Raw genomic sequence first — 46,215 nt, forward strand, 5'->3', positions numbered from 1 at the left:
CACCTGCTCCCAGTACCCCCCCTGCTGCATCCGATGCTCCGGAAGATGGAGGAGCCTTGGTGGACTACGAGGCAGTAGGCCCAGAATTTTCAGATGAAGTCAATGTAGCCACCGAAGATGGCACGGACGCCGAAATGATAAAAATTTCTGGGAGGGATTAAGCCATGAACATCAAACATTTTGGAGGGCGAATGCTAGCCCTTGTATGTATCGCTTCTTTGATGGGCTGCTCTGCCCACACCATTTCTCAACCTTCCTCCACTGGGCATTCCGGATTTCAAAAGGAGACCAGCATCTCCAATGAAATGCGCTTGAATGCTGCCTGCCAGGTAGACGGAGGATATTATCTGCAAAGCGATGGATTGGTGTATTTTATGGACGCTACATCGGGGCGGATGACCCCTGTATGTGGGAAACCAGAGTGCCACCACTCCGACGACACCTGCAACGCCTGGGTCAATTCTCCCTTCTTGAGTTGGTACGATGGAAAGCTCTATTACGCCACCAGCAGCCTCAACACCGACAATCTGCTCACCCTATACTCCATGAACCAGGACGGAACCCAGCACGAAAAAGTGCAAACCATTCAGCTCCAAGGGGCGGATTGGTCTACCTCTTATCAGCCCATGCTGGTAGGAGGATGGATTTACTTTATGGATTCCAACTCCATGCTCTATCGGGCCAAACTGGGAGCAGATGTCTCCCAGGCCGACCTGCTGTTTCAAGAAAACTCCTCGGATATCTTGGAATCCACCTGGAAGTTTTGGGCGGATGGGGATGATGTGTATGCCATGAACCATGTACTGACTTCCAGTGGGGAATATGAGGACATCCTCTATCGCCTGGGCGAGAAGGAAACAGACACAAAAGAGATCTGGCGCTCTTCGGACATCGGCATTCTTGGTGTGGACGAATCGGTTTCCTCCTGGTACATCACAGGTGGTCACCTTTACTACTATTTTTCTGGCAGCGATGTCTGGGACATGGACTTACAAACCAATGTTTCCGCCAAGCTGGTGGATCTGCCGGATACACTACAAAGTGGAACCGCTATTTTCAATGATACCAATATTTTTATTTTGGATGATCAGCCTGACCCCACCTTCGGCCCCCAAAGTCCATTCCGGTATGGAGGCAAGACCATTCGGGTCTACACCTACCAGGGGGAGCTGTCCAAAGAACTGGACTTACAGCCCATCTACCAGCAATACCCCGATGTCGTTCATTGTGCCCTCATGTTTGCCGACACAGAGTACGCCTATGTATTGGCCTATCGTGGGATGGACAACAGCATTTCTACCCACTTCTACCGTGTAGACTGGGAAACAGGTGACTGGACGGAACTGGACACATGGCCTGGTGCCGCCAATGTCTATGAATCCACTACATCAGAACCTCCGATGCAAATCGGCTGAAGATAGGAGGAACTCCATGCAACTGCAACTACAAAACGTGACCAAGAAATACGGAACCCACACTGCATTAGATGGTTTCTCCTTCACCTTTGAGCCGGGAATCTACGGAATTTTAGGGGCCAATGGCGCTGGAAAAAGCACTCTGATGAACTTGCTCACCGATAACCTTTCCCGGACGAGTGGTGCCATTTTGTACAACAGCACAGACATTCTGGAGCTGGGCAAACGCTTTCGACAAGTGTTGGGATATATGCCCCAACAGCAGGGCCTTTACGAACAGATGACAGCTCAGGCCTTCCTGGCCTATATGGCGGAGCTGAAAGGGATTCCCAAGAAACTGGCCAAAGAGCAGATGGACACCCTCCTGACCGTCACAAATTTATCTCAGGTGCGACACCGGAAGCTGTGTGGATTTTCCGGCGGGATGAAACAACGGGTGTTGCTGGCCCAGGCACTCTTAGGGAATCCGGAGGTGCTGATTTTGGATGAACCAACGGCAGGCTTGGACCCCAAGGAGCGCATCCGAATCCGCAACTTCATCTCCTCCCTCTCCCGCAATCGCATCATCTTACTGGCCACCCATATTGTCAGTGATATTGAGTACATCTCCGATCAAATCCTGATGATGAAAAAGGGCCATGTCATTGGCAGCGGTACCCCTGCGCATTTGCTAGAGAGCGTTTCGAACAAGGTAAAAGAACTTCCTTGTCCTCCGGATTGTCTGGAACAAATGGAGCAAGCGTATGCCGTTGGTAATGTTTTTCAGCGCAACGGCGAGACATGGATTCGGGTAGTTGGCGACCACCTACCTGAGAAAGGGCATGAAGTACCCGAGCATTTGACCTTGGAAGATGTGTATTTATACTATCTGGGGGCGTGAGATAAACCATGAGAGAATGGAAACGAATCTTTACCCAGCGTCGCCTCTGTCTTGGTCTTTTGCTGATACTCTTTCTCAATGGTGTTTGGTTTATCCGAGAGCAGGCCTCCCGGCACTACGGTCTTGACCTGTCTCTCCCCTCCACTTCAGTCTCCTCAGAGTATGTCAGCCAAACCAACACGGTTTCCCAGGCAGAAGTGGATGCTTATGCCGCCTATACCCGCTATTTGCAGCGACTGGAGCAGGCAAAGGGCGAGCCAGTTTCTCAACGGATTGACACCTTGGAGCAGGAGCTGGGACAGCTGGAAGATGCCCTGACTGTAAACCCGTCCATGAATCTGTATGACCTCACTCTGGACTACATTGCCGTTCACAATGTGCTGTTACAGGCAAGGTATCTCCAGGACTATCCCACCTTTCTGGAGGACATTCAAACCAGCAAGGACAATCTCTTATCCTTCTCCATCTTTCATGATACAGACTGCTTCTCTGGGCGCAATATTCTCAAGACCGCCTCGGATTTTGAAGCACTCAATGATGTGACCTTAACGATGGAGGCCAATGGCGCCGTGGAGGCTTTCATACATGCTCCCCTAACCGATTACCTGATGGTGGTACTATCCTTTCTCTTGGTGGTATCCTTTTTGGAAGAGAGGAAACAGGGTCTATGGAGTTTGATCCATGCCACCCCCCAGGGGCGATTGCTCCTTACCCTGTGCAGAGCCCTGGCTCTCTTGGGTGGCTGTGTCCTTTGTGTCCTTTTGCTGTATGGTGAGACGTGGATGCTTAGCATGTATGTCTATGGAGGAGCCGGCAACTTAGGTCGAGCGGTTCAATCCATCGAAGTCCTGGGAAAACTACCGACGCTGTTTACCGTGGGTCAATTTCTGTTGCACTACGTCCTGCTACGGATTGCAACCATGTATCTGGTGAGTTTGCTCCTCTGGCTGCTTCTGAGTTGGATGCCCCACGGGAAATTTGCTTTTTTGGTGGCAGCCGGGATTATGTGCTTGGAGTATGCCCTATATACGTTTTTGCCGGTGCAAAGTCCCCTCAACCCGTTGAAGTATTGGAACCTATTCACCTACATCAGCTTATCCGACCTCTACACGGAGTATCTGAACATCAATGTATTTGGGTATCCATGGGGAATCCGAATGATATCTGAGCTCGCACTTCTCCCCCTATGCGTGCTCTTTTTGGTTGCCTGTATCATGACGCAGTGTTTGCAAAAGCCCTACCACCAAAGGGACTGGGTAGCCCCCATTGCCGCAAAATACAACCGCCTCACAGACAAGGTTTTCTGTGGCCGCGGTCTGTGGGGAATGGAATGGTTCAAGACACTTTGGATACAAAAGGGGGTCGTTGTCATTCTTTCCCTCCTATATGTCACCAGCCAACTTTCTTTTTCTTCCAGCATTCCAGTGTCCAGCGCCGTGGATAGCACGGTGAGACAGTATACCGCAGCGTTGGAGGGTGAGATTACCCCGGACACCTTCGCCCAAATAGGCCAAATGGAAGAGGAACTACAGAGTACCATAAACACCTACGCAGAGGCAAAGATCGCCTACCAAAACGGGGAGATGGAACGCTCTCAGCTGAACGTCTATGCCCACGAAGCGGAAGTAGCACAGATGAAGCAAGAGGCCATTTCCATCGTCCGGCAACGTGTGGAGAACTTGGCAGACAACGCAAATCAGCTGGGCATTACTCCGTGGCTGGTGGAATCCACCCCCTATGAACGCATATACGGCGAGGCCGCCAGCAAAAACCAACAGAACGCCTCCACCCTGGCTTTGTTGGCCTTGGTGTTCCTCCTGGCGGGGAATCTCCCCTACGAGCGTCAGGCTGGGATGATGCCACTCCTAATTGCCTCCCCACGGGGCAGAAACTCCCTGCTGAGAAGAAAAGTTGCAGTGGCTGGTCTCTGGGCAACCGTCGTTTGGACTGTGGTATATGGGTGGGAACTTCACACTTTGCTGTCATCCATCCCCATGGATACCCTATCTGCTCCCATACAAAGTCTCCCTTTCCTGGAGCGCCTGACCATCCCTTGTACCATCCAAACCTTTTTATTTGCGTGGTATTTGGTACGTCTTATGCTCCTATTGGGTGGTGCAATATTGATCCTGGCTCTATCCATCCCAGCAGGTCAGAGAACCGTAGTATCCTACGCTGTTGTTCTAGCAGTCTTGGTTTTGCCCTCCCTCCTGTATTTTTATATGGGGATTCATGCACTGAAGTATGTGTCTTTTGCCCTGCCCCTGCAACTGCTTGATTTGGTGCAGGTCAAGCATCCGCTGGGGCTGCTGGGCATTCTTTGTGGGGGTTATATCATCCTTCTTGGCCTATCCATGTATCGTCTACGCCGAGCATTGAAAATCTGCCGATAACATAGGGGGAAGCCGGGATGTCCGGCTTCCCCCTATGCATTTCTTCAGTTCCCGTCCTTATGCCGCTTGAAGCCCTAAGTTGTTCATACGAACTCATTTTCTCTAAATGCACAAAATGTATTGTAATCAGCCATACAAAAGAGTATACTGGTTTTAGAAAGGCGGTGTACAACTATGGCAATCAAAACAGCAAACGTAACAGCACGGGTACAACCAGAAATCAAGCAGCAAGCGGAGGCTATCCTGGATCAGCTGGGCATTCCCGTATCCGTCTTGATTGATACCCTTTATCGCCAAATCATTATGACCAACAGCATTCCATATTCTTTTAGTGTCCCCTCCCTTCCAACACGGGATTCGATGTCTGCAGCACAGTTTGACCAGATGATGGAGAAAGCGCTGAATCAGGCCAAAGCAGAACAGGGAATGGACTTGGATGCTGCATTTGCCCGTATCAGTGAGCGTATCTGAAGATGGAATATAGAATCAAACTGACCAACTATGCCGTAGCACAAATACAGGAAATCACCAGCTATATCACCCAAGTTCTTCAAGCTCCAGATACAGCACGTCGCTGGCTTGCAAAACTAAAGAAAGATATTTCCTTACTAAATACCATGCCCAGCCGTTATCCTCTGACACCCGAAGAACCGTGGCGCTCAGAGGGGGTACATAAAATGCTGGTGTCGAACTTCCTGGTGTATTACTGGATCGATGAAGTGCAGAAAGTAGTATGGGTCACCGCTGTTGTCTATGGGCGGCGAGATCAAATTCAGGTGCTTCGAGATATACCAAAGGATAAGATCTGATAAGGCGAGTGCTTCTTTTGTTTACAGTCCCTCAATCTCTGCGCCGTGTAGGATGCAAAAATCACTTGCCTACCCCTTGTCCCAGAGTTACAATACAGACATACAATAACACGAAAGACGCTCCCCTTCCCTGTCGGCGCAAAGCGTCGGCAAAGGCTTGGGAGCGTTTCTGACCACAGAACATACCACACACACCCTCGGAACACACGGAAATCACGAGTTCAAAGAGTGCCCAAGAGAAAGTGGATGGGAGCGGAAAGGGTTAGAAAGTCTTCAAGATTGTCAGGAAAATTTTGACATGACCCTTCGGGTCCAAGAGGCCGCAGGTTCAAATCCTGTCACTCGGACCAAAAATCCGCTGCTTTCTCTCGAAAACAGCGGATTTTCTTTTGATTTGTGCTTAGATTTTGGACTGAATTTTTCCCTTTCCAGGTTGACCACATAAATACCACAGACAGGATTAGTTTTCGCCCACAGAAAGGGTGCTTCTTTTTATAAAGAATACCCTTCTTTTCTGTGGCGAAATTCTTACTGCTCCACCTCCACTTCCTCACGTTTGGCAATCTCTGAATAGTTGTCCATATACGCATAGCGGCGCATGAAGATGACACGTTCTTTGATGGTCAACGTATCCAAAAAAGCCTCAATGATACGAGCTAATTTTCTGACTTCCATTTCGTCTTCAACAGTCTTCTGATCCGGAATACAAGACTCCAATTCCTGCAGCGCACATTCGGAACGACAAAATAGCAACTCAACAATTTTCTCATCATCTGTCATGATATCACCACCTTTCTCTTCTCACCCACATACTACGATTTTATCAGCAAAGACTAAAGGAGTCAGGAGATTTTTCGATCGCAACTTATATAAGAAGGAAATAAGACTGCCTTGGATGAGTTTGTGGCGTAGTTGAAGCAGCCTAATGCAAAATCAAAACCACCCGCTCAAACGGGTGGTTTTGACTCAACTTTCGCACATAGAAATAGAGTATACACCTTCCGATATTTTTAGCGTAAACCAAAACATTTCATGCTTGGTGCTCGCTTCAGATTCAGAAACATCCTCTACCACCGGCGACTCTTCCCAGTCCCACGAAATTAGTTCACCCTTTATAAATTCAAACAATTCGTTCACCTGAGTTTCCATATTTCCAGCGTCTGCACAGGCTCTCTTTGAAAATGATACCGTAATGGTTTCTCATCCGCTCTCCTCCCCGCCCTCTCTTTTACCTTATACCAGATTCCACTGCTGCCCATCTGGCATTACCAGGAGGCTCCCAGGCATCCGCTCCAGAAGTTTCCCTGTCGCATAGTCCCGTACCAAAGTCTCCTCACGGTAGTCCGGGTCCTCATGCCATACCGTGGTATACATCTTGTCTCCATCCAGAATCTCAAAGCTTTCCCGATCTTCCAGTACGAATTCCCGTTGCTCTGGCCAGAGGATTTGGAACTTGTTGTCGTTTGGCGTCCGGGTCAACATCAAAGGCGGCGTGTGGAGCAACAGATTGTAGCAATCCTCCGCTACAGAAAGTGGTAGAACCGCAATGGGCGTTGCTTGTCCTTTCTGGTCATCAAAACCCATGATGCGAATTTCGTTCCTCGGAAAATCAACCAGTAGTAATACCACCTGTCCGTTATGGTACACCGGCCTGCCCAAGTACTGTCCTGGCTCTGGATGTACGGGTTCATACACTGTTCCCTCTGGGTAGCGGACCAGAATCAGCCGGTTCTGCTGAATGGGGTTTCCATAACGGAAAAGCTCCTCCGCCTCGTACAAGTCCCCATGAGTGTAGTCCATGCCCCAATACCATGTTTCGCTTCCCGGTAGCGCATCCAGATAGGTAATCCCATTGGTGATGATTTGTTTCATGCGGTTCCCTCCTCGGCTGTGGATGTACCGAGATTATATCATATAGGACTGTAATCCGGCATTAATATCATCTTAAGTTTTCATTGAGAAACAGATGTGCGGGCGTCGAAGCTCATGGTCTCGACACCCGCACGTTACTTTTATCCTCATCAGTTCTGTAAAACTCCTCTAGGATGTCCAAACACAGATTCCCCAACAGGCTCCTTCCTTGCTATGTCGACCATCCGCTCCCCGCGGCTCAAAATCCAAGTCGATGCATGGGTGAAAAATTCTTCGCACTGCTTTGGGACTTTCGGTTCGACCAGACCAGAAAAATGACCCTTCCATAGCTCCATTGGTGGGCCATACACATACCCCGGTTCCAAATGCACAAAATCCTGAAGATAATTTTTCTCTACAAACACCTGCCAAGACTCGAAGGTATTCAACCATTCTTGGCATGCTTCTATGATTTGTTTCTTTTTCAACAGCCAGTCTAGCATATAATTGCCGCCACTCCAGTTTTTACCCTTCTCCATATAATAGTTGTAAATGCACGCCAGGGCCAAATCCCAGTAGTCTTTGGATGCATTCATACCTCGAGATTGAAACGCTGGCGGTACTGGAAGGAAGTTTCCCAGGGTATAACACGCTTCTAAAAAAGATATGACAGGAGCATCAGAGTCCTCCACTTTGGGAAATCTTCCATCCAGATAACAGTCCATAATCTTTCGATTGGACCATACGCCTTTCACGCAGATCTCCTGCGTAGAGAGCCACTTACTGAGGGTAGCAAAGGCAGAATTCATGGTGTCGCTGGAAAAACCACCCCCTGCCTTTACACAGTATTTCAAATGCTTTTCGTCCCACAGTCTGGTACAAATCGCCTGGAGTAATTCACAACCATCCGCCTCACAAACAGGTTTCAACACAGCCTTTAATCCCTGCAATCCATATTTCTCCACACAAGCTGTTTCACACAGATTTTTGACCTTGTCCTCCTCTGCGATTCCTACTGCCTTGTAGGTGTGGTAGCGCTGGATGACATCATCTGTTTGAAACTCCATGATTTCCTTCCGAAAATCATATCGTTCTGGATGTCCCAACATCAAAAAATATTCCAACTCCATAGATGCCCCTCCCAAAGCTCGCAATAACACCGCCTATCATCCCGCCAAACTCTGGCCCCATATGTCTCCGAAATCCACTTGAAACACCAAGGTCAACGCTCGTAACAGCTCATCCTGAAAAACCTCGTCCTCGCTGTACGCCTGCCCCTCATCCTTCAGCCGTTCCCGTGCTGCTTCAAAATACGCCTTTCGCTGCTCCACCCATTTCTGGTCTGGATAGCAAGATAACCGAAGATTTGACAATCCCATGCGGATTCTTTCGTATTGCTCCGGACTCTTTTCCATCAACTCGAACGCACAGTCGAAGTAGTTTAACGCCGGGTCAATCTCTTTCCACCGACGTACCACCCCAGGACATTCATAACTCCGGAGGAAATACTCCACCTCCAATAAGATCCGCACAATTTTGCGGGTATGTACCGGTGTCCAAGAAAGCCACGCGGCCGCAATGCGCCAAATCTCTGCCATTCTTCGTTTGACATAGGCTAATCCATCCGACTCTGGTACTTCAGCAGGTGCTCGGTTGTAGCACTCGGTTTCCGCATACTGCTCCAAAAGCCCATGCAGTTCTTCATAAATGATTCCTACCGCCATTCGGTTGATTCGTTCGTTCATGGCCATATCCCCTCTCTGTTTTCCGTGTTCCTTGCAAAGGACAAGGTCCCCAGTACACTCTATCTAAGATATACCACATCACCGAACGATAATAATCCGCATCTCTAAACCTTTCTCTGAAAATACGCTTGATATTCCGCCATCAAAGCGTTCTCCACCTGTTCCACCACATCTTTCGGCTCCAACACACGCACCCGGTCTATATACTGGCAGACAAACTGTGCCATGGCTACCGGTAGGCATTTCACCCACACCTCCACGACATCCTCGGTCTCTGTGCCTTCCACAGCCCACCAACAGCTCCCGAAATGATCCTCCATAAAGGTCATGCTAGCCTCTGGCTTTCCAGGGATTTTCTTGACCCGCAATTTGATATGTTTGGGTCGTTCTTTCTGATCCTCGTAGAACATGTACAGATGGGACGCCTGGTAATCCTCCTCCTCCACCTGACGAATGCGGAAGTCTCGTTGCGGATCTTCCTCTCGGGTTCGCTCTGTCACCCGGATGTTGCTCATCAGGTCAATGCGGAAATGAGCGGCATCCAATCGGCCCGGAAAGAATCCCACCAGATAAGGATGTCTGTACGCCCAGAGGATGTGAATCGGATATACTTCCATGGTCTTCCCCATAGGATGCAGCTGATGGTCTGTGCCATAGCCATTGAGTTGAACTACAAGACCATACTCTTTACGCCCCTGATTCTTGTTTTTGTGTATGACCTGTTCAATGGCCTGGATGTTTTTCTGAATATGCTCCGGCAAATCGGTCTGATAGTAGTAGTCAAAGGAATACGCTTTCCCCTTCTCCGATTCCTTGCATCGCACTTGATCCGGCCCCGGGTAATATTCCATCAGGTCATCTAAAATGGCCTTGACAGAATCTCGGCTGGTTGCAATGTCATATTCACAGTTCAGCCGCTTTACAATTTGGGTAATCGAGATCCGTCTTCCCAAACTGGTGCTGGTTTTTAGGATTTCTAAGACCGCCATGGTGGTGCGTCTCGTCCCTGTCCTACTCCGCTTTTGTTCTGACATTATCTTTTCCCCCGAAATCGCCATTGTAATTTTATCTATTATAGCACGTCAATGCCCGAGATCACACCACAGAGTTACAATACAGACAGCCAGAAACACGAAAAATGCTTCCCTTCCTGTGGCGCAGGGTTTGAACGCCAATCCCTCTCCCCCTCCCCCTTGTGAGCCGCTTTCTCTCAAAACATTTACATGTTTGCTATATCTTTATTTACAACTTGTTGCTTGCCAATGTCACCGTTTTTGCTATCCTTTTCATGAAAGCTCTACGATTTCAGAGAAGGAGGATGACAATGAAAATTAAGACTTGGATTTCGTTTCTATCTACGGCAGCCTGCACACTGTTTTTATTGGCTGGTTGTACGTTCCCCTGGCTTTCCGACAACTCCCCTGAAGAAGTTGAATTGGAAGCTGTGGGCATACGTGAACTACCCTTGACATTCCAAAAAACCGACGGAATGAAATCCGGATCTCTGTCCTGCACCATCCAGCAGATCGAAACGGCGAATAATGTAAGCGACTTGACGGAAGAAGGCTTTGAAGACTGGCCCACATTTGAGACCGTGGACAGCAACGGTCAACGTACCATCTTGAGGTACCCGGAGTATATCGATGACAGCGGGGACCTCATCCCAGGCCTGTCCCTGGTGTTGGTGGATGTATCCATCACCAGCCAAGGTGCGCAATCCTATACACGCCATGACCTGAATGAATACGGTGATTCTCTGGGAGAGTTTGATGATCCCTGTGTCTTTCGGGCAGATGCCCTTTTGTATCTCTCGGATATCCAGGAGAACGCTTATGAAGATGGGTCGATTGTTTACAATGGCGGCGAATTTGGCTATTTCAGCGGCAGGAACCAGCGGCCAGAACATCGAAATGCATTTCGTCTGGAGGATGGAGAAACGTTAGATCTAACTCTTGGCTTTTGGGTATACGATATACAACAGGGTGGATACGTCCATCTGGACAACCTATATCTATACTGCACGGAACAGATGCTAACCAAGGTGGATCTGGATCGTACAGGAGGCGAACATCCATGAAAACGGGGCTCAAAGCCGAGTTGTGGAAGGCTCTTCATAACCCAATGTTCTATGCCGCACTCATTCTGGGTTGTTTGATCAGTTCGATCAATGTAGTAGAAAACCTAATCACCGCAGAGCAGATCAAGTCCATTATTTTCGCAGAAGATCATACCGGCTCGCAGTCTCCGTGGGGATTTTCCCTGTTCTTACTTTGGATGCCAGTGAATGGCGCCAGCTATGGAAGATATCTCTTCTATTTGGTCTGGCCTGTTTTGGCTGCTATGCCTTTCGGATGGTCCTATCTCCAAGAACGTCGGGGCGGGCTTTTTAACCAACTAGTCTCCCGCATGGGCCGGAAATCCTACTATGTGACCAAATACATCGCCGTGTTTATCAGCGGTGGCCTGGTGGTAGCTGTTCCGGTGCTGTTGAATCTACTGGTCAATGCCACATTCTGTCCCTATGTATTGCCAAATATCCTCAATATGCTTCGGATCTCCGACGGCTACTTTCTATCCGAACTGTATTTTACCGTTCCGTGGGCCTATGCCCTTATCTGGTGCGGCGTTGATTTTCTGTTGGGCGGCGCAGCAGCAGGATTGTGTTTTGTGGCTGGAACCCGGCTGCGCCTTCAGGTCATGACCATACTTACCCCCTTTGCTCTGCTTCTGGTGGTGGACGCGGTATGTACCGCCCTACGCAGCCGATTTGGATGGAACGTGGAACTTTCCCCCCTCCAATTAGCTACAGCGGTCCCAAACTATTTCAATCCCGAGTGGGTAGTTGGATCTGCATGTTTGATTCTTGCTTTTGTGGGCTTTGGGATTGGATACTGGCAGGTGGTACATCATGAATTGGCTTAAATTATTGCAACATGATCTGAGATATGGTCTCATACGTTGGCGTTATCTACTTATCTTTCTCCTGTTTGTTCTTCCCTGCATCACTTGTTACAGCGACGTCCAACTGGCCAATGTCCCAGGCACCTGGATGGATTACATGCTGTACTGCTTCAAAGGGTCTGTGCCTATAACTTCATCCCCTGAAATATCTCTGGCTTTACCTATCTTTTGGATCATGGCCGTGGCTGGGAGCCTGCTGCTGAATCTGGACTATTTTCTCTCTGACCTCACCCAGGCAGGACAACAAATCATCATCCGCAGCAAAACTCGGCGAGGATGGTATCTGTCCAAATGCGCCTGGAATCTGTGTAGCTGCATTGTGTATATGGTGTTGGTCTGTGCCTCCGTGCTGTTGTTCACCCTTCTGTCTGGAGGCGATGTGTCTTTACAAAGCACCCCAGGTGTTATGGAAATTCATTTTTCAGAGCTGACCGTTGAGCCAACCTTATTGAGCGGTCTCCCTGGTCTCATCGTGGTTGTGTTCATGCCTCTGGTCACCCTCATGGCTTTGAATATGCTCCAAATGGCCGTATGCCTGCTGGTGCGCCCCATCATTGGTTTTCTTATCTCCATAGCGATCCTGGTGCTGTGCGTCTACTGCAACGTTCCCTTTGTGCTGGGCAACGGAGCTATGGCGATTCGAAGCGCACTGCTTGTCCCGGATGGTATCTCCCCAGGTTTCGCGGCACTCACTGCCGTGGCGATTCTTTTGGCCAGTGCAATTCTGGGATCCTGGAGATTTCAACATACCGACATCCTTGGACTGGAGGAATAAGGCATGAAATTAAATCTTGAACATGTAAACAAGACCATCAAAAAAGCCCTCGTGTTAGATGATGTCACAATGACTTTGGAGGGTGGCCACATATACGGCCTCAAAGGCCCCAACGGCTCGGGTAAGACCATGCTGATGCGAGTGATGGCCGGACTTATCCGCCCCACCTCCGGCCGTGTATGTGTGGATGGACGTCAACTGGGCAGAGACATGGATTTTCCTCCGTCCGTAGGCCTTCTCCTGGAGAATCCCTCCTTCCTACCCAACCACACAGGGCTCAAAAACCTGGAGCTATTGGCTGGAATTCAACACCGTGTGACCAGCGTAAACATACGTCAAACGCTTCAGGATGTGGGCTTGAACCCAGATGATCCAAGAACATTTCGAAAATACTCTCTGGGTATGAAACAACGCCTGGGCATCGCGGCGGCAATCATGGAGCAGCCCGACCTGATTTTGGTGGACGAGCCCACCAATGCCCTGGACGACAACGGCATCCAACAGATTTGCACTCTATTACGTCGGGAACGCGATCGAGGGGCACTCCTGATCCTGTCCTGTCATGATGCATCCATTTTGGAGGATCTATCCGATGAAATATTTCACATCTACGACGGCAAAGTGGAGCGGAGGACGATCTCATGAGCAAAAGGCGCCAATGTGTTCTAATTACAGTGGCAGTTCTACTCATAGCTGGTGTGTGGACCTGGCGATATGTGTCCCTGAACAGCTTCTATCATAACCTTAACCAAAAAGTGCGATACACCTATTCTGCGGGAGAAATCGCCCCCTTGGAGGCAAATGCTATGGATGAGGGTTACAGCATTCGAGTGGACGGATTCGCCATCCTGGACGTTCCGCAAATATGTTCGACCTTCTCTCTTTCGGAAACCGACGTAACCACGACCGCAGATAAAATCGCAGTGGCATACGCCACCCTATTTAACGCCAATAGTCAATTACCAGGTGTGAATCTGATTGATTTCAACCTGCACGGAATCGACAACTATGCCACGGTAGATTGGGAATTGGTTCCGTTGATGAACCCTGTGCTAAAAGATACTGGAAACTACGGCATCAGCCTGTCTCCTGGAACTGAGTATTCTGTGGTCATTCCGTTCGAACTGTTCCAGCAGTATTTTGGAGCAGACACTTGGAAGGAGTTGGATTCGTATCAATTTTATCTGTGCCGTTCCACGCCAGATGGAGAAATTGATATTCGCTGTCAACCTTCTGTCTAACGAAAACACACTTCAAAACCTAGCGAGAGGATCCTTCTCTTGTCTTCTGTGGCACAGTTTTTTCTGCTCCACCTCCACTTTCTCACCACAGCTGATCGTAGTACACCGGATCATAGCTGTCGATACCATCTCCTACCATTCGTTGAAATGGATGTCACGCTTCCTAATGTAACCTCCAGGTACCGTGGGTGTGGGTTCATCCACCACAATACCGTCTGAATGTTCAGCTCCCCTGTCCCTTGCTGATGGAAGTAGCTCGCAACAAAGGAACGAGCCACAAAGGCTATAAGCCGCCATAACTACCCACTTTACCCACCAACGTTTTGGGGCTTGGTAATTTGCAGCCTCCTCATAATATCGGTCACTCACTTCATTCATGGCCTCAAAAAATACGTTGGTACTCACATCTGTTCCCCTCTCACCCATATACTACGATTTTATCAGCAAGCGCTAAATGAGCTGGGAAATTTTTGTCACAATATCTTTAATACCTCAGAAAGACTGCAGTTTTGCCTTTTCAGCCGATCATGTGCTATACTATAGTTGGAGTATTGGGTCAACTACCCGGAAATGAGAGGTCTCATCCATGCGGAAAAATTCATTGGGGGATACCCTGCGCGAATTGCGCAAGCAAAAAGGGCTTTCACAGGAGGATCTAGCCGAGGGAATCTGCTCCCCGGTGTCCATCTCACGCATTGAGAATGGAAACCAAATCCCCTCTCAGCCAGTATTGGAAGCGTTGCTGGAAAAACTGGGTACCGGACTTTATCAAATTTGCAACGTATACTACCGCAGTGAGCAGCAGGAGGATTTTGAGGAAAGAGCCCAAGTGATCGTCAATCTGGGGGAAGAGGAAAACATGGATCAGGCCTGGCAAGAGCTGAACCGTCTGCAACAAGACTGCCCTGACGATACTCGAAGCCGCCAACTCTGCTGGTTGGTGGAGTCCACGCTGCGGCTGGAATGCCACGACACTGACCCAGAGAACTATCCTCTTGCGTACACCATGGAGCTGGCCCAAAAGGCGCTGGCCCTGACCCGCCCCAACTTCGACTATGAAAACTTCCCCAACTCCATTCTCACTATCTTCGAGGTGGACCTACTCCATATCATGGTGGCCATTTGGGCAGGCATGGACCGCAACATGGATGCTTTGCGCCTGGGAGAACGCCTGTATGCGTCGCTGAAAAAGCACAAAAGCGATGTGGTCAGTTATGAACGGGCCAAGATCAATGTGGTGAGAAACTTGGGAGCCATTTTGGCCAAAATGAAGATGTACCAGGATGCGCTACAATACATCGACGAAGCAGAAGCCTTGAGTTTAAAAAACGACGAGCACAGTCTTTTGGTGATGATTGAATTGACCCGGGCAGAAATTTACTGTCTGACAGACCGCAAAGAGGAGTGCGCCGATATTTTGAAAACGTTGGCCGCCTATACGGCATTGACAAAGCAAACGACATACCTTTCGTCGATTCAACGCCTCGCCCACGATAAACTAGGCCTTGACTTGTGACCGACCACTGCTTAACAAATGATGCGAAAGAGCCATAACAAATCGTGTAAGTTTATTCTATACACGGTTTGTTATGGCTCTTTTCAGGTTTTGAGGTACAATGATCCCAATGGTTGTAAAAAGGACGCGAACCATCTGGAAAACCGGGAGGAATGACCATGAAGAGCTATATTTATCAGAAAAACAAGCTACTCACTGCCATCATGGCAGTGGTGACCTTCCTGCACACAGCAGCACAGGCAATGGTGGCCCTGATGATCAGCCGAATCATCGACACCATCAACGAGAGCATTTCCACCGGCAGCACTGCGCAAATTCCCCACATTGCGATCCTATGTGTCATATTCGCGCTGTTTGTAGGCGGAGTGGTATTTGCCTCCATGTACATCCAGGGCCTTTGGATCAAAAAAATCATGCTGCAACTGAAAAACTCCTTGTTCCACGGGATGCTGCACCAGCCCATGTCCACCCACCAAAACCGCAACAGCGCCGAGAACCTAACCCTGCTAACCCAGTCTGTGGGAACCTTTGAAGAAAACTATTTGAAAAACAGCATCAAAATTTTCGAGTCAGCCCTGAGCATTGTGATAGCGGTGGTACTGCTGTTCACCATCAACCCTCTAGTAGCTGTAATATCCATCGTGGCCATGTGTATTCCCACCCTGCTGCCCCAACTGTTCGGCCAAAAAATGGCCCGCTGTCAGGAGGAGGTTGTAAAACGGACTACCGATTATACCGGCAAGGTAAAGGATGCCCTGACCGGCTACGAGGTACTGAAAACCTACCATGCCGAGCCACACAACGAGATCATCTGCCGAGACCAGGCCAACGCCATGGAGAGCAGCAAGTTGAAGATGACTGCAACCAACGCCATGGTGTATAGCGTGGCCAATATTTCCTCGGTGATGGTACAGCTATTCCTTATGCTGTTGGCTGGTATGTTCGCAGTGCGCGGTCTGATTTCTTTAGGCAGTATCTTAGCCGTGGTAAATTTGACTAGCATGGTGGTGTCCCCCGCCTTCGAGATTTCAGGGCAGATCACACAACTGAAGTCTACCCAACCCATTGTGAACCAAATGCTGACCCTGCTAAACACCCCTGATGCCCCTGCCCCCAGAACTGAGGTCAAACATAACCTGGTACTGGATAATGTAACATTTTCTTATTTAGACACCCCCGTGCTCACCCACACCAGCACTCAGTTCGCGCAAGGTAAAAAGTATGCCATCGTCGGCAAAAGCGGCAGCGGGAAAAGCACCCTGTTAAAGCTATTGGCCGGCTACTATAACAACTTTGACGGCAACATTCTCGTGGACGGCCAAGTTGGCGTGCAGTGCGACTGCGCCGTCATTCACCAAAATGTGTTTTTGTTTGACGACACCATCCGTAACAATATCACCCTGCACGGCGATTACTCTGACATCCAAGTGCAGGCCGCTGTCCACGCAGCAGGCCTGGACGAGGTAGTGGGCAACTTGCCGGAGGGGCTGGAGACAAGCGTTGCGGAGAACGGGGCCCGCTTCTCTGGCGGCGAACGGCAGCGCATCGCCATAGCCCGGGCTCTGCTGCATAAAAAGTCTCTGCTTCTGGTGGACGAAGCCACATCCTCCTTGGACGCTGAGAACGCGGCAAAGATTGAGGATAGCATCCTGAGCCTGCGGGGAATCACCTGCATTGCCGTGACTCACAAAACTGATCCCCAAAGCTTGGCTCGATATGATCATGTCTTGCGCATGGAAAATGGCAAGCTCTACCCAGAGCCAAAGATTTCCTGAAAGAGCCATGATCGGCGCTTCTTGGATTGGAGACGCAAAAAGGCAACCCGGGAAAACTGCGCAACGCAAAAGCACAGTTTTCCCGGTTTCTCTCGTCACACTGGGGGAGTATCTCCCCTCCCAAAGATAGCCGTTGATCTGACTGACACATTCAGTTTCTGGCCTGTATCGAGTGAGCCGGACTGAAGCGAATGCTTCTCTTTTCGGCTCTACAGGCTTTTGCTCTGTGTCCCGCATCTCATGGGTAATGTAAGGATATGTATTCAGTGTCGTTTTCGAGGATACCTGTAACTCACTTGATATCCTGATACTTCAAAAGTCTAAACCCTGTAACAACAGATAAAATAAGATAACCGCTCAACACAACGAAGCACAGCAAAAATGATGATAAATCATTTGACGCCGCATAAACAGATGGCATATGGGTAGAGATTTTGAAAAAATCCAGATCCAAGTTTACTTTAAAAAAGCCAAAGATCTTCTCTAAAATTTGTGGGACATTTGGAATAACAAGGCCAAAAATAACCCCTGTAATTGCATTTCTGGTGAGAGTTGTCATCGTAATCGCAAAGCTGATGTGTGCCATCACAAACAGAATGCGTGCGATTATGGAAAGAACATAGTAACCGGGATAAAGAACGGTCCCCATGCCAAATCTGCTGCTTGCAAGAGCTCCTGTAACGATACCGCTTATCAGCATGACCAATACATATAAAGTGGATATTGTAAAAACGATGGAAAGATAGTATTTATTCTTCGCGACACCTCGTCCTATGATCGTTTTCATTACACCAGAATGATAAGCTTCCGCAACCATATTTGCCGTTAACAACATGAAGGCATAGAGAATGATATCTCCACCTAAAAATGTACCAATCAAGCTATCCACACCCGTAACAGGGCTGAATTCAGCTTCTAACGAAGAGATCCGGATGGATATAATCAGAAAAATAAAACTGAGAGCAAGACATCCAAAAAAGAAATAGTCTTTTTTAAGCTGATAAAGATGTCCACGGATTAGATTTTTCATACCGCCTGCCCTCCGGAAAGTTTTTCTACAAAAAATTTCTCAACGTCTTCATCGTTTGTCCCCAAACCACACACTCGCACTTTATGCTCCACCAGGAATTGGTTAAGATCCGCTGGATCGATTTTCTCATGGAGACGTAAGCTTTGGTTGGAAAGGACCTCGCATCGCACATCCGGATAGCGGGATGCAATGAGTGTTTTGGCACCTTCAAAGTGTTCCGGCTCAACCGTAACCTGGACACCGCTGCTGCATGCACGTTCCAGCGTTTCTTTGCTGAACTCATCAATCAGACGTCCTCCATCACTAATCGCGTAATCTGTGGCCAGTTTATATAATTCACTTAAAATATGGCTGGCAATCAGGATGGTAGTGCCATTTTCACGATTTAACATCTCCAGCATTTTACGCATCTCATATACGCCTTCCGGATCCAGTCCGTTAATTGGCTCATCGAGAATGAGAAAATCGGGATTTCCCAGTAATGAAATTGCAATACCCAATCGTTGCTTCATCCCCAGCGAAAATTGACACGCTTTCTTTTTCCCAGCGTTTTGCAATCCAACTATTTCCAGTATTCTGTGATGATCTTGAGATTGGATGTCAAACAGAAGCGAAAAATAGCGCAAATTTTCCAATGCTGTCATGTTCTCGTAGATGCCCGGTTTTTCAATCAGCATTCCCATGTTATTCCGTACTGCATCATCATTTGATTTCCCCAACAAAGTATAACTGCCTTCACTCTGCTGCGTTAAGCCGCAGATAATACGCATAAGTGTGGTCTTTCCGGCTCCGTTTTTTCCCACTAAGCCATAGATTGACTTTTTTGGCACATGAATGCTCACGCGATCCAGAACAGTTTTTGTTCCGTAGACTTTTGACAGGTTATCTGTTTGCAAAATATATTCCATATCATTGTCACCTTTATAGAATTTAAAAGTCCCTTATCTGCTTTTAAAGATACTCCTCGAGTTCCTAACAAACAGGTTGATCAGCTATTATTTTCAGAATACAACGGTTCGTTTCACGTCTTGTTCTCCCGACCATATCTTGATTAGGTTCTGAGATTATATCACAGCCAATAGAAAAAGCTTATGAATACTTTCTTAAGGTTTTTTAATTTTGGGAAGAGAAATGTTTTTTGTTTACAGTCCCTCAATCTCTGAATCATGTACCATGCAGAAATCACTTGTCTCCTCCCGGCCTCAGAGTTAAAATAAAGGTTAGAAAGTCGGCAAGATTGCAAGGAACATGTTCCCTTTTGAATTCAAGAGGCCACTGAATCCAAAAATGTCTCTGATTCAGTAGGTGGTATCTTTCCCCTTAGATATTAGCAAAGGAGGAACTTTTGTGATACGTTCGATCCATCCCTATGAGCCCTATATCCCAGAAAACGCCACAAAGCTCATCATCGGAACCATGCCGCCTTTTCGCTTTTGTGTTTCCGGTAAGAGAAGCTTATTTGCAAATGATGTAGATTTTTATTATGGATCAAAAGATAACGCCTTTTGGAAGCTACTATCCGAAGTGACTGGCGTTACGCTGGATTTTGTCAATTCTCCAGATGCCGTCAACCAAAGAAAGCAGCTATTGATGAATTTACACATGGGTATTACCGATATTGTAGGAAGCTGTATTCATCACAACGGGAAAGCCGATGATACCTCTCTTCTGGCCATCGAAGTAAAACCATTGGACAAGTTGCTTTTAGATCATCCCAATATTCAAGAGTTGGTTTACACAAATAGAGGTGAAGTAAAAAAATATATCAATCTTTTTTTTGCGGATAAGGGGTATCACAATCGAGCAAGAGAAAACGAAACCAAGGAAAGTGTCTTCATCAACGGCAAAAAATACGCTGTTACCCAACTGTACTCGCCCTCCCCCAACGCCTTGCGAAGCGTCAGTACAGAAAAACGCCTCCAACAATACAAGAGCTTTTTCCAAGATACCCTGTAGCACAGATGATTTGCCTACCGCAGCTTAAACCCATGCAATGGAATTTTATGTATCATTGCGTCATGACTTAAATTTCACCCTTTTAAAAGCAACTAGGGGATACCTCTTTCCATCCCAGGAAGGTATCCCCTAGCTTTTATTTTATGGTTACAAAATGTCGATGTACTCCCCACTGAGGGCTTTGTTCATGCTGCGCACGGCACAGAACTTTCCGCACATGGAACAGCTGTCCTCGTGCTCCGGCGCCCGGTCATCCCGGATGCTCTTGGCGGTCTCCGGGTCAATGGCACACTCCCACTGCTTCTCCCAGTCGAAGGTGCGGCGAGCATCTGCCATGGCGTCGTCCAGGTCTCGGGCGTGGGGAATCTTCTTGGCAATGTCTGCGGCATGAGCGGCAATGCGGGAGGCAATGATCCCCTGCTTCACATCCTCCACATTGGGCAAAGCCAGGTGTTCGGCCGGCGTGACATAGCACAGGAAAGCTGCCCCCGCAGAGGCTGCCACAGCCCCGCCAATGGCGGCAGTAATGTGGTCATAGCCCGGGGCAATATCGGTGACAATGGGGCCCAGGACATAGAACGGAGCTCCCATGCAAATGGTCTGCTGCAGCTTCATGTTGGCCTCAATCTGGTCCAGAGGCATGTGGCCGGGGCCCTCCACCATCACCTGCACATCCTTGGCCCAGGCTCTCTTGGTCAACTCGCCCAGGCGCACCAGCTCCTCAATCTGGCACACGTCGCTGGCATCCGCCAGACATCCAGGACGGCAGGCATCACCCAAGGAGATGGTCACGTCGTACTCCCGGCAAATATCCAGAATCTCATCGAAGTACTCATAAAAGGGGTTCTCCTCCCCAGTCATGCTCATCCACGCAAAGACCAGAGAACCACCCCGGGAGACAATGTTCATCTTCCGCTTGTGAGTTTTGATCTGGTCGATGGTCTTGCGGGTGATGCCACAGTGGAGGGTGACAAAGTCCACACCATCCTGGGCGTGGAGCCGCACCACGTCGATGAAGTCCTTGGCAGAAAGGGTGGCCAGATCCCGCTGGTAGTGGATGACGCTGTCATAGACCGGAACGGTGCCAATCATGGCCGGGCACTCCTGGGTCAGCTTGCGGCGGAAGGGCTGTGTATTGCCGTGGGAGGACAGGTCCATGATGGCCTCTGCCCCCATGTTCACGGCCGCCATCACCTTCTGCATCTCAACATCATAGTCCTTACAGTCCCGGGATACCCCCAAATTGACGTTGATCTTGGTGCGCAACATAGAGCCCACGCCGTTGGGGTCCAGGCATGTGTGCAGCTTATTGGCGCAGATGGCCACTTGACCCTTGGCCACCAAATCCCGAATCTCCTCAGCGGTGCGGTATTCCTTGGCCGCCACCTTCTCCATCTCCGGGGTAATGATACCCTGCTTGGCCGCGTCCATCTGTGTGGTGTAGTTTCTCATCTCATCCAGTCCTTTCCGGTATATGCTGGGATGGAAGCGCCCACAGACATAAAAAACGGGGATACCAGATTTGGCATCCCCGCTGCGTACAGCTTACATCTCCCTACGTTGGCATTATCCAAATCAGGTTCGTGGGTCGAAGGTCGCACCTTCCTCTCAGCCTGTATACAAGCTCCCCGTATTCCATTGTCCTGGGTGGCGACTCCACCCCGACCTATTTCATTATACACCCATTTTCGCAGTGAAGCAAGGCAATCTTTCATCCCATTTGCAATGCCCGGTACCGATTAAAGCAGGCAAAGAGTTCTTGGGTTCGAGGACGGGCTAAAAATGCTGTCTCATTCAGCGCCCCCAGCCCATTTTTCTCCATCAGCCGGTCCAACTCTTCCACCACCTGCTGCAAGGTATGTTTTCCGTCCAACAGGTGTTGCTGGGCGTACACCACGCAGTAGCCCAGGGCCGTGAGCTGTTCGGAATCCACCAGCTGCTCCACATGGCGCAGGTCGATGGTCTCCCGGTTGATGGAAACTCCGTCTCTCCCCATGGGTTTAAGTTTTATGCGTTCCCCACGGCGGAACTCACTTCCCTGCTTGGGACAGCGGTGGAAATTGGGCGTGGGGGCGATCTCCAACTTCTCACGGGCCACTGGGAAGGCTTCCGCCTCCCGCTTGGCCAGCTCTGTAATGTCCCGAGGCACATATCGGTCCATCTGAATGATGTGCTGGGCCGCGTGAAAATACGACCCGGAACTGCCTGCCACTAAGATGGTGGACACCCCATGTTGGTGGTACAGCTCCTCCACCCGCTCCAAAAATGGGGTGATGGGCTCCATGGTCCGGTGAATCACCCGTTGCATCAGCTCGTCCCGCACCATAAAGTTGGTGGCGCTGGTGTCCTCATCCATGAGCAAAACCCCTGCCCCGGCCTCCATGGCCTCCACTACACTGGCTGCCTGGGAGGTGCTGCCGCTGGCATCCTCCGTGGAAAAGCATCGGGTATCCTTGCCATTGGGCAAATCGTGGATGAACATGGAGATATCCGTCTGGGTGATGCTACGGCCATCCTCGGCCCGAATTTTCACCGCCGTGTGGTCAGTGATCACATACTCCCGTCCATCCCCAGCAATGTGATTGTAGACCCCCAACTCCAAAGCCCTGAGCAAGGTGGACTTTCCGTGGTAACCACCTCCCACAATGAGGGTGATGCCCTGGGGAATGCCCATACCAGTGATCGTTCCCCGGTGGGGTAACTTCATGGTTACTTCCCATTCCGGGGGTGACTGAAAGGGGACACTTCCCTTCATGGGCAGCTGGGAAATGCCAGAGGCTCGAGGTAGTACGCTGCCATTGGCCACAAAGGCGCACAGTCCCAGCCGGAGAAGCTGATCCCGGATATACTGCTGGTCCTCCGCCAGGTACACCACCTCTTGCAGCCGCTTTCCGTCCAGATTCCGGTACAGCAAAGACTGCTCCACGCATTGGGGTAGCAAATCAAAGAGAATTTTGCTCAGCTCCCGGGCGTCAATGGTGCGGCCTCGGGCAGGAAATCCCACCTCAAGACGCAACACCACGTCTCCTGTGGCGGGATGGATGACACAAGCGGTGCGCTCCAGCACCTCCTGTCCACAGCGGGAAATGGAGATAAGACCGCTGTGGCCCGATCCTCTGGCCACCCCAGATGCTTGGGACGCCTTCCGGGCAAACAGCCTGGTAAGCATGTCCTGTAAAGCGATGCGCTGACAGGGCTGGGCGTAGAGCTGTGGAGGGAATCCGGCCTTCTTCCCTGGAACACGAATGCTCAGCTTGGACGGCGCAGCAAAGGGGTCTCCCTGCACGTGGTCAATGGCCAGCACATATTGGGGAAACTGGTAAGCCCCCCTGGTATCCTTGTAGGCGGGATAACTGCGGCCATCGATGCGGGCCAAAAGCTGTTGGAGCTGCGTGGCAGTTTGCATGAGTCTTTCCTCCGGTGTCATGGTTTTCTTATAGTATACGTCACCGGGCTTGAATCTTCAACTCCACTGGATCGCTCCAATTTTCCAGTCACATTTCCAGACCACCGTGCATAGGATTGCGTGTGCGCAAGCTTAGTAATCAAATGGAGTTGATATCATATGGGAATGCCAGTCATTACACCCAGCAACACCACTCGAACCCAGGCCATTACCGACATCATCCAGTCCGTCGCTTTGCAGGAGACTGCCCTGTCCCACATCCTCAACGCTGAGGGTGAGAAAATTCAGAAGATGGTAGCCATGAAGGATGTCTCCGCCGAAGTTTTGCTGGCCACCAACAAGTCTGTGGAGTCTATGGTGAATGCTGTGTCCAGGCTGGAAATGATTCTCCATTCGAAATTGGCCATTTTCCAGGACTGCCTGTGCGAAAAGGTCGATAAACCCATGGAATAACCCGCATCAGGATGGAACTTCCCCAGGAAGTTCCATCCTTTTTGTGGACACCGTCCTCTCATTAGGTGCATATACTGCACCGCGGGGCATGTACGCCCCCATCATTTTTGTCCAGGAGGCTTAAAGCATGGCAACAAACTTTGGCCTAGCCAAGGATTATAACGTATTCGTCTTCGGTGATCTGACCCTGAGCAACACCGACGCAGAGGGTCGGGTGGCTGTAGGCGGCAACGCAACCCTGAGCAACTACGGCGTTGGCGCCAGCATTTCTCCCCTTCCCCCTGCCAACACCGATCCGTCCTTTGTCATCGGTGGAACTGTAAACGTCACCAACGGTTCCAATGCCAGCGGGAACACCGTCATCAGTCCCACCAGCACCGTCATCAACTACACCATGGGAAACCCCAACGGTTCCCTCATTGTCGGCACTCCCATCGACTTTGTGGAAGCCGAACGGTATCTGACCTGCGCCTCGGTGTTTTGGGCCACTCTGGAGCCCAACGGCGTGGGAGAAGTGGTGTTTGGGCAGCTGAATCTCACTGCCACCGATCCCATTTTAAACATCTTTACCTTTGAGAGCACCGATATCTACGGGACCGGGCTGGCCCTCAACCAGCTCAATGGCATCAACATCATCGCTCCCGTGGAGTCCACCATTCTCATTAACATCACCGGCCCCAGCATCCAGTATGGCAGCTATCAAATTTTCCGTAACGGCACGGCTGCCTCCCGTGACAATGCCAAACGAATCGTGTGGAACTTTCCCGAAGCTCTGACCTGGTCTAACAGCACCACCGCCATCTACGGCTCTGTGCTGGCCCCCTTCGCCGATGCCACCACCACCTTCAGCCAGATCAACGGCAACATCATCTTCGCCTCGTTTACCGGCAACGCAGAAAGTCACAACGAGCTGTTTGAAGGGGAACTGCCCGAGGCTACGGTGTGCCTACTGCCCACCACTAGCACATCCACCAGTAGCACTACCAGCAGTACTACCAGCAGCACCACCAGCAGCAGTACCACCAGTAGTACCACCAGTAGTACCACCAGTAGTACCACCACAACGACCACTACCACCACGGGCTCCACCTCAACCACCACCACCTCCACCCCCATCCCGGACCTGCGTTGTCAGGCCATTACGGATTTGTTTGAGTCGGTGGCGTTGCAGCAGGCAGCTCTATCCCACATTCTCAACGCCGAGGGAGAAAAGCTGCAAAAGATTTTATCCATGGACGATCTCTCCCACGAGACCCTTTTGGCCACCAACCAATCGGTGGAATCCATGGTGAACTCGGTGGCCAATTTGGAGGCCACATTGAAAAGTAAGCTGGATTTGTTCCAGGATTGCACCTGCAACTGTCCGTAATCTCGTGATTTGGGGGCGTAACATTTCTGTGTTGCGCCCCCAGATTTGTTTCAAAAAGGAGTCAAACACCATGAAAGTCGCCATTCTCACCATGTTCACCGGGCTGTCCTCCACCTACTCTCTGGTCAACGTGGTGGCCGATCAATTATCCATGCTGTTGGAGCATGATATTCCAGTGAAAGTGTTGGTCAGTGAGACCTGCCCGGACCAGGCCCGCGCCGGCATCTTCGCCGATCCCCGCATTCAGTGGGTCAAAATCGTCAACACCCACCAAGGCGCCCCCATCACCTGGTACGACTACGCCCAGCCCACCGGAACGGTACACGAAACCTTCTTCCAAGAAGCAGACCTCTTTGCTCAGGATTTTGTCCGGCACCTTCAGGATGTGGATGTATGTATCCTCCATGACATTCTATACCAGGGCTGGCATTTGGTGCACAATGTGGCCATCCGTAAAGCCCAGGAGCAGCTCCCCCACATTCGGTTTCTCTCCTTTACCCACTCCCTCCCCGTCCCCCGGCCCAAGCACATAGAATCCCCCTTCTCCGCCCGCTTCTCCCCCATGCCCAATACCACCTTTGTCTACCCCACCCGTTCGGGACTTGGGGCGCTGGCGGGCAATATGGGGTCACCCAAGACGCCTGTGCTGCTGTACCCAATTCTCTGCCCTTACTGGAATCGTTGAGCCCAGAGGTTCATAGAATCGCTCAGAGCGTAAATTTGCTGCGTTCTGAGCTTCTCATCGTATACCCCGCCCGACTCACCACTGGAAAACGATTTGAAGCCGTGGCCGCGCTGGCTGGAGCCATCCACAGCCAGACCCAAAAACCGTTCAAGTGGTGTTCTGCGACTTTCCCAGTGCGGACATTCCCAGCCCCCTCTACAAGAAGATGATCCTCACCCATGGCCGCCAATATGGTTTGGCTCCCACAGACATGGTATTCACCTCAGACCTGGGCTTCCCCGATGGATTTCCTCGCACAAGCGTGCTGGAGCTGTTTGGCCTGTCCAATCTGTTCATCTGCCCATCCTATTCTGAATCCTTTGGCTTGACAGTATTGGAAGCCGCCAGTCGGGGCAACTATTTGGTGCTCAATGAAGCCGTTCCAGCCCTACAAGAGCTGGGCACCACTTTAGGCGCCTATTTTATGCGCTGGGATGCCAGAAACTTTGGCTTTGACACCCGAGAGACGTACCAGCCATCCCAACGCGCCTATTACCAGGAACACGGAGCCCGTATTGTCCAGGCCATGGAGCAGGATATCAGCTTGCGGGCCAAAACTCTGACCCGCACCCAATGCCATCCAGACCATATTTTTCACCGGTATTTGCTTCCTCTTCTGGAAGGCAAAAAAACGGCTCTGTGACCATTCACAGAGCCGTTTTTTCACTTTTAGATACGCACCGCACCCACGCCCAGTACGCCCGGGCCGGTGTGGCAAGCCACCGAGAGGGTGAGATCGGCGCATTCAATCTCCTCTTCCAGATGGAAATACTCCATCACCTGGGTCTTCCACTCCTCCCGAAGCTGATCGGAGACCTGACTACATGCGATTTTCACTGCCAAATGGCCGCTCTCGTACAGGGGCTTCAACCGACCATCCAACTCCTGTTGGAGTTTGTCCAGCATCATCACCCGAGCCGCCTTGACGCCACGCACCTTGCCCACAGCCTCCAGCTTGCCTTCGCCAATGGAGAGTACTGGCTTGATGTTCAACATGGCACCGGCAAAGGCCTCCACACCGGAAACCCGGCCGCCTCGCCGCAAATACTTCAAAGTGTCCACCATGAGGAAGATACTGGCGTCTGCCGCCTGCTCTTCCAGGGTTTCCCGGATGGTCTTGGCATCCATACCCTGCTTTACCATGGACATGGCATCCCGAACCGACTGGCACTGGGTTACAGAAATCCGACGGTTGTCCACCACCTGCACCTTTCCCTGGTAATCCTCCGCCATCATCCGTGCCGTGGCATAGGTGCTGCTCAGCCCTGCTGACATGGGAATGTACACCAACTGATCGTAGCCTCGGAGAATGCGGTTCCAAAGCTCCAGGGTGTCCGCCGGGGAAGGTTGGGAAGTGAACATCTCCGCTCCCGCCGTCAGGCGCTGATAGAAGTACTCCTGGCTCAAGTTCAGGCCTTCAAAGTACACCTTCCCATCAATGTTGATGGGCATGGGCACCACGTAAACGCCCATATGCTCTCCTTCAGCCACGCTAATTCCGCTGTTACTGTCGGTCACTACGGCAACTCTAGGCTTCATTGGTACTGTCTCCTTTACGCAGCGGTAAAATAATTACATCTATTATACCTGATTTTTACTTTTCTTTCAAGCGTCGAGGAGGGAAGAAATTTCCTCCATCACTTTCCCGATGGGCTCTCGAATCACCAGGCCCGCCCGCTGATCGTAACTGGTGGCATCTCGGTTGATGAGGGCCAGTCGATTTCCCCGGTAATACTCCAGCAGGCCCGCCGCCGGATACACCACCAGAGAAGTACCGCCCACAATCAGCAAGTCAGCATTTGCAATGGCCTCCACCGCCCCTTGGATGGTGCGTCCATCCAGACTTTCCTGGTAGAGTACCACGTCCGGTTTAATGATGCCGCCACAGTGTGGACAGTGGGGAACTCCCTCCCCCTGGGCAATCTGCTCCACCGGATAGGCGGCCCCGCAAGACATACAATAGTTGCGGTACACCGACCCGTGCAACTCATACACCTTCCGGCTGCCCGCTTTTTGGTGCAAACCGTCGATGTTCTGGGTCACCACCGCTTTCAACTTGCCCTGCTGCTCCCATTTGGCCAAGGTCAAATGGGCCGCATTGGGCTTCACATCCAGGCAGAGCATTTTATCCCGGTAGAACCGATAAAACTCCTGGGTATGGGACATGAAATAGTCGTGGCTGAGAATGGTCTCCGGCGGCAAGTCATAGTGCTGGTGATACAGTCCATCCTGGGAGCGAAAATCCGGAATACCACTCTCGGTGGACACCCCTGCCCCACCGAAAAACACCACGTTTTGGCTCTCTGCCACCCATTGGCTCAACATCTCAATCTGATTCATGGTAGTTTCCCCTCCTTGTGATTCTATCATACTCAAACATTCCAGATCCGTCAATGACGCTGGAAACAACAGACCCGCCGCATCACCCCAAGGGGTGTGCAGCGGGTCTGCATCATCTTATGTCCAAAGCCATAACAGCAGCGCAGTGAGCAATCCAAATCCCACCAGGTAGACCAAGCCAATGAGCAATCCCGCTCTCAGGGCTGCCCAGATATAGGCGCGTCGGTCCTCCCGGCTCATCTCGTTGCTTTCCCAAGGACGATCCTCCTTGGTCTGTTCCCCCACTTCCTGAGGAGGCGGAGTAGGCTTCGAGACGGAACCACCCAAGTGCATCAAATTAGGACGAGAGACATCGCTCATGTCCGCAATCACGCGGCCGTCATCATCTTCGTACTTCTTCGGCTTGCGTGCCATATCTTACTTGTCAAAGAGGTGGCAAACCACATAGTGGCCAGGCTCCACCTCACGCTGACAGGGAGCCTCCACCTTGCATCGCTCGGTGGCGTAGGGGCAGCGGGTGTGGAACTTGCAGCCGCTGGGAGGATTGGCGGGAGAAGGAATGGAGCCCTCCAGCACAATGCGGTTCATCTTGGCGTTGGGATCGGGCACAGGAATAGCGGAGAACAGAGCCTTAGTGTAGGGGTGCAGCGGATTGCGGAAGATGTCCACCGTATCGCCATACTCCACCAGGTTGCCCAGGTACATCACGCCCACGGAGTCGGAAATGTGCTCCACCACGGACAGGTCGTGGGAGATGAACAGGTAGGTCAGGTTGTACTGATCCTGCAGGTCCTTGAGCAGGTTGATGATCTGGGCCTGAATGGACACGTCCAGAGCGGATACTGGCTCATCGCACACCACGAACTCAGGGTTCAGAGCCAGAGCACGGGCAATACAGATACGCTGACGCTGACCGCCGGAGAACTCATGGGGATAGCGAGCCTTGTGGAAAGGCTGCAGACCGCAGTTATCCATGACCTTATCAATGTAGTCATTGTACTCAGCCTTGCTCACCAGCTTGTGCTCTCGCACTGCCTCACCGATGATTTCACCCACGGGAAGGCGGGGAGAAAGGCTGGAGAAGGGGTCCTGGAAAATGATCTGCATCTTGGTGCGCAGAGCACGCATCTCCTTGGGGTTCTTCTCATAGATCTCTTCGCCGTTGAAGAGCACCTGGCCGTCGGTCTTTTCGCCAGCCAAGCGGAGAATGGTACGACCGGTAGTGGTCTTACCACAGCCAGACTCACCCACCAGACCCATGGTGGTACCTCTCTTGAGGTTGAAGGTCACACCATCCACGGCCTTGACATGGCCCACGGTCTGACCCATACCACCCTTGATGGGGAAGTACTTCTTCAGGTGGTTGACCTGAAGAATGTACTGGGGATCGTACTCCACGGGAGTGAAGTCTCCCGTGACGATTTGACTCTTCTTTGCCATTAGACTTCACCTCCCTGGTTTTTCTTGTCGTAGTAACGATAGCAGGACACGAAATGAGTGGGGCTGAGCTGCACCTGGCAGGGATACTCACCGTTGCAGCCCTCCACGCACATCTCGCAGCGGTCCTTGAAGTAGCAGTAGTTGGGCATGTCGATGGGGTTAGGCACCTTGCCGGGGATAGAATAGAGCTTGTCCACCTGCTTGCCCACCACGGGCTTGGAAGCCATGAGGCCGATGGTGTAGGGGTGGGCGGGGTTGGAGAAGATCTCGTGTACGGTTCCCTTCTCCACCACACGACCGGCGTACATGACCACCACGTAGTCAGCCATCTCAGCAATGACGCCCAGGTCATGGGTGATGAACATGATGGAAGAGTTGATCTTATCCTTCAGGTTACGCAGCAGGTCCAGCACCTGAGCCTGGATGGTCACGTCCAGAGCGGTGGTGGGCTCGTCGGCGATGATCACCTTGGGGCTGCAAGCCAGAGCCATGGCGATACATACGCGCTGACGCATACCACCGGACAGCTCGTGGGGGTACATCTGGTACACACCCTGGCTGTTGGCGATGCCCACCATCTCCAGCAGCTGGATGGTGCGGGCCTTGATGTCCTCTTTGGTCTTGCCCTCACCGTGGTGCAGAGCGATGACCTCGTCCACCTGCTCGCCGATACGGAACACAGGGTTCAGGCTGGTCATGGGCTCCTGGAAGATCATGGACACATAGTTGCCACGAATCTTCTGCATCTGCTCGTTGGGCATCTTGGTCACGTCATAGGCCTTGTCGCCCATGTTCAGGCGAATCTCGCCCTCCACCACCTGGCCCTGGGGCCGCTGGAGCAGCTGCATCAGGGACAGGCTGGTGACCGACTTACCGCAGCCGGACTCGCCTACGACGCCCACGGTCTTGCCGATGGGCACTTCAAAGGACACGCCGTCTACGCTCTTCACCACACCGGCGTCGGTGTAGAAATAGGTGTGCAGGTTATCGAACTCCACAGCGTTGTTGGGATCGGCCATCTGGGTAAGGTACTCACTCTCGGGCACGTTCTTACGCTTGCGCTGCTTCTCAAAGGCATTGGTAATCCGGCGGTTCTCCTTGGCAATACGCCGTGCCTCCCGGCCGGAGAGATAGCCCTCTGCTTTTTTCTTAGCCATAGTCTCTCTCCTCTCTTAGCGCTTCATCTTGGGGTCAAAGGCATCGCGCAGACCGTCACCCACGAAGTTGAAGCCCAACACGGTGAGCAGCAGGCAGATACCAGCGGGAATCCACACGAACCAGTAGGAGGTCAATACGAAGGAGTTGGACACGTCGTTGATGATGTTACCCCAGGAAGCGAAGGGGAACTTGACGCCCAGACCCAGGAAGGACAAAGTGGCCTCAGTAATGATGGTGGAACCCAGGCTCATGGTGCAAATAACAATGAGCTGAGGAATGACGTTGGGAATCAGGTGGCGGAAAATACGCCGGGGAATGCTGATGCCGCAGGCCTCGGTAGCAGTCATAAACTCCTGCTCACGCAGAGAGAGGATCTGACCACGCACCATACGGGCAATACTGGGCCAACCCAGGAAGCCCAAAATCAGCATCAGGTAGAACATTCGCATGGTGGGGTCCACGCGCATGCCGTCCATGGCCGAACCCATAATAATGATCAAAGGCATGGAGGGAATGCAGTAGAAGATATCCACCACACGCATAATCAGGTTGTCAACCCACTTGCCGAAATAACCGGCCACGCCGCCCAGAACAATGCCCAGGAAGGCGGAGATAAACACAACAATGAAGCCAATGACCAGAGACACGCGGCCACCGTACATCAGACGGGTGAGCATGTCCATACCGTTGCGGTCAGTGCCCAGCCAGTGCTCCTTGCTGGGAGAAGAGTAGGTGTCAAACACCTGGGTCTCCTTCTCCTGCTTGATGGAGTAGCTTCGAGTGTCCGCATCGTACACCAGAGTGTAGTCGTAAGTGCCTTCCTCGTTGGTGAAGGTGAACTCCTCCTGGTCGGCCTCAATGGCCTCGGACAGCTGCTCCTTAAAATCACGGGTAAAGGTCACGCCGGAAACCTTGGACTGCACCACAAAGCGGCTGATATAAGCCACAGGAGTGCCAGCCTGGTTCACGCCGCCCATCTCATCCACAGTGTACTCCTTGCCACCAGCGGTAAAGGTCTGCTCCCCGTTGGTGTAGGCCTTCAGTGCAGCACGCTGGAAGTCAAAGCTGAGCTGAGTGGAAGTGTCTTCTGCATTGACGATGTCCTTATAGGCAATGGCCAGTACTGTGTTGCCCTGGGAGATGAGGTAGAAGTCCTCCCCTTCCTCGGCAATGGAATAGGTCACATCCTTATAATCAAAGGACGCCTCGTTCTTGGTGGCAGCAATCATAAACTGAGCCTGGAGCATACCGCTGAACTCCTGTCCATCTGCTACCGTGTAGCGGAAGGAGGTGTTCTCGGTCACAGCGGCATATTCCTTGGACTGATAGTCATAACGGTAGAACACGTCGTTTTCCTTATAGGGGCTGACAACGCCACCAATAAAGGAGAATACAAACATAACGGCCAGGATCACCAGGCCCACCACAGCCAGACGGTTGCGGAAAAAGCGCTTGGCTACCAGGGCACCGGGGGACAGAACTTTGACGCGGCGGTCATCGTTCAGAGAAAGCTGCTCCTGGGAGCCGCCCTCGTTCTGATGGTTCATTTTCTTCTCGTCAGACATGAAAGCGCCTCCTTTCTTAAGCGATACGCACGCGGGGGTCAACCACAGCGTACAAAATGTCGGAAATCAAGTTACCGGCCAGAGTCAACACAGCCATGAACAGCAGGTAGAACATAGAGAACGGAATGTCGCCAGCGGTCATAGCGGTGTAGGACGTATAACCAATACCCCAGATATTGTACAGAGTCTCGGTAATCAGAGCACCGGCAAACAGGCTGGGCAGAGAGCCACCCACAATGGTAACCAGAGGAATCAGGGTGTTGCGGAAGGCGTGATGATAAATAACCTTCTTCTCGCTCAGGCCCTTGGCACGAGCGGTGCGGATGTAGTCGGAGTTGAGCACTTCCAACATGTTAGTACGGGTATAACGCATCAGAGAGCCCACCTGAATCACCACCAGAGTGACAATGGGGAGCACCAAGTGGTGGGCCATATCAAAGAACTGACCCACAGCATCCAGCTGATAGAAATCACGGCCCGTCAGACCCACCAGATCAAACCAACCCAGCTTGACAGAGAAGATCAGCTTGAGCAGAGTGGCAAAGAAGAAGGTGGGCAGAGAGATACCAGCCAGAGCGAACACGCTGATGGCATAGTCAGCCTTGGAGTACTGCTTGGTAGCAGCGATGACACCCAGAGGGATGGCAATGATCAACTGAAGAATGAAAGCAATGCCGCCCATGACAAAGGAAATCCAGATGACGCTGGCAAACTTGTCCACCACAGGCACGGTGAACTTCCAGCTGTCGCCGAAGTTACCAGTGAGCAGGTTACCCAGCTGATGGAGGAAGCCAGGAATCAACGGCAGGTCCAAACCATACTGCCCTTCCAGTTGGGCCAGCCACTCGGAGTAAGGCTTGGCACCGGGGGCCATGGACAGCTGGCGAGCCATGGTCTCCACGTAAGAGCTGGGCAGGCAGCGCAGCAGTGTATAAATGATAAAGGATACAAAGAATAGAATGACAACTGATAGTAGGATACGCTTGATGATAAAATTTCGCATAGAATCCCCTCCGTATTTGATGGCGAGTCACGGGGGTTCGTGTCCTCGCAAGATGTGTCTGCCCCGTCCGCACATCAGGCAGCCCCTCCGGCAATGTTTCAACGAAGCGTCAGAACAGCCGCCTCATGTGCAGGGATGCACACGGTTGCCCTGCGGTATTGCACCGCAGGGCAACCGTGGTGACAAATCTACTTCTTGGTATGATTTGTGTCCCGAAAACTTAGTTCAGCTCCAGCTTCTCGATGTCGTTCTTCCAATCCCAATAAGTGGTGATATCGGGAGTGAGGGTGGAGATGTTCACACGCTCGGTGGAGAAGATGAAGCAGTTGGTGCGCTGATAGATGGGCAGCTCAACAGCCCAGTCCATCACGATGTCCAGAGCTTCCTTGTACATGGGGATACGGGCAGCCTGATCGGTGGTGCTGCGGGCAGCCACGATAATCTCGTCCAGATCAGGATCCTTGATGTCGTAGTTGTAGTTGGAGTTGCCCTGGCTGTGGTAGATCTGATACATGTCGGGGTCGGGAGTGGCCTGCCAAGCAGCGGCAAACAGCTCAGCGGTGCCGGCCTCCATCTGAGCGAACAGATCGGAGGAGTTGGCAATATCGGTCACGCGCAGCTCCATGCCGATCTCGGCCAGAGCCTCGGAAGCCAGAGAGCACATCATGAAGGAGGGGTGGTCACCCTTACCGCCGCCGCCGATGATCAGCTCGTAGCTCATCTTGGCGCCAGCGGGAGCAGCGGTGATCTTACCGCCCTCCACGGTGTAGCCAGCAGCCTGGAAGAAGCCCAGAGCGGCCTCCTTGGCAGCGGCATACTTCTCGTCATCGCTCATGCCATCGGTGTAGATGGGGTTGCCGTCCACGTCGGTGGAGAAAGCCACCTGATAGCCGGCGTCAGTGACCTTGGGAGCAGCCCAAGAAGTGTCGGAAATGGGGTAGTTGATGACGTTGGCAGCCTCACCATAGTAGGAGTCGATGGCCACGTCACGGTACACGGCCAGCACAGTGGCCAGACCCTTACGCAGGTTCTTGGAAGCCTCGGAAGCGGAGTCATTGCCCACGCGGACGTTGTCAGCGTTGATGCCCACATAGCCGTAGCCCAGGTTATCCACAGTGTTGATGGTGATCACGGAGCCGTTATAATCCTTGCTGCCGCCGTTGGCCTCAGCAATCTCCTCGATGGCGTCCACGGAGAAGGAAGGATCGGTGATGTCCAGGGTACCAGCCTTCACGCCGGAAATCTTATCGGCCTCGGTGGTCTCCTTGAAGTTGATGTTCTTGATCTTGGGCTCGCCCTTCCAGTAGTTCTCGTTGGCCTCGAGAGCGACAGTGCCGTTCTCATAGCTGACGAACTTGTAGGGGCCAGCGCCCATGGGCTCGGAGCTCTTAGCGCGCACAGAGGACAGGTCGCCCTTGGGGAAGCCGAACTGGTTGTTCTCGTAGTCGTACTTGTCCTCGGAACCATAGTAGTGCATGGGAGCCACGAACAGAGACAGCTGATAGATGGTGGTAGCATCCAGGCTGGTGGTCACCAGACGCATGGACATATCACCGGTCTTCTGAATACCAGAGATATTGGGAGCAGACTCACCAGTGGCCACGTTGACGGTGTAGTAGTTGTACACGTCCTCGGGGATCAGGTCAGCCAGTTTGGTACCAGCGGTCTCAGCCTCCATGGAGCTGAAGTTCCAGCCATACTGGTTGCCCATGGCCAGAGCGAAGTCCTTCACAGTGGCGTCAGCCTCCAGCTCGAAGCCCCACTGAGCAGCAGCGGCGGCCACGGACAGAGTGTCATCCTCCACGGCGGTCTTCACATAGTCCACGATCTCCTGGCAGTACTTCACCAGGCCGTCGTTGATGGCGTTCCAGAAAGCAGTCTGCTGCTCCTGGGTCACGAAGGTAAAGTCGGTGTTGTTCTCACCCAGCTGACCCAGCAGAGCGGACAGAGTCACGTTGTTCTGACGGTACTCGTTCATACCCATGATGGGCTGACCGTACAGAGTGGAGCTGCCGTCATAGGTGGGGTCACACAGGACGTACATGGAGAAGATCACGTCGTCAATGTCCAGCTCGTGGCCATCGGAGAACTTCACGCCGTCCTTCAGGGTGATGTCGTAGTACACGGTGCCGTCAGCGTTCTGGGTAATCTCAATGTCAGAGATGCCAGTGTAGGTGTACTCGGTGCCGTTGTACTCCTTGGTCTCGCCCTCGATGCCCTTGAGGATCATAGCGCCCTCGCGGTCAGCGCCAGCCAGCTGCAGCTGGTTGAGGGTCACGATGTTTCCATCGTAAGCAGAGGTGTAGAAGAAGGGAGAGAACTTGCCGTCGTAGTTGCCGTCACCAACCACCAGAGTACCGGTGTTGGAGCCGCCGGACGGGTTATCTGTGTTGCTCTTGTTGCCGCAAGCAGAAAGCAAACTCAGAGTCATCACAGACGCCATGCCCAGCGCAAGCACTTTTTTGGTGCTTTTCATGTAGAGATTCCTCCTTTTATAATATTGAACAAAGAGAACTTTGAATCCTCCCAGCTCACAAGGAAATATACCAGTCTCTGTCTCTCTCTCACGGAAACTGGTTTTGCAACTTCATCTGCTGAATCTTTCAATTTTTTCGCCCAAGTGTCCACGCCAAGCGGTCAAATGTTTTTTCAGCAGATTTTGCAAAGACTATTCTATTATGTTTTGCCCGAATTGTCAACGAGAACATCCTGTGATATCTCACAAATTTTCGTGCTTTATCACATTAAACGGACCACTTCCACCGAATTTCCATTCGTCTCCACACGGCGGAACAGACAAAAATCACAATCAAAAGGCCTAAAAATGCAAAATTGCAGAAAGAACATCCCTCTTGCAAGCCATGCAGCACCAGATAGCAAATTTGTCCACAGAGTGTGCACATTGACAAAATCATGGCCAGTATGGTGCGCACAGGAAGCTGCTTGACGGTTGTATCATAGACGTATTCCCGCAGTGGATTGCCCCAGTAGGCCATGCGGCACACTGCCCACACCTGGGAAGCCACCGCCAAAACCGTGAGCATGAAGGGCAGCAACACATACCAGGTATTGCTCAGAGCCGGCACCGGCATGAAGCCGCACACCAGTGCCGCCACCGTCGATCCAGCGGTGAGGACAATGCGGCGGCGCATACTCTCCCGATAGGTGACCTCCGTCTCCTGGAAGGTAAAGTAGCGGCCCGTGTAGGCCAGTTCCCCCCCTGCCCCAGGTGCAAACTGGGAGGCCTTGGAGTAGCGGTTCCAGCGCTTTCGTTTTTTCTCAGCCATAGCGCTTAGGCGATTCCGCTCATGTCAAAGTGCTCCAGCCAGTTCTTGGCCGAGGCACACACCCGCTGCAAGCAGCTCTCTTCGAAGGGGCTGTCCAAGCCAGCACGCTCCAGCAAGGTGGTGAACACCTGACTGCCACCCTGACGGGTGTAGGCCATGTAGTGCTCCCAAGCCTCGCCCAGGTCCTCCTGGATCTTATCCCAAAACTGCAGAGCCACCGTCTGGGCCAGGCAGTAATCAATATAATAGAAGGGGCTGGAATAAATGTGGTGCTGACGCTGCCATCCCTCACCCTCGCTATAGAAGGGAATCTCCCCGTCCAACTTCATCCAGGGCATATACACCCCCAGCAGTTCCTTCCACTTCTGGTGACGCTGGGCAGGGGTCATCTCCGGGTGGGCATACACCTCATGCTGGAAGTGGTCCACCATGGTGCCGTAGGGGATGAAAGTCAAAGCACTGGACAGGTGGCTGTAGTGGAACTTGCGGGTATCCTCCCCGAAGAAGCCATGGGCCCAAGGCCACGCAAAGAACTCCATGGACATGGAGTGTACCTCGCAGGCTTCCATGCTGGGCCAGATATACTCAGCGGGAATGCGGTCCCGGTTAAGCCAAGCATCAAACGCGTGGCCTGCCTCGTGGGTCACCACCTCTACGTCTCCCTGGGTGCCGTTGAAGTTGGCGAAGATGAAGGGCACCTGGTAGTCCAGAATGCTGGTGCAATAGCCGCCGCCAGCCTTACCCTCCGTGGAGAGCACATCCAGCAACTCCCCATCCAGCATGGTGCGGAAAAACTCGCTGGTCTCCGGGGACAGCTGGTCGTAGAACTTCTTCCCCTGCTCTAAAATATCCTGGGCACTGCCACAAGGGCGGGGATTGCCGGAGCGGAACTCCAGAGCGTTGTCGGCAAAGCTCATGGGGTATTCCTTGCCCAGACGCTTGGCCTGCTCTTTGTAGATACCATCCGCCACAGGCACCAGATACTTTACCACAGCCTGACGGAACTTCTCCACGTCTTCCTTGGTGTAACAGTTGCGGCCCATCCGGTAATAGCCCAGGGTGGTGTATCCCTCGTAGCCCAGCTTCTTGCCCATCTCATCCCGGAGATGTACCAGCTGATCGTACAGGCTGTCCAGCGCCTCCTGGTTGTCCTTGTACCACTGCCCCTCTGCCTTCCAGGCATTGAGACGACGGATATCGTCGGCATCACTCTTGAAAGGAGTCATCTGAGACAGGGTGTACACCCCGCCCTCAAAGGGGATCTGGGCAGAAGCCAACAGCTTCTCATACTCCTGGGTCAGGTCATTTTCCTTCTGCATCAGCTCAATGATGTCAGGCGAGAAGGTCTTCAGAGCAATCTCAGCATTGACAAACATCAGGTCTCCAAACTCCTGAGAAAAGTCTCCGCGGAAGGGAGAGTGGAGCATGGCCTGGTTCCAAGCCTGCTGATACTCCTGCAACTGGGGGCCAGCTGCATTCCAGAACTTCACTTCTTCATCATAAAAGGTGTCCCGGGTATCAATGGAGTGGCGGATATTGGCCAGAGTGCTCATGGTGTCGGTGTGGCGGTTGATACGGTCCATCTCCACAAATACCTGACGGGCCACATCATAGCTGTCCGCAGCCTTCAGCTTCTCCACCTGCTGCGCCATTTCCCCTTTCAAGTGTTCCAAATCCGGTCTCTGATATTCCATCTGAGAAAACTTAACCATAACAGGTTCCTCCTTTATCAATTATGTAGTCAGGGCTGCTTTCCATTCCGAAAGCAGCCCTTTGGTTCCTTTTAGAACGGCAGTCCCAGTCCGCCGGTGAGGCGGGACATCTGACTGGCAGCGTCATCAGTGGCCTTGCGCATGGCCTCGTTCACCGCTGCCACAATGAGATCCTGGAGCATCTCCACATCGTCCGGGTCCACTGCCTCGGGATCAATGGTCACAGAAGACAGCTCCTTCTTACCAGACACCACTGCGGTGACCACGCCACCGGCGCTGGCCTCGTAGGTCTTGCTCTCCAGCTCCTCCTGGGCCTTCATCATATCCTGCTGCATCTTCTGGGCCTGACGAATCATCTGATTCATGTTGCCGCCCATACCACCCATGCCTCGGGTGTTAAATCCTTTTGCCATATTGATTCCCTCCTAGATTATGTGCAGTTGTGTTACTCTTCTATTACGTTGCTATGTCCTGCAGCCAAAAACGCATCCAATGCATCAGGCTGATCCGTGGTCACCGGTGAAGTTGCTTTCGCAACCACCGGCTCCTCCGCTGGAGCGGTTCCCACCTGGACATGCACCGCCACGCGATGCCCCAAATGATGGGCCACAGTCTGGGCAATGGCACCGGAGATGTCCGGCTTGGACACCAGATCTGCCACAAACTGATTGGTAGCCCACAAGGTTACCGCCGTGCCATCCCAACGTCCGGCTAGCATTCCCGGCATGGAAAAAAACATGTAGTCGCCGGTGGACAATACCCCTTTGAGCTGCCCACACACCACATTCCATCCCGGCCAGCCCTGCCCGCCGCCAGTAACCGAAGGCGACACAGAAACAGGCTCCGACGGGGGAGGTGTCTCCACCACCGGCTCTGCCGGAGTGGTGACTTGCACAACAGGCTTTGCTTCCGTCTTTTCCTGTAAAGTATTTTTCCTTGCAAGTTCTGCAAACGCCGTGTTAGCCTGATTTGGGCTCACTTCCCACGGGGGCGCATCCATAGGTTCCTGGTTCTTTGCCTTCTGGGGTTGTAATGTCGGTACCGCTGTTCCCGCAGAAGTCTTTTGTTTTACTTCCTGTACAGGCATTTCCCTTGACGCAGATACCGAAACCTGTCCGCTGGAAATCATCTGTTCCAGTTTGGCCACCCGGGTAGCCAACGCCTGTGTGCTGGCGTCCAGTGAGGGATCACACAACATCACCAGGCACAGTTCCATATCGGTACGACGATTGGCCGAGTGGACCAGTTCTCCAGCCGTCTTCTGAACTAGGGAAAGCATGTGCACCAATTTAGGTACATCAAACAGCTGCGCCAATCGCTGCAAGGTAGATGAATCATAACCGCCAGTCAGCAGTCCCACCCCACCTTTGGGAGCACTCTTGGAGACCAGCAGATCCCGGATCAGGGCGGAAAGTTCTCCGGCCAAAGCCGCCATCTCTTTGCCTCCGGTATACAACTCGTTGAGACGCTGTAAGGCGCCCGCTGTGTTGCCCTCTGCAATCTCCTCCAGCATGGCCACCATTTGCAGGTTTCCGGCCAGACCCAGAACCTGAAACACCCGGTCCTGGTCTACTCTCTCCCCTGCTCCCACACACTGGTCCAACAGAGACAGGGCGTCTCGCATGCCACCGTCAGCCAACCGAGCAATCAGGGCCGCACCCTCTTGGGTCAGTTCGATGCCCTCTTGCTGGGCCACATAGCTGAGCCGTCCGGCAATCTCTCCAGCCTGAATCCGCTTGAAGGCAAACTGCTGGCAGCGGCTTTTGATAGTGGCCGGGACCTTATGCAACTCCGTAGTAGCCAAAATGAACATCAGGTGTTCCGGCGGCTCCTCCAAGATTTGCAGCAGGGCATTGAAGGCCTGGGGCGAGAGCATGTGCACCTCATCGATGATATACACACGTTTTTTCACCGTGGCTGGCGTATACGCCGCCTCCTCCAACATGGCGCGCACGTCGTCCACGCGGTTGTTGGACGCTGCATCCAGCTCCACCACGTCCAGAATGGAGCCGTTTTCAATGCCCGTACACGCTGGACACTGGTTACAGGGGTTCCCCTGCTGGGGATTTTGACAGTTTACCGCCCGAGCCAGAATTTTGGCACACGTGGTTTTTCCAGTTCCCCTGGTGCCGGTAAACAAATAGGCATGGGTGAGCCGTCCGGCCTGCACCTGACGTTTCAGCGTCTCCGTAATGTGCCCCTGCCCCACTACATCATCAAAGGACCGAGGCCTCCACTTCCGGTACAGCGCTTGATACATGCTCCACACCTCCCGATAAAAGAAAACCACTTGTGTATAGAATAAGACCGCGCACCGGCCTTTGAAGTACAAAATATACTCGTTACCCATACAGCCGGCTCAAGACCGGCACCCCCGCGGCACACGCAGCGGTCCGCTTAGTGCTGCTCGGTTCCCCGCCTGACACGGTTCACGGGGCCACGTTGCGCAGGACCAATCCGTCATCACTGCTTATATGGGGCAGTCAGTACATTTTGTCTCCGGGGGCCGGGATTCATCCCTGCTATAGCGGGTTGCAGATACAGGGCACCGCTAACTCCCCGACTAGCGCGGCCTTACTCCACACACAAGTGTGTTAAAAGCCGTTGTTTATTCTACCACATCAGTATAGTATTTTCAACCGAATTTTAAATTTTTCTCGTCCACCCTTTTCTTTTCTGGATTTCCCTCTTTACAAAGATATTTTTTCTGCTATAATAGGCAAGTACGGGCCTGTAGCTCAGCTGGGAGAGCGTTCGGTTCGCATCCGAGAGGTCGACGGTTCGATCCCGTTCAGGTCCACCATATTATCAAAACAGTATAGATGCCGTAGGCTGAAAGCCTACGGCATCAACTGTTTCCGGGTTTTTTCTCCTCAAAATTTCACCGAAAATTCCATAGATGCAAACCGCTGTTTCTCAGTAACCGATGGGAGTCGAACCCCCTTCTCCCCTGAGATTTGCGTAGACATCCCCACTTGGCGCCCTTTTTGAAACCGGCTTATTCAAAAAGGGCGCTATCTTTTTCAAAACAGAATACACAAAGTTTTAGGCGTCAATTTGTTGGTCGTGACCGACCATCAGATTGGCGCCTTTTTTCATTTCTAGCAAAATTCAAAAAGGGCACCACGCCCCAAGGAGGTAATCATTATGAAACGAGACACATTTTTTCAGGAGTTGAGCCGAGTACTCCAACGGGAAGGCTTCACCACCCAAGCAGAACAGGATAGTCTGTTACCTGTAGAGTGGGATGGCCACCCTCTCTGCAGGATCACAGAGGGCGGCGGTGTACGCTACTGGCAGGAGAATGTGGCAAATTTGGAACGGGAACAAGCCTGTCAAAGAGCCGCAGATCTGGCCTGTATGGTGCGGGAATACACTACCCTGCTGGAGCAGGCTCCCCCCTTGAGGGCACAGGGGCTGACCGGAGACTTTCGAGTGCTGGCCGACTTCAATGGGACTGTGCTGGCTGGACACCAGACCAAATTCGGCATCCACTTTGTCACCTGGGACCGGGACTTCCGCTGGACAGGTCTCAACTACGGCCACTACTTTCAGGAAAACTACATGGCTGCCAAACAAGACTTTGCTATCCGTTCCGGCCTTGTCCCCCAGTACCAAGTTTTCAACCAGGAACAGCTCACAGAAATCTTTCATTGCTGCGCTGATACCCTAAACACCTGTTCAGCATCCCGCCCCATCAGTTTCTCTTCAACGCAGGCTCCATCGACAAGCGCTCCTACATGGATATGCTCCAGCTGGAGGAAGCCGAGTACAATCTCATCAAGTTTCCCCAGCGGGGTGTCTGCCTGTACAAGTGTGGCAACGAGCGATACCTATTGGAAGTTCATGCTCCGGCCTACAAGGAGAAGCTCTTTGGATCGGCAGGTGGTCGCTGATGGCAATCCCTGCGGCAATCGCCAAAGCCGCCGCTACGCTGCTCACCAACGAGAAAACTCGAAAAGGGGTTGGCTGGGTGCTGGTTGCGGTCTTCTCCCCTGCCATTCTTTTGATCGCTCTGCTCTGCTCCATTGGCTCGGGCGGTGCCGAACATAACAATGCCTCAGTGGAAGCGTGCTTCTACGGCAGCACACTCTCCGCTGAAATCCCCGGAGAGTTTCGCCACTCCATTGAGGAGATGCGTTCCGCCTTCTCCCTTCTGGATTCGGCGGTGGTCTCCGCCAATGAGCAGACGGAGAGCGGCAACGGCCTTGACCCATTGCGAGTCAAGACCGTTTTTTATGCTCTCTGCTTTGGCGAGGATGCTCCATCCCAAAGCGAAGCGGACAGCTTTGTTGCCTGCTTCTACACCACAGAAACCAGAACCCGCACCGTGGAGGTGGAGCAAGAGGACGGCACCGTCACCACCGAGGAGGAGACCTACACCGTCAACGTGCCCCTTTCTCTCTACCAGGCATACACCCATCTGGAAGCTCATCTGGGCAGAGACATCACAGAGGATGACAGAAACAACATCAACCACGTCTACACCTCGGTGGCTGGAACTGCTGGCGGTGGCAGCTACAACGGTGAGTATCTCCGTGGAGATGGAACGAGTGTCGAGCTGGACATCTCCACCTTCACCGATCCCTCCACCAAGAATTCCGCAGACCTGGCTCTCTATGCCATTCACGCCTGGGAGTCCGGCTGGGGTTATGTGTGGGGAACCTACGGCAATGTCCTCACCGATTCTCTCTTCGCCTACAAGCAGGCGCAGTACCCCGACGGTGTCGGTACCTACGCAGACTTCATTCGTTCCAACTGGCTGGGCGGTCGGACCACCGACTGCGTGGGTCTGATCAAAGGCTACGGCTGGCTCGACCCAGAGACACTCACCATCGGCTATGCCACCAACGGTATGCCCGATCTGGGCGCCAACCAAATGTTCTACTCCGCTTCCGTGTCTGGTCCCATCGATACCATGCCGGACACACCTGGTCTGGCAGTCTGGCAGAACGGACACATCGGTGTGTACGTCGGCGACGGTTATGTCATCGAAGCCATGAACACCCAATGCGGTGTGGTGAAGACCCAGCTGGAAGGCAGAGGATGGACACACTGGCTGGAGATTCCCTATATCAACTATAACTGAGAAAGGAAGTGCCCATGAAGCAAGTGAACCGGACCTTCTCCTTCGATTTGGCTGTGCCTGCACCCCTTGACTGGTTATCGGGATACCGATATAATCGGAGATGGGTGATGCATATGACGATTCAACAAGTCCTGCGGGAAAAGGGTCTCTCCCGCTACCAGCTCTCCAAGCGCAGCGGGGTTCCATGGGCCACGCTGGCGGACATCTGCTCGGGCAAAACGTCGCTGACGCGGTGCAATGCCGGGACACTGAGCAAGCTTGCTGCCACGCTGGACATCCCCATGGAGCAGCTCCTGACCATGACTGTAGAGCAAAGGCAGGCCACGGACGGGAAGCCAAACGACCGCACCTATCTGGAACGGGACCTGCCGGCCAGCCTGCAAAAGGCCCTGGATGAATATATCCAGGGAGAGAAAAACCATGTGTCCTACATGGACTGCCTGTGGGGAGAGCTGTATGGCGCCATCAACTCCAACCAGTGGAGCAGCGCCATCACGCAGGAGCAGGCGGACTACCTGAGAGCAAAATACCTGTAATGGGGGAACGACGGGATCGCATCTTACAGATGCGGTCCCCTTTTTCTGTCCCCCCGATTATCTACAAAACCGCACGGTATCGCCCCGCTGCGGAAACAAATGATGGAAGCCCTTCCGTGAAGCGGTGTCAGTGGAATATTGTGTAGGCCGGAGCGTTTGCTCCGGCCTTTCTCGTTAAGTGCCTGCCCGCCTGGAAATCAGACTGCATTGGTCTCATCAAGGGCTATGGCTGGCTGGAGATTCCCTATATCAACTATAACTAAGGAGGTGCCACATGAAACAAGTAAACCTGACCATTTCTTTTGACGAGGAAAAACTCTCTGCCTTGAAACGCTACATGAGCAAGCGAGATCTGGAACTGGAGCGTGAGATGACGGATGCCCTGGTAAAGCTCTACGAAAAGTATGTTCCTGCCCCTGTGCGCGAGTACATCGATGAGACTGACACGTCTGCTCCCACCAGATCCCGGCGCAGTCCCAGACCCACCACACCCAAGCCCGTGGAGGAAACGGAGGTGACACAGTGAACAGCAAGGATATCACCCTCTGGATTGACCAGCGTTGGTACGATGCGCTGAGCAAGCATTTGAAAGATGAAACGCTGGAGGAACACCTGGAGGACGTCATTGACGAGATGTGCAACCAGCTCCCCCAGCGGGAGTATGAGCGCATCAGCGCTGAAATCTGGAAGGAGGATCAGGAGGAGCGGAAAGCCCGAGAAGCCGCCCGCCGCTTTGCCGTCTTCCATGTCACGGAGGGCGGAAACTCTATCTACTTCCTGGCGGAAGAACATCTGGAGTTCCTTCAGACCGCCGGCCGCCTGCGCAATTACATCCGCAAGGCCGAAGGCGATCCCCCCGCACGCTTCACCGGAATGTTTCCCCGTGGAGAAAAGTTATCCCGTGAGCAGTTCGACACATATGTGTTGGAGCGATTGGGCAACACCGGACGAGTGGTGGGTGCATACCACATTGACCTGGACAGTGAGCGGCTCGATGCACTCAACATCATGGACGGCTGGCAGCGATTCCGCATTCAGGATGTCAGCACCGCCGCCTACTTCGCAATGAAGAAAAGCAGCGCATCCCCGGAAGAACGGTGGCGCACCTTCCTGGATCGTCTGCAAGGAAAAGAGGTCACATACGAAACAGAAGCGCAGTATCTCACCGGCAGTCGGATGCTCCGTGCAGAGGACATCTCCTTCGCAGAGGATATTATTCAGCACGACAACCTGCTGGAGTTCTACATGGAGGTATCGTCCTTTGCGGATCAAGTGTTTGGAACCAACGTGTGTACGGCTGAGAATGATGACTGGCTGAACATCTACGCCAGCTATGATCTGGATCATGGTTGTGTTTGCGACTGGCTGGACGTGTACCTGCGGCACGGCAACGGCGATGAGCAGGACTTCAAGTACCGGCTCAGTGCTGAGGAGCAGGCCCTGCTCCTCCCCAAGATGGATGCCTACTGTCAGGAGCATTTGGGCGAGAGCCTGGAGGAGTGCTGTGCAGACTTCCTGACGGAGCAAACTCGCACAGTGCCGGAGATGCAGATGTAGCGCCGTGTTGCCCCCAGTGGGCCGATTTGCGGGGCTTCCCCAGGCTCCCCCACCGTGTACCCCTCCCAGGGCAGTTGCGGGGGATTTGGGCCGATTTGCGGGGCAGCGGGTAGCCGACGAAAGCGAAGCAGGGGAAAAGAGAGGGGTCGTGACCGCCCCCTCTCCCGCCACAACTGCCCGCAGTGCGGGCAGTTTTCGGGTTCCACCACCGGGGTCGTGAGCAGCATTT

Annotated in this window: 42 protein-coding genes, 1 tRNA gene, 1 other RNA gene, 1 pseudogene and 1 riboswitch; of the genes and pseudogenes, 23 read left to right on the forward strand and 22 right to left on the reverse strand. The window is 52.4% G+C overall.

Features of this window, described 5'->3' with window-relative positions; all coding sequences use genetic code 11:
* The first annotated feature begins 164 nt into the window (after positions 1 to 164).
* The 5 genes from B5G37_RS10090 (at position 165) to B5G37_RS10110 (ending at position 5,497) form a co-directional block, all read left to right on the forward strand.
* Entirely contained in the window at positions 165 to 1,415 is a 1,251-nt protein-coding gene (locus tag B5G37_RS10090; RefSeq protein WP_143482918.1) for a hypothetical protein, read from the forward strand.
* Between the two features lie 16 nt (positions 1,416 to 1,431).
* Positions 1,432 to 2,295, forward strand: coding sequence for an ATP-binding cassette domain-containing protein (locus B5G37_RS10095; protein WP_087257079.1), 864 nt, complete (start codon positions 1,432 to 1,434; stop codon positions 2,293 to 2,295).
* Positions 2,296 to 2,303: 8 nt separating this feature from the next.
* Positions 2,304 to 4,688 (forward strand): hypothetical protein, encoded by a 2,385-nt coding sequence (locus B5G37_RS10100; protein ID WP_087257081.1) that lies wholly within the window; start codon positions 2,304 to 2,306, stop codon positions 4,686 to 4,688.
* Between the two features lie 174 nt (positions 4,689 to 4,862).
* On the forward strand, positions 4,863 to 5,159 hold the full coding sequence (locus tag B5G37_RS10105; protein WP_087257083.1) for a type II toxin-antitoxin system RelB/DinJ family antitoxin: 297 nt from the start codon (positions 4,863 to 4,865) through the stop codon (positions 5,157 to 5,159).
* A gap of 2 nt (positions 5,160 to 5,161) precedes the next feature.
* On the forward strand, positions 5,162 to 5,497 hold the full coding sequence (locus tag B5G37_RS10110; RefSeq protein WP_087257085.1) for a type II toxin-antitoxin system RelE/ParE family toxin: 336 nt from the start codon (positions 5,162 to 5,164) through the stop codon (positions 5,495 to 5,497).
* Positions 5,498 to 6,025: 528 nt separating this feature from the next.
* Here B5G37_RS10110 and B5G37_RS10115 read toward each other — a convergent pair.
* From B5G37_RS10115 to B5G37_RS10140, 5 genes are all read right to left on the reverse strand, one after another.
* Positions 6,026 to 6,277 carry a hypothetical protein gene (locus B5G37_RS10115; protein WP_087257087.1) on the reverse strand — a complete coding sequence of 84 codons (252 nt, stop codon included), beginning with the start codon at positions 6,275 to 6,277 and terminating at the stop codon, positions 6,026 to 6,028.
* 453 nt (positions 6,278 to 6,730) lie between these two features.
* Positions 6,731 to 7,369: a hypothetical protein gene (locus tag B5G37_RS10125; RefSeq protein WP_087257091.1), complete on the reverse strand. Its 639-nt coding sequence runs from the start codon at positions 7,367 to 7,369 to the stop codon at positions 6,731 to 6,733.
* 149 nt (positions 7,370 to 7,518) lie between these two features.
* The gene (locus B5G37_RS10130; protein ID WP_087257092.1) at positions 7,519 to 8,478 is read right to left on the reverse strand and encodes a hypothetical protein; all 960 of its coding nucleotides are present in this window, start codon (positions 8,476 to 8,478) and stop codon (positions 7,519 to 7,521) included.
* Between the two features lie 36 nt (positions 8,479 to 8,514).
* Positions 8,515 to 9,093, reverse strand: a complete 579-nt coding sequence (locus B5G37_RS10135) for a hypothetical protein (RefSeq protein ID WP_087257094.1) — start codon at positions 9,091 to 9,093, stop codon at positions 8,515 to 8,517.
* A 104-nt stretch (positions 9,094 to 9,197) separates the two neighbouring features.
* The gene (locus tag B5G37_RS10140; RefSeq protein WP_158099398.1) at positions 9,198 to 10,082 is read right to left on the reverse strand and encodes a WYL domain-containing protein; all 885 of its coding nucleotides are present in this window, start codon (positions 10,080 to 10,082) and stop codon (positions 9,198 to 9,200) included.
* 335 nt (positions 10,083 to 10,417) lie between these two features.
* On the opposite strand from B5G37_RS10140, the gene B5G37_RS10145 reads away from it, so the two are divergent.
* From B5G37_RS10145 to B5G37_RS10175, 7 genes are all read left to right on the forward strand, one after another.
* The gene (locus B5G37_RS10145) at positions 10,418 to 11,170 is read left to right on the forward strand and encodes a hypothetical protein (protein ID WP_087257099.1); all 753 of its coding nucleotides are present in this window, start codon (positions 10,418 to 10,420) and stop codon (positions 11,168 to 11,170) included.
* Positions 11,167 to 12,015: a hypothetical protein gene (locus B5G37_RS10150; protein ID WP_087257101.1), complete on the forward strand. Its 849-nt coding sequence runs from the start codon at positions 11,167 to 11,169 to the stop codon at positions 12,013 to 12,015. The genes B5G37_RS10145 and B5G37_RS10150 overlap by 4 nt, the downstream gene beginning before the upstream one ends.
* Positions 12,002 to 12,829 (forward strand): hypothetical protein, encoded by an 828-nt coding sequence (locus B5G37_RS10155; RefSeq protein ID WP_087257103.1) that lies wholly within the window; start codon positions 12,002 to 12,004, stop codon positions 12,827 to 12,829. Before B5G37_RS10150 ends, B5G37_RS10155 begins: the two co-directional genes overlap by 14 nt.
* A gap of 3 nt (positions 12,830 to 12,832) precedes the next feature.
* Positions 12,833 to 13,474 (forward strand): ATP-binding cassette domain-containing protein, encoded by a 642-nt coding sequence (locus B5G37_RS10160; protein WP_087257105.1) that lies wholly within the window; start codon positions 12,833 to 12,835, stop codon positions 13,472 to 13,474.
* Between the two features lie 161 nt (positions 13,475 to 13,635).
* On the forward strand, positions 13,636 to 14,070 hold the full coding sequence (locus B5G37_RS10165) for a hypothetical protein (RefSeq protein ID WP_143482919.1): 435 nt from the start codon (positions 13,636 to 13,638) through the stop codon (positions 14,068 to 14,070).
* 586 nt (positions 14,071 to 14,656) lie between these two features.
* A complete protein-coding gene (locus B5G37_RS10170; RefSeq protein WP_087257108.1) occupies positions 14,657 to 15,586 on the forward strand; it encodes a helix-turn-helix transcriptional regulator in 930 nt (309 codons plus the stop codon).
* Between the two features lie 158 nt (positions 15,587 to 15,744).
* Entirely contained in the window at positions 15,745 to 17,361 is a 1,617-nt protein-coding gene (locus tag B5G37_RS10175; protein ID WP_158099399.1) for an ABC transporter ATP-binding protein, read from the forward strand.
* 292 nt (positions 17,362 to 17,653) lie between these two features.
* On the opposite strand, the gene B5G37_RS10180 is transcribed toward B5G37_RS10175, so the two are convergent.
* Together B5G37_RS10180 and B5G37_RS10185 are read right to left on the reverse strand one after the other, a co-directional pair.
* Complete coding sequence (locus tag B5G37_RS10180; protein ID WP_087257113.1) at positions 17,654 to 18,391, reverse strand: hypothetical protein; 738 nt, start codon at positions 18,389 to 18,391, stop codon at positions 17,654 to 17,656.
* A complete protein-coding gene (locus B5G37_RS10185; protein WP_087257115.1) occupies positions 18,388 to 19,299 on the reverse strand; it encodes an ABC transporter ATP-binding protein in 912 nt (303 codons plus the stop codon). The genes B5G37_RS10180 and B5G37_RS10185 overlap by 4 nt, the downstream gene beginning before the upstream one ends.
* A gap of 439 nt (positions 19,300 to 19,738) precedes the next feature.
* Here B5G37_RS10185 and B5G37_RS10190 point away from each other — a divergent pair, with 439 nt between their 5' ends.
* Positions 19,739 to 20,347 carry a uracil-DNA glycosylase family protein gene (locus B5G37_RS10190; protein WP_087257118.1) on the forward strand — a complete coding sequence of 203 codons (609 nt, stop codon included), beginning with the start codon at positions 19,739 to 19,741 and terminating at the stop codon, positions 20,345 to 20,347.
* 147 nt (positions 20,348 to 20,494) lie between these two features.
* On the opposite strand, the gene thiC is transcribed toward B5G37_RS10190, so the two are convergent.
* Positions 20,495 to 21,799, reverse strand: a complete 1,305-nt coding sequence (thiC, locus tag B5G37_RS10195) for a phosphomethylpyrimidine synthase ThiC (protein WP_087257119.1) — start codon at positions 21,797 to 21,799, stop codon at positions 20,495 to 20,497.
* Positions 21,800 to 21,882: 83 nt separating this feature from the next.
* Positions 21,883 to 21,988, reverse strand: a riboswitch (TPP riboswitch).
* 70 nt (positions 21,989 to 22,058) lie between these two features.
* Positions 22,059 to 23,753 (reverse strand): ABC-ATPase domain-containing protein, encoded by a 1,695-nt coding sequence (locus tag B5G37_RS10200; RefSeq protein ID WP_087257122.1) that lies wholly within the window; start codon positions 23,751 to 23,753, stop codon positions 22,059 to 22,061.
* Positions 23,754 to 23,912: 159 nt separating this feature from the next.
* On the opposite strand from B5G37_RS10200, the gene B5G37_RS10205 reads away from it, so the two are divergent.
* The 4 genes from B5G37_RS10205 (at position 23,913) to B5G37_RS15580 (ending at position 26,942) form a co-directional block, all read left to right on the forward strand.
* The gene (locus B5G37_RS10205) at positions 23,913 to 24,206 is read left to right on the forward strand and encodes a hypothetical protein (protein ID WP_087257125.1); all 294 of its coding nucleotides are present in this window, start codon (positions 23,913 to 23,915) and stop codon (positions 24,204 to 24,206) included.
* Positions 24,207 to 24,333: 127 nt separating this feature from the next.
* On the forward strand, positions 24,334 to 25,575 hold the full coding sequence (locus tag B5G37_RS15225) for a choice-of-anchor A family protein (protein ID WP_087257127.1): 1,242 nt from the start codon (positions 24,334 to 24,336) through the stop codon (positions 25,573 to 25,575).
* 70 nt (positions 25,576 to 25,645) lie between these two features.
* The gene (locus B5G37_RS15575) at positions 25,646 to 26,260 is read left to right on the forward strand and encodes a hypothetical protein (protein WP_204217910.1); all 615 of its coding nucleotides are present in this window, start codon (positions 25,646 to 25,648) and stop codon (positions 26,258 to 26,260) included.
* A 154-nt stretch (positions 26,261 to 26,414) separates the two neighbouring features.
* On the forward strand, positions 26,415 to 26,942 hold the full coding sequence (locus B5G37_RS15580; RefSeq protein WP_204217911.1) for a glycosyltransferase: 528 nt from the start codon (positions 26,415 to 26,417) through the stop codon (positions 26,940 to 26,942).
* A gap of 26 nt (positions 26,943 to 26,968) precedes the next feature.
* On the opposite strand, the gene B5G37_RS10220 is transcribed toward B5G37_RS15580, so the two are convergent.
* From B5G37_RS10220 to ffs, 13 genes are all read right to left on the reverse strand, one after another.
* Positions 26,969 to 27,838 (reverse strand): DegV family protein, encoded by an 870-nt coding sequence (locus tag B5G37_RS10220; RefSeq protein ID WP_087257129.1) that lies wholly within the window; start codon positions 27,836 to 27,838, stop codon positions 26,969 to 26,971.
* 66 nt (positions 27,839 to 27,904) lie between these two features.
* The gene (locus tag B5G37_RS10225; RefSeq protein ID WP_087257132.1) at positions 27,905 to 28,639 is read right to left on the reverse strand and encodes an NAD-dependent protein deacylase; all 735 of its coding nucleotides are present in this window, start codon (positions 28,637 to 28,639) and stop codon (positions 27,905 to 27,907) included.
* A gap of 117 nt (positions 28,640 to 28,756) precedes the next feature.
* On the reverse strand, positions 28,757 to 29,053 hold the full coding sequence (locus B5G37_RS10230) for a hypothetical protein (protein ID WP_087257134.1): 297 nt from the start codon (positions 29,051 to 29,053) through the stop codon (positions 28,757 to 28,759).
* A gap of 3 nt (positions 29,054 to 29,056) precedes the next feature.
* Positions 29,057 to 29,968: an oligopeptide/dipeptide ABC transporter ATP-binding protein gene (locus tag B5G37_RS10235; protein WP_343229711.1), complete on the reverse strand. Its 912-nt coding sequence runs from the start codon at positions 29,966 to 29,968 to the stop codon at positions 29,057 to 29,059.
* Positions 29,969 to 30,078: 110 nt separating this feature from the next.
* Positions 30,079 to 31,236, reverse strand: coding sequence for an ABC transporter ATP-binding protein (locus B5G37_RS10240; protein WP_087257138.1), 1,158 nt, complete (start codon positions 31,234 to 31,236; stop codon positions 30,079 to 30,081).
* A 15-nt stretch (positions 31,237 to 31,251) separates the two neighbouring features.
* On the reverse strand, positions 31,252 to 32,802 hold the full coding sequence (locus B5G37_RS10245) for an ABC transporter permease (protein ID WP_087257140.1): 1,551 nt from the start codon (positions 32,800 to 32,802) through the stop codon (positions 31,252 to 31,254).
* 16 nt (positions 32,803 to 32,818) lie between these two features.
* Positions 32,819 to 33,805: an ABC transporter permease gene (locus B5G37_RS10250; RefSeq protein WP_087257143.1), complete on the reverse strand. Its 987-nt coding sequence runs from the start codon at positions 33,803 to 33,805 to the stop codon at positions 32,819 to 32,821.
* A 220-nt stretch (positions 33,806 to 34,025) separates the two neighbouring features.
* Positions 34,026 to 36,281, reverse strand: a complete 2,256-nt coding sequence (locus tag B5G37_RS10255) for an ABC transporter substrate-binding protein (RefSeq protein WP_087257146.1) — start codon at positions 36,279 to 36,281, stop codon at positions 34,026 to 34,028.
* 268 nt (positions 36,282 to 36,549) lie between these two features.
* Positions 36,550 to 37,092, reverse strand: coding sequence for a hypothetical protein (locus B5G37_RS10260; protein WP_087257148.1), 543 nt, complete (start codon positions 37,090 to 37,092; stop codon positions 36,550 to 36,552).
* Between the two features lie 5 nt (positions 37,093 to 37,097).
* Positions 37,098 to 38,804 (reverse strand): M3 family oligoendopeptidase, encoded by a 1,707-nt coding sequence (locus tag B5G37_RS10265; RefSeq protein WP_087257150.1) that lies wholly within the window; start codon positions 38,802 to 38,804, stop codon positions 37,098 to 37,100.
* A 71-nt stretch (positions 38,805 to 38,875) separates the two neighbouring features.
* Entirely contained in the window at positions 38,876 to 39,217 is a 342-nt protein-coding gene (locus tag B5G37_RS10270) for a YbaB/EbfC family nucleoid-associated protein (RefSeq protein WP_087257153.1), read from the reverse strand.
* Positions 39,218 to 39,249: 32 nt separating this feature from the next.
* Positions 39,250 to 41,064, reverse strand: a complete 1,815-nt coding sequence (gene dnaX / locus B5G37_RS10275) for a DNA polymerase III subunit gamma/tau (protein ID WP_087257154.1) — start codon at positions 41,062 to 41,064, stop codon at positions 39,250 to 39,252.
* A gap of 47 nt (positions 41,065 to 41,111) precedes the next feature.
* An RNA gene (gene ffs, locus B5G37_RS10280) (signal recognition particle sRNA large type) lies at positions 41,112 to 41,376 on the reverse strand.
* A gap of 155 nt (positions 41,377 to 41,531) precedes the next feature.
* Between ffs and B5G37_RS10285 the strand changes: the two genes are divergently transcribed.
* The 6 genes and pseudogenes from B5G37_RS10285 (at position 41,532) to B5G37_RS10315 (ending at position 45,986) form a co-directional block, all read left to right on the forward strand.
* Positions 41,532 to 41,607: transfer RNA gene (locus B5G37_RS10285), tRNA-Ala, on the forward strand.
* 874 nt (positions 41,608 to 42,481) lie between these two features.
* Positions 42,482 to 42,700: pseudogene (locus tag B5G37_RS10295) on the forward strand (type VI secretion protein); the annotation flags it as partial.
* On the forward strand, positions 42,700 to 43,893 hold the full coding sequence (locus B5G37_RS10300; protein ID WP_087257159.1) for a hypothetical protein: 1,194 nt from the start codon (positions 42,700 to 42,702) through the stop codon (positions 43,891 to 43,893). The pseudogene B5G37_RS10295 and the gene B5G37_RS10300, both read left to right, overlap by 1 nt.
* 113 nt (positions 43,894 to 44,006) lie before the next feature.
* Positions 44,007 to 44,429 carry a helix-turn-helix transcriptional regulator gene (locus B5G37_RS10305; protein ID WP_087257165.1) on the forward strand — a complete coding sequence of 141 codons (423 nt, stop codon included), beginning with the start codon at positions 44,007 to 44,009 and terminating at the stop codon, positions 44,427 to 44,429.
* A gap of 274 nt (positions 44,430 to 44,703) precedes the next feature.
* On the forward strand, positions 44,704 to 44,955 hold the full coding sequence (locus B5G37_RS10310) for a DUF6103 family protein (protein WP_087257161.1): 252 nt from the start codon (positions 44,704 to 44,706) through the stop codon (positions 44,953 to 44,955).
* Positions 44,952 to 45,986 carry a hypothetical protein gene (locus tag B5G37_RS10315; protein WP_087257163.1) on the forward strand — a complete coding sequence of 345 codons (1,035 nt, stop codon included), beginning with the start codon at positions 44,952 to 44,954 and terminating at the stop codon, positions 45,984 to 45,986. The genes B5G37_RS10310 and B5G37_RS10315 overlap by 4 nt, the downstream gene beginning before the upstream one ends.
* Positions 45,987 to 46,215 lie beyond the last annotated feature (229 nt).

This window comes from Pseudoflavonifractor sp. An85, assembly GCF_002161235.1.
Lineage (GTDB): Bacteria > Bacillota > Clostridia > Oscillospirales > Oscillospiraceae > Enterenecus.

Bases quoted from the DNA above. Each gene is read 5' to 3' on its own strand.
- B5G37_RS10160 (WP_087257105.1), top strand. From the start codon at position 12,833: ATGAAATTAAATCTTGAACATGTAAACAAGACCATCAAAAAAGCCCTC.
- B5G37_RS10165 (WP_143482919.1), top strand. From the start codon at position 13,636: ATGGATGAGGGTTACAGCATTCGAGTGGACGGATTCGCCATCCTGGAC.
- B5G37_RS10200 (WP_087257122.1), bottom strand. From the start codon at position 23,753: ATGCAAACTGCCACGCAGCTCCAACAGCTTTTGGCCCGCATCGATGGC.
- B5G37_RS10270 (WP_087257153.1), bottom strand. From the start codon at position 39,217: ATGGCAAAAGGATTTAACACCCGAGGCATGGGTGGTATGGGCGGCAAC.
- B5G37_RS10230 (WP_087257134.1), bottom strand. From the start codon at position 29,053: ATGGCACGCAAGCCGAAGAAGTACGAAGATGATGACGGCCGCGTGATT.
- dnaX (WP_087257154.1), bottom strand. From the start codon at position 41,064: ATGTATCAAGCGCTGTACCGGAAGTGGAGGCCTCGGTCCTTTGATGAT.
- B5G37_RS10240 (WP_087257138.1), bottom strand. From the start codon at position 31,236: ATGGCTAAGAAAAAAGCAGAGGGCTATCTCTCCGGCCGGGAGGCACGG.
- B5G37_RS10130 (WP_087257092.1), bottom strand. From the start codon at position 8,478: ATGGAGTTGGAATATTTTTTGATGTTGGGACATCCAGAACGATATGAT.
- B5G37_RS10170 (WP_087257108.1), top strand. From the start codon at position 14,657: ATGCGGAAAAATTCATTGGGGGATACCCTGCGCGAATTGCGCAAGCAA.
- B5G37_RS10250 (WP_087257143.1), bottom strand. From the start codon at position 33,805: ATGCGAAATTTTATCATCAAGCGTATCCTACTATCAGTTGTCATTCTA.
- B5G37_RS10140 (WP_158099398.1), bottom strand. From the start codon at position 10,082: ATGGCGGTCTTAGAAATCCTAAAAACCAGCACCAGTTTGGGAAGACGG.
- B5G37_RS10265 (WP_087257150.1), bottom strand. From the start codon at position 38,804: ATGGTTAAGTTTTCTCAGATGGAATATCAGAGACCGGATTTGGAACAC.
- B5G37_RS15225 (WP_087257127.1), top strand. From the start codon at position 24,334: ATGGCAACAAACTTTGGCCTAGCCAAGGATTATAACGTATTCGTCTTC.
- B5G37_RS10125 (WP_087257091.1), bottom strand. From the start codon at position 7,369: ATGAAACAAATCATCACCAATGGGATTACCTATCTGGATGCGCTACCG.
- B5G37_RS10150 (WP_087257101.1), top strand. From the start codon at position 11,167: ATGAAAACGGGGCTCAAAGCCGAGTTGTGGAAGGCTCTTCATAACCCA.
- B5G37_RS10205 (WP_087257125.1), top strand. From the start codon at position 23,913: ATGGGAATGCCAGTCATTACACCCAGCAACACCACTCGAACCCAGGCC.
- B5G37_RS10245 (WP_087257140.1), bottom strand. From the start codon at position 32,802: ATGTCTGACGAGAAGAAAATGAACCATCAGAACGAGGGCGGCTCCCAG.
- thiC (WP_087257119.1), bottom strand. From the start codon at position 21,799: ATGAGAAACTACACCACACAGATGGACGCGGCCAAGCAGGGTATCATT.
- B5G37_RS10220 (WP_087257129.1), bottom strand. From the start codon at position 27,838: ATGAAGCCTAGAGTTGCCGTAGTGACCGACAGTAACAGCGGAATTAGC.
- B5G37_RS10090 (WP_143482918.1), top strand. From the start codon at position 165: ATGAACATCAAACATTTTGGAGGGCGAATGCTAGCCCTTGTATGTATC.
- B5G37_RS10180 (WP_087257113.1), bottom strand. From the start codon at position 18,391: ATGAAAAATCTAATCCGTGGACATCTTTATCAGCTTAAAAAAGACTAT.
- B5G37_RS10145 (WP_087257099.1), top strand. From the start codon at position 10,418: ATGAAAATTAAGACTTGGATTTCGTTTCTATCTACGGCAGCCTGCACA.
- B5G37_RS15575 (WP_204217910.1), top strand. From the start codon at position 25,646: ATGAAAGTCGCCATTCTCACCATGTTCACCGGGCTGTCCTCCACCTAC.
- B5G37_RS10095 (WP_087257079.1), top strand. From the start codon at position 1,432: ATGCAACTGCAACTACAAAACGTGACCAAGAAATACGGAACCCACACT.
- B5G37_RS10100 (WP_087257081.1), top strand. From the start codon at position 2,304: ATGAGAGAATGGAAACGAATCTTTACCCAGCGTCGCCTCTGTCTTGGT.
- B5G37_RS10310 (WP_087257161.1), top strand. From the start codon at position 44,704: ATGAAACAAGTAAACCTGACCATTTCTTTTGACGAGGAAAAACTCTCT.
- B5G37_RS10110 (WP_087257085.1), top strand. From the start codon at position 5,162: ATGGAATATAGAATCAAACTGACCAACTATGCCGTAGCACAAATACAG.
- B5G37_RS10155 (WP_087257103.1), top strand. From the start codon at position 12,002: ATGAATTGGCTTAAATTATTGCAACATGATCTGAGATATGGTCTCATA.
- B5G37_RS10255 (WP_087257146.1), bottom strand. From the start codon at position 36,281: ATGAAAAGCACCAAAAAAGTGCTTGCGCTGGGCATGGCGTCTGTGATG.
- B5G37_RS10185 (WP_087257115.1), bottom strand. From the start codon at position 19,299: ATGGAATATATTTTGCAAACAGATAACCTGTCAAAAGTCTACGGAACA.
- B5G37_RS10300 (WP_087257159.1), top strand. From the start codon at position 42,700: ATGGCAATCCCTGCGGCAATCGCCAAAGCCGCCGCTACGCTGCTCACC.
- B5G37_RS10225 (WP_087257132.1), bottom strand. From the start codon at position 28,639: ATGAATCAGATTGAGATGTTGAGCCAATGGGTGGCAGAGAGCCAAAAC.
- B5G37_RS10105 (WP_087257083.1), top strand. From the start codon at position 4,863: ATGGCAATCAAAACAGCAAACGTAACAGCACGGGTACAACCAGAAATC.
- B5G37_RS10115 (WP_087257087.1), bottom strand. From the start codon at position 6,277: ATGACAGATGATGAGAAAATTGTTGAGTTGCTATTTTGTCGTTCCGAA.
- B5G37_RS10305 (WP_087257165.1), top strand. From the start codon at position 44,007: ATGACGATTCAACAAGTCCTGCGGGAAAAGGGTCTCTCCCGCTACCAG.
- B5G37_RS10175 (WP_158099399.1), top strand. From the start codon at position 15,745: ATGAAGAGCTATATTTATCAGAAAAACAAGCTACTCACTGCCATCATG.
- B5G37_RS10135 (WP_087257094.1), bottom strand. From the start codon at position 9,093: ATGAACGAACGAATCAACCGAATGGCGGTAGGAATCATTTATGAAGAA.
- B5G37_RS10235 (WP_343229711.1), bottom strand. From the start codon at position 29,968: ATGGGTCAGACCGTGGGCCATGTCAAGGCCGTGGATGGTGTGACCTTC.
- B5G37_RS10260 (WP_087257148.1), bottom strand. From the start codon at position 37,092: ATGGCTGAGAAAAAACGAAAGCGCTGGAACCGCTACTCCAAGGCCTCC.